This is a genomic window from Streptomyces olindensis, assembly GCF_040645895.1.
GTDB classification, from domain to species: Bacteria; Actinomycetota; Actinomycetes; order Streptomycetales; family Streptomycetaceae; genus Streptomyces; species Streptomyces olindensis.
The window spans coordinates 1-55,895 of record NZ_JBEYZD010000030.1 but is presented as its reverse complement, the minus strand read 5'-3'; the positions used below and the strand labels follow the sequence as shown (position 1 = coordinate 55,895).

The following is a 55,895-nucleotide window of genomic DNA, read 5'->3' as shown; positions in this document are numbered from 1 at the left end:
GGCCCACCCGCTCCACCGGTCCGGTGAGTTCGGTGAGGACGGCGGCGAGGCGTTCCCGGTGGCGGGGGCCGATCTGTCCCGTGTCGTCGAGGTGCACGGCGCAGGCCGTGATCGTGTCGACGAGCCGTTCGAGGAGGTCGGCGACCTCGTCCGCGCCCTCGGTGTGCCGGGCGAGGGCGGGCAGTTCGTGCGCGGCGAGGGAGATGGCCGTACGGGCCTCGGCGAGCGTGCGGTAGGCCTCGCGGCGCAGGGTCCAGCGGGTGGCGCGGTGGTCGGAGGGGGTGCCGGGGGTGCCGGGGGTGCCGGGGTTTCTCATACGTGTGGCATCGGGGGCGCCGGAGGTTCCGATGCGCGGGGTGCCGGCCTCGTCGAGGACGTGGGTGAGGTAGGCGTGCGCGGCCTCGTTCGCCGCCGCCAGCCGGGCGCGCACGCCGCCGCCCCGCTGTCCCGGCATCGGCAGGTGCCCGACGATCAGCACGATCGCGCAGGCCAGCAGCGTCTCGCCGATCCGGCCCGCGGACGCCTGCGGCTCGCCGCCGACCATGACGAGGGCGAGGACGAGGACGGTGACGACGGCGGTCTGGGCGGCGAAGTGCCGGGTGGCGACGGGGATGAGCGCACCGCTGAGCGCGACGAGCGCGATGAGTCCGTCCGGCCGGGGCAGGACGGCGGCGAACCCGGCGAAGAGGAGAGCGCCGAGTACGGTGCCGGCGGCCCGGTTGAGCACGCGGGAGGCCAGCGGACCCAGGTCGGGCTTGACGAGGAAGACGGCGGTGGCGGGCAGCCAGTACCAGTGCTCGTGCTGCCCGTACCACTGGCCTTGGTGCAGGGCCTGGGCGACCGCCGCGCTGGCCCCGAAGCAGAGCGCGACGCGCAGCCCGTACTCGCGTCCGGCGCTGCCGAGGACGGCGCGCAGCCGGTCCCGGGCGGTACGCGGACGGGTGTGCAGGTCGCCTCCCCGCCCCTGGTCGAACACCTCGGCCGCGTGCAGCAGGGCGTCGTCGAGGGCGCGCAGCGCGGGTGCCGAGCGGGAGGGCGCGGGCAGCGGCCCGGTGTGGGTGTTGCCGCGGACGGCGGCGGCGAGCCGCCGGGGCCCTTCGGAGGCCCGCTCGGAGACGGGCTCTCCGGCCCAGGCGAGGGCGGTGGCGGCCTCGGCGAGGGGCAGCGCGGCGGCGTACTGCGCGTGCAGCCGCCGCTCGGCGGACGAGGAGGCGTACCGCCGCAGCCGGGGCCCGGCGAGGGCGTCCTGCGCGTGGTCGAGGGCGGCGGTGAGCGCGGCCCGGCGGCGGATGGCCTGGGGCCCGCCGACGGCGTCGAGGAGCTCGGCGACGGCGTCGTACACGCCGGCGACGGCCTTCCGCTCCCCGTCGAACCGGAAGTCGCCGGTGAGGGAGCCGGGCGTGGGCAGCACGAGCCGCAGGACGATCAGCCAGCCGGCTCCGGCGAGGAAGGCGAGCGCACGCGCCCATCCCGGCTCCGGCAGGGGCATCCCGGCCCCGACCGCCGAGCCGACGAGCACCTGCGTCCCGACGGCGGACGCGACGGGCCCGATCGCGCTGATCCCCCCGGCGACGAGCCCGACGACCGTGAGGATCACGGTGAGCACGACCGCGCCCGTCCCCTGCCCGGCGTACGTGCCGATGACCATCCCCAGGGCACCGCCCAGCGCGGGCACCCCGATCCGCTTGACGGAGGCCCGCCGGCTCCCCGGCCGGTCGTTGATCCCGGAGAGCATGGCGGCGATGGCGGCGACGACACCGAGCGAGGTGTGCCCGGTCCGCACGGCCACGAGCAGCAACGGCCCGGCGGACAGCGCCCCCCGCGTCACCGCGCTCCAGGGCACCGGCCCCCGCTGCGAGCGCAGGGCATGCGCGAGCCAGGGCGGAAGATGCAGAGCGGCGGAGAGGCGGGACACGGGGCTCCTGTCGTCTCGTCGGAGGCAGGGGTGGGCCTTCGGGCGACGGTGGCCGGGCGGTGTTGGGGCCCACGGTAGGCGGGGTTCCTGGAGGAAAGGTTTCCGGAACGTGACGGAGGCCGTGAGAGGCGGGTTCTTTATGAACGCAACTCCGAGCTTGACCGAGTCGGCCCGCTCACGCGCCCTTCCGCCAGGACCGGGTCGGTCGGCCCTGCTCGTCCCACGTGTGCTCCTCCAAGAGCGTCATCCCGTTGTCGGCGAACACCTGCCTCGCGGCAAGCGCGCCGTTGGGATGCCATTCTCTGAATTCGCCTACGGGCATGCCTTCCCGCAGTGTTCCCTCCGAGCGGAGAGTGCCGTCCTGGTACCACTCGCGGGACGGCCCGTTCTTGTATCCGTCGACGTAGCCGTCGAGGCTGACCAGTCTCTCGCCGAGGTGTTCGGTGACCTCGCCGGTGAACGGCCCGCCGCGGTGGTACAAGCGCTCCGAGTCGTCCATGTCGACTTCGGGGTCGTCGATGTCGATGCGCTGCACGGCTGTCATCAGGGGATCCTTTCTCGCCGATCACTCGGCAACCTTTTCGGCCCCGGCGGCCACTGATGAGTCGGTAGTCGTGTTCTCCCGAACGACGTAAGGACTCGTCCGTGGCATCCCGTTCCCATCGCCGCCCGCCCCGCACGCGGCGACGCACCGCCCTCGTCTCCGCAGTCGCCGTGGCGGCTGCCACGCTCGTCGTGTCGCTGGTCGTCGCTCTCCGCCCGGACGGGGGCGCCGACGCCGGGCCGGCCACGGTCGCACCCGTCGCCGTCTCCCAGGGAAGCACCGCGTCGGCGACGCCGACGCCCAAGCCCGAACCCAAGCGGTCAACGGACTCCCCCACCCCGACCCCGACGCCCACTACGGCCACCCCGTCGGCGCGCCCGTCGCCCCCGCGCGCTCCCAAGCCCGCGCCCCGGCCCGCGTCCGACACGGCACCGCTCGCGGGCCGGATCAAGCCCGGGGTCGCCTACCAGGGCGTCGCCACGCACTACGACGCCGCGGACGGTGACGGTGCCTGCCTGTTCGGCCCGAGCCCCGATCTCATGGTCGCGGCGATGAACACCACCGACTACGAGACGTCGAAGGCGTGCGGGGCGCACGTCCTCGTCCGCGCGGCGAACGGGGCCTCCGTCACGGTCCGGATCACGAACGAGTGCCCGTTGCCCTGTGCCCCCGGGCAGCTCGACCTCAGCAAGGAGGCCTTCGCGAAGCTCGCCGGTCTGTCCGCGGGCCGGATACCGGTCACCTGGAGCCTGCTGAGCCCGAGCACGTCCGAGACGGTCTCGATCCGCTACAAGACCGGCTCCAGCCGCCACTGGTGCGCCGTCCAGGCACTCGGCCACCGCAACCCGCTGGCCCGGCTGGAAGTGCGGACGGGCAGCGGATGGCACCGTCTGACCCGCACCGAGTACAACTACTTCCTCTCCCCCGACGGCACCGGCTGCGGCGGCTCCCTCAGGCTCACCGACATCTACGGCGAGCAACTCACCGTCGAGGGCCTCGCGGTGCGCCCGGACGCCGTCCAGCCGACCCGCGTCCAGTTCGCCCGGCACTGAGAGGCTCTCAGGGCGCTCCGCCGGCTCCTGCGGCGCGGCACAGCGCCTCCGCCTCGGCGACCGCCCGGACCAGGGCGTCCGGGCGCGCCGTCAGGCTCGCGACCAGCGTGTCGACCTCGCCCAGACCGGCCCGGCCCACGAGCCCCTTCTCGTTGGTGACCCACGCGCCGCGCGCCGCCAGCACCGCGTGCGCGGTCTGGGTCGCCGCGAGGGCGATCGCGCCCGCGACCTGGGTGACCGCGCCCTTCGGGGCGTGGCCCGCCTTCGCGTACGCGAGGGTGGCCGCGGCCATGCCGCGCCAGTGGGGCGGGGCCGTCTCGCGCAACACCGGCGGGTAGGCGGTGGGGCGTCGCAGGACTCCCCGCAGCACCTTGTTGACGGCGAGTTCGGCGACGAGGAGGTACGTCGGGATGCCGGCCAGGTGGAACATCAGGGGCTCGACGCGGAAACGGCCCTCCTCGGCCTCGGCCCACTCGTGCTCCACGACGTCGAGGTCCCGGTAGTGGACGTCCACGCGCCGGCCGTCGATCGTCAGCCAGGCGCCTCCGTTGAAGACGCCGCCGCCCCACGCGCCGATCTCGGAGACCTCCCCCTCCCAGCCGACCGCCCGGAGGTCGCCCGGGTCGAAGGCGCCCCGGTAATAGACCGCCAGGTCCCAGTCGCTGTCGGGTCGTTCGGTGCCCTGGGCCCGGGAGCCGCCCAGGGTGACGGCCCGGACGGCGGGGAGGGCGACGAGGCGGTCGGCGGTGGTGTCGAGGAAGGTCTGGTCCGACGGGGTGGGCACGGCGGGCTCCTCGGCGGTCGGGGGTTCAGGGAAGGGTAGGGCGACGGCCCGGTCGGCGTGAAACGAAATACGGATGCGTTCGGGTCCGGGACTTCGCATGATCGGTGGGTTGCCCTGTCGCCGTCCCCGATCGGAGCCCCCGTGATCCAGCGCGTCACCGTGCCGAGCCTCTTCCCGCCCCCCACCTACTCCCACGCCTCCGTCGTCGAGGCGGGCACCAGGCTGGCCTTCCTCGCCGGGTCCGTGCCGCTGGACGCCGGCGGGGAACTCGTCGGCCCGGGAGATCCCGTACGGCAGGCCGAACAGGTGATCGCCAACCTGCGGGAGCAACTCGCCGCCGTCGGCAGCGACCTGGCGCACGTCGTGTCGACCGACGTGTACGTCGTGGCCGGTGAGCCGGCCGTGCTCTCCGCCGTCTGGGAGGTCGTCGAGTCGTCCGGCCTCAGCACCGGACCGCACTCCTCGACGCTGATCGGCGTGGCGTGCCTCGGGTACACGGGGCAGCTGGTGGAGATTACGGCGACAGCCGTCGTTCCCGACTAGCCGCACGGCCCGTCGTACGCGACCAGCCGCCCGGCCTGTCGTCCGCGACAGCCGCCCGGTCCGTCGTTCCCGGCCAGCCGCCCCGCCGCAGGAGTCCGCCCATGTTGATCGAGCACCGAGGGCAGCGCCCCGTCGTCCCCGAGTCCGCGTACGTCGCTCCCACGGCCGTGCTGTGCGGGGCCGTCGTCCTCGGTGAGCGCAGTCGCGTGCTGCACGGGGCGGTGCTCACCGCGGAGGACGGGGAGGTGCGGGTCGGCTCGGACGTCGTCGTCATGGAGAACGCGCTGGTGCGGGGCCGGGCCCGGCACCCGGCCGTGATCGGTGACGCCGTGCTCGTCGGGCCGCACGCCCATGTCAACGGCGCGACCCTGGAGGACGAGGTCTTCCTCGCGACCGGCGCCTGCGTCTTCCCGGGCGCCGTCGCGAGCGCCGGCTCCGAGCTGCGGATCCACAGCGTGCTGCACGTCAACTCCGTGCTGCCGCCCGGCACGGTCCTGCCCATCGGCTGGATCGCGGCGGGTGCGCCCCGGGCGCGGCTCTTCGCGCCCGGTGAGCACGACGAACTGTGGCAGATCCAGGAGGCGCTGGACTTCCCCGGGACCGTATACGGCATCCCGCGCGGCACCGCGATGGGGGAGGTCATGGCCCGCCAGGCCGCTTTCTACGGAGCCCATCGCGACGACGTCACGCTCGACGGCCCGTCATGAGCCGGTGCCGTCCGGCCGCCCCCACACCCGGCGTTTCGGCAGCGGCTCGGCATAGCTCCCCACCCGGCTGGTCGTCAGCCCCAGCGCCACCAGGGACTCCGCCAGCCTGACCGCCGCGGCGACCCCGTCGACGACCGGCAGGCCGAGCTTCTCCCCGACCACGCGCTGCAGACCGGTCATGCCGGCGCAGCCCAGCACCAGCACCTCCGCCCCGGCCGCGCACGCGCGCTCGGCGGCGGCGAGGAACGCCGTCTCGGTGCGCTCGTCGTCGCCGAGGTCGAGCACGTTCAGGCCCGTGCCGACGACCGCGGCGCAGTTCCGTGCGACGCCCGCCGTCTCCAGGCTGTCCTCGATCTGCCCCCGGGACCGCTCCAGCGTGGTGACGACGCCGTAGCGGCGGCCCAGCAGGCAGGCGAGGTGGGCCGCGGCCTCCGTGATGTCGACGACCGGGACGTCGACCAGTTCCCGTACGCCTTCGCGCCCGTGCTCCCCGAAACCGGCCATGACCACGGCGTCGTACGGCGGCCCGTCGTAGGTCCGCAGCGTGTCGAGGACGGCCGCGGCGGACAGGTAGCTGTCGAGCCAGCCCTCGGCGGACGCGGGCCCCCAGGCGGGGGTCAGTCCGGTCACGGTGGTGCCCGGGCCTGCCGCGGCCCGGGCACCTCGTACGATCTCTTCGGTCATCTCCTGCGTGGTGTTGCAGTTGGTGACGACGATTCGCACGTCTCTCAGACCTCCGCGGTGGCGCGCTCGGGGCGGCACAGCGCCGCGTACAGTCCGGCGGCCAGCGCCGTGCCGATGAACCAGGAGTACGGGGCCACGTCGCTGAAGGTCTTCACCAGCGCGAGCACCGCCGCGACACCGGCCGCCGGCAGGAACGCCCACAGCGCCTTCGGGTTGAAGCCCTTGCGGTAGTGGTAGCGGGCGCCGGGAGAGGCGTCGAACAGCTCGTCCACGTTCACGCGGCCGCGCTTGACCCAGTAGTAGTCGACCATGATCACGCCGAACAGCGGGCCGAGGAAGGCGCCGAGGCCGCCGAGGAAGTAGTTCACGACGGTCGGGTTGGAGAAGAGGTTCCAGGGGGTGACGAGCAGCGCCGCGACGGTGCTGATCATGCCGCCGACCTTGAACGTGATCTTCTGCGGCCAGACGTTGGCGAGGTCGTACGCCGGCGAGACGAAGTTGGCGACGATGTTGACGCCCATGGTGGCGATGGCGAAGGTCAGCGCGCCCAGCACGAGCACCCAGGTGTTGCCGATCTCGGCGACCAGGTAGGCGGGGTCGGTGATCTCCTTGCCGAAGACCTCGAAGGCGCCCGCGGTGACGATGACCGACACGATCACGAAGGCCGTGGAGTTGATGGGCAGGCCCCAGAAGTTGCCGCGCTTGACCGTCCGGTAGTCGGGCGAGAAGCGCGAGAAGTCGCAGAAGTTGAGCATCAGGGTGCCGTAGGTGGCGAGGACCAGGCCGATCGCGCCGAACCACTGGCGCCACTGCTCGCCGACGGAGACCGGGTGCGGGGTGGAGGTGAGCGAGATCGTCCAGTCGGCCTTGTAGAGGATCCACACGGCCAGCGCGATCATCACGAACCAGATGGCCGGGCCGCAGAAGTCCTGGAACTTGCGGACGGACTCCATGCCCCGGCTGATGATCGCCGCCTGGACCAGCCACAGCGCGATGAAGGAGATCCAGCCGAGCGCGTCCAGCCCCAGGAAGGAGTTGTGCGTCCAGGACTCCAGGCTCGGCCAGGCCGCCAGCAGCATCACGTTGACGGCGACGGAGGCGAGGTAGGTCTGGATGCCGTACCACATGATGGCGATCACGGCCCTGATCAGCGCCGGGATGTTGGCGCCCCAGATGCCGAAGGCGATCCGGCTGACCACCGGGAAGGGCACGCCGTGGCGCTGGCCGATCTTCCCCATCCAGTTCATGCCGATGTAGATGATCACGAAGCCGACGAGCAGGGACGTGAAGATCTGCCAGACGTTCATGCCCAGGAAGAGCAGACCGGCGGCGAAGGTGTAGTTGCCGAGGTTGTGGACGTCGGACATCCACATGGCGAAGAGGTCGAAGACCTTCCAGTTGCGCTTCTTCGCGGGGGCGAGGTCTTCATTGGTGAGCCGGGGATCGGGGACGAACGCTGGGGTGCCGGTGTCTGCGGCACGGTCGGCGAGGGACACGGGGGCCTCCATGAACAGGGGGACGACGGAGGACTGCTCCGCAGGGTCGTGGGGGGGCGCCCTGCGATGTGTTTGGTATACCAAACTGCGCCATGGTCTCCCCGTCAACCGTTCTGACCGATGTCGCTCTTGTTAACGCTGCGTAAAAGACACCTCGCGTCGACGAAGATGGGCTGCATGACGAAGATCGAACCCCTCGGAGCGGTGCGCGAACGCGTCACGGCCGAGCTGCGCCAGGAGATCATCGCGGGCAGCCTCCGTCCCGGCGACCGCCTGGTCGAACGCGAGCTGGCGGAACGTTTCGGTGTCTCGCGCGTGCCCGTACGGGAGGCGATCCGGGCGCTCGTGGCCGAGGGCTTCGTCCATTTCGAGACACCCCGCCGCACGGTAGTACGCCGTCTCACCCCGACCGACGTCAAGGAACTGTTCGAACTGCGAGAAGCCCTGGAGGTCTACGCCGCCGGGCTCGCCGCGTCCCGCGCGACCCCTCGGGACCTGGCCGAGGTCCAGGAACTCCTCGACCGCGCGGCGGCCGCCACCGAGGCCGGGGACGCCGAGACGATCACGGACGTCAACAGCCGCCTGCACGACCGCATCGTGGCGATGGCCGGCAACAGCCTGCTGACCGAGGCCCTGGAACCGGTCGCCGGCCGGCTGCGCTGGATGACCCGGCGCAACGAGGAGTGGCCCCAGCTCCTGGTGGAGCACCGCGAACTGTACGAGGCGATCGCCTCGGGCGACCCGGACCGGGCCCGCGCGCACGCGCTCACCCACGTGCGGACCAACTACCGCTCCACGGTGCGGCACCTATTCGGCGAGGAGGCTCCCTAGGGTGTGCCGGTGGGCAGGCCCGCCGCTCGCCCGGCCGTGCGCAGGACGTCGCGCAGCATGGCGGGGGTGAGCCGGCCGGTGAAGGTGTTGCGCTGGCTGACGTGGAAGCAGCCGAAGAGCTCCAGGTCGTCCAGGAGATAGCGGGCCCCGTGGGCGAAGGCGGGCCGGGGCCGGGGCACGGGCCAGCCCGCCTCGGCGAACGCGGGCAGCGCGGCCTGCCAGCCGAAGCCGCCGAGCACCACGACGGCGCGCAGCGTCGGGCGCAGCAGCCGCAGCTCCTGCACGAGCCAGGGACGGCAGGTGTCCCGTTCCTCCGGAGTGGGCTTGTTGGCGGGCGGGGCGCAGTGCACGGGCGAGGTGACGCGCACGCCGTACAGCTCCAGACCGTCGTGAGCGTGCACCGCGGTCGGCTGGGAGGCGAGACCGACGTCGTACAGCGCCTCATACAGCACGTCTCCCGAGCGGTCGCCGGTGAACATGCGGCCGGTGCGGTTGCCGCCGTGGGCCGCGGGCGCCAGTCCCACGATCAGCAGCCGGGCGTCCACCGGCCCGAACCCGGGCACCGGCCGGCCCCAGTACGTCCAGTCCGCGAAGGCGGCCCGCTTGGTACGGGCCACCTCCTCACGCCAGGAGACCAGTCGGGGGCAGGCCCGGCAGTCCGCGATGCGCCGGTCGAGGAGAGGGAGACCGCTGGCGTCCATCACTCCACCGTAGGCGCAGGTGCGGACGCGGTCGTCCGTTCCCCGCCACGACGGCGCCAGAGCAGGGCTCCGGCCAGCAGCCCGGCGCTCGTGAGCAGCCAGGGCAGCGGGCCCGGCCGGAGCGCCCCGACGAGCAGGCCGACGAGCGCGCCGACCAGTTGCTGGGCGAGGGACTGCACGGACAGGGCGGTGGCGCGGCCCGCGCTGGGGACGCGTCGGTGCAGCAGGTCGTTCTCGTTCGGGGACGCCGCACCGAGACCGAGGTAGACCAGGCCGAAGCCGGCGACCGCGAGGGCCGTGGTCACCGGGTGCGTGGCGGAGGCGGTGACGCCGAGCAGCAGCAGTCCGCCCGCCCCGGCCGCGACGCAGACCAGCACGGCCCGCTCGCCACCGCCCGCGACCCGGGCGGCGAAGGGCGCGAGGTGGCTGCCGACGCCGAAACAGACGAAGCCCCCGCAGGCGAGTACGGCGTAGACCATCGTCCCGGGGCCGGTCGCGCCGGTCAGCGCCACGGTACGGCCCGGTACGAGCAGTTCGATGGTGGCCAGGGCACTGCCGACGGTCCCGGCGGTGAGCAGGACCCGGCGGACCAGCGCGTCCCGGCCGCCCAGCCGCAGCCCGCCCAGGACCGTGACGGGGACGCCGCGCAGTACGGAACGCAGGGTGGCGGGCGGTCGCGGCGGCTCGCGCAGGGCGGCCAGGACGTAGCAGACGAAGACGACCCTGACCGCGGCTCCCAGCAGCATGGGGACGGACAGCGGCAGCACCGACCCGTTCGTCGCCGCGCTCAGTCTCGCGCCCAGGTCCGGGCCCAGGCCGAGCAGCCAGGGCAGGGCGCCGCCGAGCAGGAGCCCGGCCGCGAGCGCCGCGGAAGTCGCGGAGCCGCCCCGGGCCAGGCCCGTGCGCAGATCGGCGTCGGGGCCGGAACAGGACTGGACGGTGTCGACGTACCAGGCCTCGGCGGTACCGCTGGCCAGGGCACGGGCCGCGCCCATCAGCACCATGCCGGCGGCGAGCACCCAGGCGGTGGTGCCGAGCCCGACCAGGACACAGGCGACCACGTTGAGCGCACCCGACAGGGCCAGCACCGGTCGCCGCCCGAGGACGTCGGAGAGCCCGCCCGTGGGCAGTTCCAGCGCGGCCACGGTCAGGGAGTGGGCCGCGAAGAGCCCGGCGACTGCGGCCAAGGACATGCCGCGCTCGCCCAACAGCAACACCATCGAGGCCAGGCCCAGGCCCGGCGGCAGCCACAGGAGCGCGCAGACGGTGACGTAACGGCGGCGAGCGGTCCGGATTCCGGCCGGCTCGGTCACGGACTTGGTCACGGCGCCTGTCAGGGGGCCGGTCACGAGGCGGCCTCGTGGGCCGAGCCGTCCGCCGTGGCGTCGTCCTGACCGCCTTCAGGCGTCTTGTCGCTCCGCTCGCGCGGGGCGAGCGGCAGGCCGGCCGTGAGGAGCACGACCTGCGCGGCGCGCGGGTCGTCCGCGTCCCGGGCGGTCAGTTCCTCCAGCTTCCGGGCGATCGTCTCCCAGAGTTCCGTGAGCGACCCGGCCGTCAGCCGGGGCATCAGGTCGCTGATCCCGGACGGCTCCACCCACTCCTGACCGAACCGCCCGGCGGCCATGTCCGCCTCATGCCGGGCGAGAGCCGACTCCAGGTGCTCGATCTGCCGCCGCCGCGCCAGGCTGACGAAGGCCCGGCCCGCCGCCGAGGACTCCATCGTCTCGTTGCTCCAGGAGGTCACGGTGTGCAGCGCCCGCCAGCGCCGCTCCCGCCCGTCCCGGTGCTCGGCCTCCGCGATGAACGCGTACTTCGCCAGCACCCGCAGGTGATAACTGGTCGACGCCGACGACTCCCCCGTCCTGGCGGCGAGCTCACTGGCCGTGGCCGGCCCGTCCTGCCGCAGCAGGCCGAGCAGCCGGATGCGCAGGGGGTGGGTGAGGGCCTTCAGTGCGGCGGTGTCGCGCTCGGGATCCAGTACGCGCCGGTGCTCGTCGCTGTCCATGCGGGGAGAGTAAGCCGCGCGCCACATTTAGCAAAACTATTTTTGCAAAACTCGTTTGGCGGATTGTGCCGCCGTCGGAAATGCCTGCCCGTCCCGGGCACCGGGAGGACTAAGGTCGGGGACATGGCTTCTCGAGGTGCGGAGTACGACAGGACGGGCGGCACCGGCGACAAGGGCGACACTACGGCCGGTGCCCCGGCGCCCGTGGACGCGTCGCCTTCGGACGCCGTGCCGACCGAGGCCGCGAACGACGCCGGCGCCGGGACCGGTTCCGGGACTGGTGTCGGGGAGGCGAAGGCCCTGGACCCGAAGATCGCCGCCGCGATCGCGGCCGCCGAGGCCGCCGGACCGCAGCGCGGCGAGACCGTCCGCGTCGACAGCTGGATCTGGTCCGTCCGCCTCGTCAAGACCCGTTCCCTGGGCGCCACCGCCTGCCGGGGCGGGCACGTGCGCGTCAACGGCGAGCGCGTGAAGCCCGCGCACGCCGTGCGCGTCGGCGACGAGGTGCGCCTGCGGCACGAGGGCCGGGAACGGGTCGTCGTCGTCAAGCGATTGATCCGCAAGCGGGTCGGCGCTCCCGTGGCCACCCAGTGCTACATCGACAACTCCCCGCCGCCCCCGCCCCGCGAGGCCGTCGCCCCGGCCGGCATCCGCGACCGCGGCGCGGGCCGCCCGACGAAGCGGGACCGCCGCGAGCTGGAACGCCTCCGCGGTCTGGCAGGCCCCGGCGGCGGCCTGGGCAGTGGCGCCGGCCCCGGCGGCCTGGGCTCGGGCGGCCTGGGCCCCGGCGGCTACGGCAGCGGCTCGGGCAAGCCGCGCCCCTGAGCGGAGCGTCCCGGACGGGCAGGCGGGACGGCAGATCACGGCACCGCCGATGTCGCACACGGCACGGTCACGCCCCGCGCCGCAGCAACCGCAGCAACCGCAGCAGATCGGCGTTGTGCCCCCGCCGCGCCCAGGCGATGAGGGCGAGCGGCACGAGGAGGATGACCGGCGTCGCCGCGTACTGACCGTCGAAGACGGCTATCTGCACGATGAACGCGCCCACCATCAACGCGCCCAGCGCCATCGCCGCCACCGACTGCAGCACCGGGATCAACAGGGCGATCGCACCGGCCAGTTCGAGCGCTCCGATGGTGTACATCCCCACGCTGCCCCACCCCAGCTCGTCGAAGGACTCGGCGGCCGAGGCGTGCCCGATCAGCTTGGGCAGGGCACTCGCGACCGCGTAGAAGAGTGCGAGCAGGATCTGCAGACCGCGCAGCGCGATCCGGGCACGCCGCCCGCGAGCGGTCGCGGACTCGGCGATGACGACGCCGGCCGGGGCGGACGGGGCGGCGTGCCCGGAAGGGGTCGCGGCGGCGGCTGCGGCGGAAGCGGTGGTCTCGGACATGGAGGTCTCCTGGGGGAAGCGGTCCGTGCTGGTGTCGCAGAGGTGGACCGCCCCTCGCCCCGGAACTCATCGCGCCGTCCGGCGGAATCGGTCCCCGACTTTCTCGCCTCGTGGACGACTGCCGGGCCGGCGCGCCTAGGCGGCCATGCCCGTCGGCACCGCCCTCACCCACATGCGATCCTCCGTCAGATACCGGTCGACCCTCAGCCCCGCCTCCTCCAGCGCCTCCTCGAACTGTTCCTTGGTCAGCGGCCGGGCCCGGAACGTCTGCGTCCAGGCCGCGTCCGGGAACTCGTACTCCGCGCGGACCGAGTGGACACCGTCGCCGACCGGCTCCGACGAGACGATGCGGACGGTGAAACCGCTGGGGTCCACCCGCTCGCGCGGCACGTTCGAGTGGTAGTCCTCGCCCTCCCGTTGGATCAGCACGCCGCCGCCCTCGGCGACATGGCGCACGCAGGTGCGCAGCAGGCCCCGCCGCACCTCCTCGTCCCCCGCGTGCACGAGAAACGACGCGAGCAGCACCACGTCGAACGTCTCGCCCAGGTCCAGGTCCTCGATCGGGCTGCATATCGTCCGGGCGCCGCGCACGCGCGCCAGCATGTCGGCGGACTCGTCCACCGCCGTGACCGTGAAGCCGCGCTCCAGCAGTCCGTGTGTCATGCGCCCGACGCCGCTGCCCAGTTCCAGGATGCGGGCGCCCTCGGGGACCGCGGCGGCGATGATGCCTGGCTCCTCCCCGACGGGGAGCCGTGAGTAGAGCTCCACCGCGCAGCCGTCCGGGGTGATGGCCCCGGGTCCCGTCCCCTCGTACCCCTCACGCATTTTCAGCTCCATGCCCGTCCAACGGGCCGCCCCCGCACAGCCGTTCCCCTCCCTCCCACCTTCACCCGACCGAGTGAACGGACAGACGACAGGAGGGCCGAAGCCCCGGCGACTACAGGGGCACAGCCCAGCGGCTACAGCGGCAACCAGCCGCGGTGAGCGCCCGCCGCAGCGCGACCAGGTCGTTGATGTCCTCGTGCGGCACCGCGAGGTCGAGCAGGATCTCGGGCAACGTGTCGGCGTCCGGCAGCATGGGACTCCCCCTGTCGGCCTTTGGTGGACCTTCGCCGGGAAGAGTACGTTGCAAGAGGGAGTGGTGATCGGACGATGCGTACCGGCAGTGAACCGAGGACCGCGCGCAGTGCCCTGCGGGCGCGCTTCTGGCTGAGCCTGTGGGGGCTGCTCTGGGCGCTTATCGGCACGGTCGCGTTCACGCTCGCCGGACGGCCCGGCTGGGCCATCGCCTGTGGTGTGCTGCTGCTGGTCGTCACGGTCGACCTCGCCGTCGTCCTCAGGCACATCCGCCAGGGCCCGCACTACCAGCCGGGCCCCGACATCCCGCCCTACCCGCCACCGGACGACCGCCCGTGAGCGGAGCGGACCGGACTCGGGTCTCAGGGCGTAGCAGGGATCATGACTCGAAGCGCGCCGCCTTCAGGAACTGCGGGTTCGGATCCAGCGCGGCCGCCAGGCGGAAATGGCGTTTCGCCTGGTCGGGGCGGCCCTGCCGCTCATAGGTGCGGGCGAGCGCGAAGTGCGCGAACGCGTTGTCCGGCTCGCGTTCCAGGACGATGGAGAACTCCAGCTCGGCCGGCCTCAGCTGTGCCGCGGCGAAGAAGGCACGCGCGCGCAGCAGCCGCGCGGCGGTGTTCTCCGGGTGCGCGGCGATGACCGAGTCGAGCAGCTTCACCGCGCCCCGCGGGTCCCGCGCCGCGAGGAGCTGCTCGGCGGCGCGGAAGTCGATGACGTTGGTCTCCGGGGTACGTCCGGTGGAACCGCTGGTCTCGGGCACGGCAGAGTCCTTCCCTCACTGCGCAGGTTCAACGCCCCTTCGGGGGGCCGCTATTCCTGGGGAGACGGCCGGGGCGCCCGGGACCTGCGGCGCAGCTCGGCCCACACCTCCCGCACGCGGCGCTCCAGCTCCTCCAGCGGCACGTCGTTGTCGATGACGATGTCCGCGATCTCCCGGCGCTGCTCGCGTGTCGCCTGGGCGGCCATCCGCGCGCGGGCGTCCTCCTCGGTCATGCCGCGCCGCGTCAGGAGCCGGTCGAGCTGGGTCTCGGGCCTCGCGTCGACGACGATCACGAGGTCGTAGAGCGGCGCCAGGCCGTTCTCCGTGAGGAGCGGGACGTCGTGGACGACGACCGCGTCCTCGGCGGCGGCCTCCTCCAGTTCGCGGGAGCGGGCGCCCACCAGGGGGTGCACGATCGAGTTGAGGGTGGCGAGCCTGGCCGGGTCGGAGAAGACGATGGAGCCGAGTCTGGGCCGGTCCAGGCTGCCGTCGGCGGTGAGGACCTCCTCGCCGAAGGCCTCCACGACCGCGGCGAGGCCCGGGGTGCCGGGTGCGACGACCTCCCGGGCGATGCGGTCCGCGTCGATCAGCACGGCGCCGCACTCGACGAGCAGCCGTGACACCTCACTCTTGCCGGCGCCGATGCCACCGGTCAGGCCCACCTTCAGCATGTGCCGCAGCGTAGACGCTCCGCCCGGGAGGCCGTACGGCAGGTGCGGATCGGTTCCGCCGGTTCCGCCACGGAGGCCGCACAGCCCCGCCCCCCGCGCCCCCGTCCGAACGCGTCAGTTGTCGCCTTCTCTCTCCGCCAGGAACTTCTCGAACTCGCGCCCGATTTCGTCTGCGGAGGGGATGTCCACCGGCTCCGCGAGCATGTTGCCGCGGGTCTCCGCGCCGGCCACGGCGTCGTACTGGTGCTCCAGGCCCTCGACGAGTGCGGTGAGGTCCTCGTCGCCCTCGCGGATCTGCCGGTCGATCTCCGTCTGGGTGCGGTGGGCGTCCGAGCGCAGGGCGTGGGCGATGCCGGGCAGTACCAGTCCGGTCGCCGCCGTGATGGCCTCCAGGACCGTCAGGGCCGCGTCCGGGTACGGCGAGCGGGCGATGTAGTGCGGGACGTGGGCGGCGACGCCCAGCACGTCGTGCCCGGCCTGGAGCAGGCGGTACTCGATGAGCGACTCGGCGCTGCCGGGCACCTGCGCCTCGTCGAACGGGCTGCGGTGGCCCGGGACGAGGTCCGTGCGGTTGCCGTGCGGTGTGAGGCCGACCGGCCGGGTGTGCGGGACTCCCATGGGGATGCCGTGGAAGTTCACGGACAGCCGGACGCCGAGCCGCTCCACGATCTGCTTCACGGCCGCGGCGAAGCGCTCCCACTCCACGTCCGGCTCGGGGCCGGACAGCAGCAGGAACGGCGCTCCGGTGGCGTCCTGCACGAGGCGCACCTCGAGGGCGGGGTCCTCGTAGTCGGTCCAGCGGTCGCGCTTGAACGTCAGCAGCGGGCGGCGGGCCCGGTAGTCCACGAGCCTGTCGTGGTCGAAGCGGGCGACGACCTGGTGGGGCAGCGAGTCGAGCACCCGGTCGACGATCTGGTCCCCGGCCTCGCCCGCGTCGATGTATCCGTCGAAGTGGTAGAGCATGACAAGACCGGCCGACTCCTGCGCGAGCGCCATGTCGACGACGGCCAGGCCCTTCGGCTCCCATGCGTACAAACCCTGCGGATCAAGCACAGTGACCGCTCCTCCTCGTGTTCCTACGTGACAACGCCCGTGCGCGCACGGGCATTCCCGGAGGAGGAGAACTTTGATCTTGGCTGCGGCCGAGCCCGGCACGCACCGAGGGCCCGCACCTCGAAAGGTGCGAGCCCTCGGTCAGGAACAGCTACTGGTCAGTGAGCGTCAGCTCTGCCCACCGGCCAGCTTCTCGCGAAGCGCGGCGAGCGCCTCGTCCGAGGCCAGCGCGCCGGAGTTGTCCGGGCCCTCGGAGGAGTACGAACCGCCACCGGACGCGGCCGGAGCGGCGGCCTCGCCACCCTCGGCAGCGGCCTGGGCGTCCGCCTCGCGGGACTTGATGACCTGCGCCTGGTGCTGCTCGAAGCGCTGCTGCGCCTCGGCGTACTGGCGCTCCCACTCCTCGCGCTGCTTCTCGTAGCCCTCGAGCCAGTCGTTGGTCTCGGGGTCGAAGCCCTCGGGGTAGATGTAGTTGCCCTGGTCGTCGTAGGACGCGGCCATGCCGTACAGGGTCGGGTCGAACTCGACCGCCGACGGGTCGGCACCGAAGGACTCGTTGGCCTGCTTCAGCGAGAGGCTGATGCGACGGCGCTCGAGGTCGATGTCGATGACCTTGACGAAGATCTCGTCGTTGACCTGGACGACCTGCTCCGGGATCTCCACGTGGCGCTCGGCCAGCTCGGAGATGTGGACCAGACCCTCGATGCCCTCGTCCACGCGGACGAACGCACCGAACGGAACCAGCTTCGTGACCTTGCCGGGCACGACCTGGCCGATCTGGTGGGTGCGGGCGAACTGCTGCCACGGGTCTTCCTGGGTCGCCTTCAGCGACAGGGAGACGCGCTCGCGGTCCATGTCGACGTCGAGGACCTCGACCGTGACCTCCTGGCCGACCTCGACGACCTCGGAGGGGTGGTCGATGTGCTTCCAGGACAGCTCGGAGACGTGAACCAGACCGTCGACGCCACCCAGGTCCACGAAGGCACCGAAGTTGACGATCGAGGAGACGACGCCGGAACGGACCTGACCCTTCTGGAGGGTCGTGAGGAACGTCTGGCGGACCTCGGACTGGGTCTGCTCCAGCCAGGCACGGCGGGACAGGACCACGTTGTTGCGGTTCTTGTCCAGCTCGATGATCTTGGCCTCGAGCTCCTTGCCCACGTAGGGCTGGAGGTCGCGGACGCGGCGCATCTCGACCAGGGAGGCCGGGAGGAAGCCACGGAGGCCGATGTCGAGGATGAGACCACCCTTGACGACCTCGATGACGGTACCGGTGACGATCCCGTCCTCTTCCTTGATCTTCTCGATGGTGCCCCAGGCACGCTCGTACTGGGCGCGCTTCTTCGAGAGGATCAGGCGGCCTTCCTTGTCCTCCTTCTGGAGAACAAGGGCCTCGATCTCGTCACCCACGGCGACGACCTCGTTGGGGTCGACGTCGTGCTTGATCGAGAGCTCGCGGCTCGGGATCACACCTTCGGTCTTGTAACCGATGTCGAGCAGGACCTCGTCCCGGTCGACCTTCACGATGACGCCGTCGACGATGTCGCCGTCGTTGAAGTACTTGATCGTCTCGTCGATCGCGGCGAGGAAGGCTTCCTCGTTACCGATGTCGTTGACCGCTACCTGCGGGGTGGTGGCGGTGGTCTCGGTGCTGCTCGTCATGTGGGAAAGGGCTCCGGTACGGACATTGAAGTCGTAGGTACTGCTACGCCGGGAGCCCGTTTCGCTCTGCAGAAGCCGGACAGCCAAGGAAGCGCCACACAAGAACGGTGACGCCTCGACAACCGAGGGGACATACATACAGATGCGAGCGCAGCCTGCTACGTCTGAGGTGCGCAGGCCCGCAGCGCAACTTGTAGCATACGGGGGCAGCCGGGCAGGGTCAATGCGCGAAGCCGCCCACGCGGGACGGAACGCCGCATACCCGGCACAAGTCATATCGTCCGAGGCCACGCGCGGCGTACGACGCCCCCTTCGTGACACCACCGGGACCGGCTGGACGGAAGAGTACGACGAGGGAGCCGATCATCCAAGAGCCCGAAGCGTCCGAACCCGAGGCCACCCGGCGTACCGCCGGGGTCACGGAGAGCTCCCGCGCCAACCGTGGCTGGTGGGACCGCAACGCGGACGAGTACCAGATCGAGCACGGCACGTTCCTCGGCGACGACCGTTTCGTGTGGGGCCCCGAGGGGCTGGACGAGGTGGAGGCCGAGCTGCTCGGCCCGCCGGAGGAGCTGAAGGGCCGGGACGTCCTGGAGATCGGCGCCGGTGCCGCCCAGTGCTCGCGCTGGCTGGCCGCCCAGGGGGCCCGCCCGGTCGCCCTGGACATCTCGCACCGGCAGTTGCAGCACGCGCTGCGCATCGGCGGATCGTTCCCCCTGGTGTGCGCCGACGCCGGTGCGCTGCCCTTCGCCGACGGCTCCTTCGACCTGGCCTGCTCGGCGTACGGGGCGCTGCCCTTCGTCGCCGACCCGCGCCAGGTGCTGCGCGAGGTGCGCCGGGTGCTGCGCCCGGGAGGCCGCCTGGTGTTCTCGGTGACGCATCCGATCCGCTGGGCCTTCCCCGACGAGCCCGGGCCGGAGGGCCTGTCGGTGTCGGGCTCGTACTTCGACCGCACGCCCTACGTCGAGCAGGACGAGGAGGGCCGCGCGGTCTACGTGGAACACCACCGCACGCTCGGCGACCGGGTCCGGGACGTCGTGGCGTCGGGCTTCCGGCTCGTGGACCTGGTGGAGCCGGAGTGGCCGGCCTGGAACACGTCCGAGTGGGGCGGCTGGTCACCGCTGCGCGGGAACCTCATCCCGGGCACGGCGATCTTCGTGTGCGTACGAGACTGACCGCGTGATCCGTTACGACGCCCTGGACGCGCTGCCCGTCCGCAGTGCCCTGCCCGGTCTGGACGACGCCCTGGAGGGCCACGGCACCGCCGTGCTGGTCGCGCCGCCCGGCACCGGCAAGACGACGCTGGTGCCGCTCGCGCTGGCGGGCCTGCTGGGCGACCGGCCCGCGCGGCGGGTCGTCGTCGCGGAGCCGCGGCGGATCGCGGCCCGGGCCGCGGCGCGGCGGATGGCGTGGCTGCTGGGTGAGAAGCCCGGCGAGAGCGTCGGCCACACCGTGCGCGGGGAACGGGTCGTCGGGCGGCACACGCGCGTGGAGGTCGTCACGACCGGTGTGCTGCTCCAGCGGCTGCAGCGGGACCAGGAGCTGGCCGGGGTGGACGTGGTGGTGCTCGACGAGTGCCACGAGCGGCATCTGGACGCCGACACGGTGGCGGCGTTCCTGTGGGACGTCCGGGAGACGCTGCGGCCCGAGCTGCGGCTGGTGGCCGCGTCGGCGACCACGGACGCTCAGGGATGGGCCGGGCTGCTGGGCGGCGCGCCGGTGGTCGAGGCGAAGGGGACGGCTCATCCGGTCGACGTGGTGTGGGCGCCGCCGGTGCGTCCCGTCCGGCCGCCGCACGGGATGCGGGTCGACCCGGCGCTGCTGACGCACGTGGCGTCGGTGGTGCGGCGGGCACTGGCCGAGCGGGACGGGGACGTGCTGTGTTTCCTGCCGGGCGTCGGGGAGATCGCCCGGGTCGCCGGGCAGCTCGGGGGGCTCGGCGGTGTGGAGGTGCTCCAGGTGCACGGGCGGGCGCCCGCGGCCGTGCAGGACGCGGTGCTGGCGCCCGGGGAGCGGCGGCGGGTGGTGCTGGCCACGTCCGTGGCGGAGTCGTCGTTGACGGTGCCGGGCGTGCGGGTGGTCGTGGACTCGGGGCTGGCGCGGGAGCCGCGGGTGGACCACGCGCGTGGTCTGAGCGCGCTGACGACGGTACGGGCGTCGCAGGCGGCCGGGCGGCAGCGGGCGGGGCGGGCCGGGCGTGAGGCGCCGGGGGCGGTGTACCGGTGCTGGGCGGAGGCCGAGGACGCGCGGCTGCCGCGGTATCCGTCGCCGGAGATCAAGGTGGCCGATCTGACGGCGTTCGCCCTGCAGGTGGCGTGCTGGGGGGATCCGGAGGCGGCCGGGCTGGCGTTGCTCGACATGCCACCGGGCGGGGCCATGGCGGCGGCTCGGGATGTCTTGGCGGCCGTGGGGGCGGTCGACTCCGTCGGGCGGGCCACGGAGCGGGGTGTTGCTCTGGCTCGGCTGGGGCTGCATCCCCGGTTGGGGCGGGCCTTGGTGGATTCCGTTCCGGTCGTGGGGGCCGAGACGGCCGCGGAGGTCGTCGCCCTGTTGAGTGAGGAGGCGCCCCGGGAGTACGGGGATGATCTGGCGGGGGCCTTGCGGCGTGCTCGGCGTGGGGATGACGCCTACTCCTCGCGGTGGCGGAGTGAGGTTCGGCGGCTGCGGGCCGTTGTGTCGGAGATTTCCCACCCACGCACCCGTAACCGCCCGCACGATGCCGGCGTCGAAGCCTTGGCGTACTCCCCGGAAGAGCGGCAGGTCGGGTTCGTTGCCGCTCTCGCCTTTCCCGAGCGGGTCGCCAGGAGCGACGGCGGGTCGTACCTCATGGTCTCCGGGACCCGTGCCGAGGTCGGTGACGGGAGCGCGCTGCGGGGCGTTCCGTGGCTCGCCGTCGCCGTCGCCGACCGGCCCGTCGGGAAGGGGCACGCGCGCGTGCAGCTCGGGGCCGTCGTCGACGAGGACGTGGCGCGGCTCGCGGCCGGGGCGCTGCTCGCGGAGCGGGACGAGGTGCGCTGGGACGGCGGGGACGTCGTGGCGCGGCGGGTGGAGCGGCTGGGGGCCGTGGAGCTGGCCGTGCGGGCGTTGCGGGACGCCGATCCGGGGCTCGTGCGCGCGGCGCTGCTGGACGGGCTGCGGCGGGAGGGGTTCGGGCTGCTGCGGTGGTCGCCGGAGGCCGTGGGGCTGCGGGAGCGGCTGGCGTTCCTGCGGCTGCGTCTCGGGGAGCCCTGGCCCGACGTCTCCGAGGACGCGCTGCACGCGCGCGTGGAGGAGTGGCTGGAGCCGGAGCTGGGCCGGGCGCGGCGGCGGGCCGATCTGGCGCGGATCGACGCCGGTCAGGCGCTCGCGCGGCTGCTGCCCTGGGCGTCCGGGGAGGCCGGGCGGCTCGACGAGCTCGCCCCGGAGCGGATGACCGTGCCCAGCGGGTCGAGGGTCCGGATCGACTACTCGCGGCCCGAGCAGCCCGTGCTCGCGGTGAAGCTGCAGGAGATGTTCGGCCTCCAGGAGTCGCCCCGGGTCGCCGGGGTGCCGCTGCTGGTGCACCTGCTGTCCCCGGCCGGGCGGCCGGCCGCCGTCACCGCCGATCTCGCCTCCTTCTGGCGGGACGGCTACAAGGGCGTGCGGGCGGAGCTGCGCGGGCGGTACCCGAAGCATCCGTGGCCCGAGGACCCGGCCGGGGCCGAGCCGACCCGGCACACCAACGCGCGGCTCAGGCGCTGACGGGGGACGGTTCCTCGGCCGCCGTGGGGGCCGGTCCGGAGCGGCGGCCGCGGGCCTCCACGTAGAGCGCGAGGGCCAGCAGGAGGACGCCGAGGGTCAGCGAGCCCCAGGGCAGCCAGGACGTCATCAGCAGGATGAGCAGGCGCTGGGACTTCACCAGGTCGACGGTGTGCGTGATGTAGTCCTCGCGCATCTTCACATGGCCGGCGAACGCGGTGACCTTGTCGCGGTCGCCGAGGAGGGTGCCGCCGCGCAGCTCCTCCTCGTGGAGCTCCTCGCCGTAGACGGGGGCGCCGGTGAGGGGTTCGACCCAGAACTTGCGGACGGTGGTGTACCAGCGGGTCGTGCCGGTCTGCTCGACCGCCTCGGGGGTGAGTCCCTCCACGGGCAGGACCTTGGGGATCTTCACCTTGGTCCAGGGGATGGTCTGCTCGAAGTAGTAGACCTCCAGGCCGCGGAAGTCCCGGGTGCCCTTGTAGTGGATGGGGGCGGTGACGCGGGCCTGGGCGTCGAAGTACTCGTAGTCCCGCTTCTCCGTGAGGAAGGGCCACTTGAACTCGATGCCCTCGCGGCGCACCGGGTCGCCGTCGACCATCTCGCCGGTGGCGTGGACGGGTTCCTGGGTGTGGGCGTCGAAGATGTAGCGCTCGGGGATCTTGGACACCATCTTGCCGTCGGGGCCGACGACGTAGGACAGGCCGTCCCAGACGACGACGTCCCTGCCCGCCGACTCCTCGATCCGCTCGGAGGCTTCGACGTTGCCCTTGAGGGTCTGCACGATGGTGACCTCGGGGACCTTCTTCGCGCGCATGGTGCCGTAGTCGAGGAGGGTGGCGTTCTTCGCCTCCAGGACCATGTCCTGGTACTGGTGCGCCGGGACCTTGGCGAGGCGTGGGAAGGCGTACCAGCGCAGCAGTGGGGACAGTGCCGCGAAGAACACGGCGAGGGCGAGCAGGACGAGGCCGGTCTTGCGGCGCATCTCGGTCTCCCTCCCGGGCGGGCGGTCAGGGGTGTGCGGGCACCGTCGTCAGCAGCGGCTTGGGGGACGTCCCGCCCGAGGGCGAGCCGAGGGCGGTCAGCGTCAGGACCACGGCGAACGCGACGGCGAGACCGGTGGCGGCGGCGATGAGTGCGCGCATGCGGGGCCTCCACGGCAGAGCTGATACACCGTCAGGTTTCTCGGCACCGTAGCAACGGGCGGCGGAGATGAGAACACGTTGCACACACAACGACGCCCCTCTCGGAAGAGGGGCGTCGCCTGGTCCTGCTGGAGGACTACGCGCTCGGGCTCGCCGAGGGGCTCGGCGAGGACGTCTCGGCGGCCGCCACGGTCAGTTCGACGGTGAGGGTCGCGCCGCCCGCGGTGTTGACGCGGAGCAGGAACGTGCCGGTGGTGTCGTCCGCGTAGAGCTTCGGCAGCTTCAGCAGGCCGCCCGCGTCCGTCTTCAGGCCCGACAGGGTGCGGACGGCCTTGCCGTCGGCGTCCTTGAAGTAGGGGCCCTTGTCGTTCGCGGTCGGGTCGTCCGCCGACTTGATCAGCGTGGCGGTGGCCGCGACGCCGTCCGCCACGGCGCCCTTGTAGGTGGCCTTCACCTCGACCTGGCCGGCGAACTCGCCGCCCGGGGTGCAGGTCAGCGGGGCGTCGCCGGTGCGGGTGAGGGTGTCGGCGGCGCGTTCGGTGACGGTGGCCGTGTAGTCGAGACCGGGAACGGTACGGCCCACGACGGTGGCGCGGACGGTGACGCCGCCCGTCTTCTCGCCCGCGCGCAGGGCGGGGGCGACGGCCACGCCGGAGCTGTTGGTGGCGACCGTGGCCACGCTCTCGCCGCCGGTGAAGGTGGTGTCCGTGTCGCCGAGGATGGTGAAGCGGATCCGGACCTTGCCGACGGCCTTGCCGGCCTGCGTCTCGGCGCGGGTGCTGATGCGCTGGGCGAACGCGTCGCCCGCCATGGCGGTGAGCTTCGCCGTTCCGGCGTCCTCCAGGTGGTGCACCGTGTCGGTGGGGGTGGGCGTGGGGGACGTCGAGGGCGGCGCGCTCGGAGTGCCGGGCGAGGCGGGCGGCGGCTTCGGGGTGGTCGTGCCGCCACCGGGCTTCTCGGGCCGCGGGCTGGGCTTCGGCTTGGAGGCGCCGGAGGACGGCGTGCCCGGGGCGGAGGGACTCGGGCGCGCGCCGGCGCCGTCGTCGCTGCGGTTGCCGGGCAGCGTGCCCGTGCCGTCCGGGATCTCGTGCGTGCCCTTGCGGTAGTACTCCAGCCACCTCATGACGAGGTTCAGGTACTCGCGCGAGTTGTTGTAGCTGAGGATCGCGCGGTCGAGGTCGCCCTGGTCGGACAGGTCCCAGTCGTTGCGGCAGAGGTAGTGGCCGGCGGCGAGGGCGGCGTCGTAGATGTTGTTGGGGTCCTTCTTGCCGTCGGCGTTGCCGTCGCGGCCCGCCCACGCCCAGGTGGACGGGATGAACTGCATGGGGCCGACGGCCTGGTCGTACGTGCTGTTGCCGTCGTACGCGCCGTTGTCGGTGTCCTTGATGAGGGCGAAGCCGTTGCCGTCGAGCTGCGGGCCGAGGATCTTCCCGATCGTCGTGCCCTCGGCGTCGACCCGGCCGCCGCGCGCCTGGCCCGACTCCACCCGGCCGATGGCGGCGAGGAGTTGCCAGGGCAGGTTGCAGCCGGGCTTGGACTCGCGCAGCGAGGCCTCGGCCTTCTTGTAGGCGTCGAGGACGGTCGCGGGGATGCCCGCCTCGGTCTCGCCCTGGCCGCCCGGGGTCGGCCCGGTGGACGGGGAGGGGTTGGGGCTCTTGAGCGGCGGCAGGTCCGTGTAGTACGGCGAGTTGCCGGTGGCGCTGCCGTCGGAGGCGCTCGCTTCGGGTGAGGGGCCGGCGTCCGCGGCGGTCTGTCTGCCGTGGTCGTTCACGCCCGGAGCCTGGGAGGCGGACAGGGCCGCGACCGCGACCGCGGCCACGGCGGTGGTTGCCGCCCCTTTGCGCAGCCTCCTGCCGAATTGCGCCGCCATAGAGTGAACCCCTCCCGTGGACGCCCGAGCGCCCGTCTCTGTCTCTCGCGCTCCGTGTGGTGCGTTCGCGTACTGCTGTTGCGTTCGCTCTGTTGTGACGATCGACCGGCCCCAGTGGTTGCCCTCCGGCGGGCCTGTCTCCTGCCCCCGGGACGGTGACCCTGGCGACCCTACGACAACTTCCTTTGCTCGGGCACCCGTTCGTGCCCGTTTTTCACCAGTTGGTCATGCGGGGAGCGTGACGGGCGGCCCGGGAGCCGCATCCCGCATACTGAGGCCTTCCGAACTCCCTGGTAACGACCGTCGCGAGGAGCCGAGTTGCCGTTCACACTGAGCCACGCGGCGGCGGTGCTGCCCGCCGTGCGCACTGATGGGAGCGGCCGTGGCCGGCTGGTGCCCGCCGTGCTCGTGGCGGGTTCCTTCGCGCCCGACATGACCTATTACGCGGCGAGTGTGCTGTCCGGGGCGATGGAGTTCGGTGACGTCACGCACTCGTTGCCGGGCGTCTTCACGGTCGATGTCCTGGTCGCCTGGGCGCTCGTGGGGTTGTGGCTGCTGGTGCGCGAGCCGCTGGTGGCGCTGCTGCCGCGGGGCCGGCAGGGGCGGGTGGCCGCCCTGGTGCGGTGCGGGGCGCCACGCGCGCGCGTGCGGCCGTCGCTGGTGGTGTGGTGGTACGTGTCAGCGGTGCTGGGCGCGCTGACGCACGTCGTGTGGGACGCGTTCACACATCTCGACCGGTGGGGGATGCGGCTGTTCCCCGTGCTGGGCCGGGAGGTGGCGGGCTCGCCGCTGTACTGGTACCTGCAGTACGGGGGTTCGGCGGTGGCGGCGGTCGTGATCGCGGTGTTCGTGGCGCGCGCGGTGCGGCGGATGCCCGGGGGCGAGCCGGTGGGGGTCCCGGTGCTGTCGGTGCGGGACCGGTGGGGGGCCGCAGCCGTGATCGGCGGTTTCGCGTTCGTGGGGGCGGTGCAGCGGGCGTCGCGGTGGTGGGCCTACTGGGGCTCGGCCGCGAAGCCCTGGGAGATCATTCCGACGGTGTGCTTCGGCGCGGGTGCGGGGCTCGTCCCGGCGCTGCTGCTGTACGCCGTGGGGGTCAGGGTGTGGCGTCCGGTCCCGGCCCCCGGCGGTTCCGGCCGCGTCGACGAGACGGAGCCGAGCCGTCCGGCCGCTCGCTGAGCAGGTCGTCGGTCGTCGCGATGAACACGGTGATGGTGGTGTGCGCCGGGCGGGGCCGTGGAAGCAGCGCGAGGACGAGCGTCAGGTAGCCACGGGCCAGCTCGGCCCAGGAATGGGGTGACCGGCCGGGCGCGGCGGGAGCGCCGGGCCGGCCGGGCGCGCCGGGGTTGCCGGGCCGCGGGGCGGCGGGTGTGGGGCCGGTGAGGTAGGGCGCGGCGGGCACGTCGGTGACGGGGCGCGGGGTGGTGCTGCCGGTGGGTTCTGAGCCGGCGGGCCCGGCGGATCCGGCGGTGGCGGCGGGCCCGGAGCTGCCCGCGGACCCGGCGGTCCCGGAGGTGCCCGCGGACCCGGAGATGCCGAAGCTGCCCGCGGACCCGGCGGGGGCACCGGTACGGCCGACCGGTCGCCATCCGTGGACCAGGTGCTGCCGGAGGCCCGCCGTCGCCTGGCGCAGGGCCTCGGAGAGGCCGGTGGGAAAGCGGACGGTGCTTGCGGTGGCCGCGAATGCCGGAACCGACGTCATCGGCGCGGCCGGCGGGAGTCCCACGCCTGGTGCCGAGCGGCTGAGGAGCGTGCGTATGCCCATGCCCGCATCCTTGCGACCGCCGGGGAGTGCGGCGCTTTCTCGGGGGCCACGTGGGTGATGGTCCGGGTGGGTGGCCCACCCCGACCATCACCGCCGTCCCGTGCTCCGGGCCAGGCTCCCTGTTCCCCCGGGGGCAGGGAATCCCCTGCCCGGTCCGGAGCGAGCGCAGCGGGCTAGTGGGCCGCCGACTCCCAGTCGGACCCCGCGCCCACCGAGACGCCGAGGGGGACGCGGAGGTGTACGGCGTTCGCCATCTCGCGGCGGACCAGTTCCTCGGCGGTCTCCCGCTCCCCGGGGGCGATCTCCAGCACGATTTCGTCGTGGACCTGGAGGAGCATGCGGGAGGACAGGCCCGCTTCCCGCAGGGCGTCGTCCACCTTGAGCATGGCGATCTTCACGATGTCGGCCGCCGTGCCCTGGATGGGCGCGTTGAGAGCCATCCGCTCGGCCGCCTCACGGCGCTGGCGGTTGTCGCTGTTGAGGTCGGGCAGGTAGCGGCGGCGTCCGAAGAGCGTCGCCGTGTAGCCCGTCGCCCGGGCCTCGTCGACCGCCCGGCGCAGGTAGTCCCGTACGCCGCCGAACCGCTCGAAGTACGCGTCCATCAGGGCGCGGGCCTCCGCCGCCTCGATGTTCAGCTGCTGGGAGAGGCCGAAGGCGGACAGCCCGTAGGCAAGGCCGTACGACATGGCCTTGATCTTGCGGCGCATCTCGGCGTCCACCGCGGTCGGCTCCACCGCGAAGACCTGGGAGGCGGCCGTGGTGTGCAGGTCCTCGCCGGAGGTGAACGCCTCGATGAGGCCCTCGTCCTCGGAGAGGTGGGCCATCACGCGCAGCTCGATCTGGCTGTAGTCGGCCGTCATGAGGGACTCGAAGCCCTCGCCGACCACGAAGCCGCGGCGGATCGCGCGGCCCTCGTCCGTGCGGACCGGGATGTTCTGCAGGTTCGGGTCGGTGGAGGACAGGCGGCCGGTGGCGGCGACCGTCTGGTTGAACGTGGTGTGGATGCGGCCGTCCGCGGCGATCGTCTTGATCAGGCCCTCGACGGTGACGCGGAGCTTGGCCTGCTCGCGGTGGCGGAGCATGATCACCGGCAGTTCGTTGTCCGTCTGCGTGGCGAGCCAGGCCAGCGCGTCGGCGTCCGTGGTGTAGCCGGTCTTGGTGCGCTTGGTCTTGGGCAGGGCCAGCTCGCCGAAGAGGACCTCCTGGAGCTGCTTGGGCGAGCCGAGGTTGAACTCGTGCCCGGCTGCCGCGTGGGCCTCCTTCACCGCCTGCTGGACGGCGCCGGCGAACATCTGCTCCATGGCCTCCAGGTGGGGCCGGTCGGCCGCGATGCCGTGCCGTTCCATGCGGGCGAGCAGCGCGGACGTGGGCAGCTCCATGTCGCGCAGCAGGTCGGCGGCGCCGACCTCCTCCAGGCGGCTCTCGAAGGCCTCGCCCAGGTCGAGGACGGCGCGGGCCTGGATCATCAGGGCCTCGGCCTCCGCGCCGTCGTCCGCGCCGAAGGCGAGCTGGCCGTCGGCCGCGGCGGCGGGAGCCAGCTCGCGGTGCAGGTATTCGAGGGAGAGCGCGTCCAGGTCGAAGGAGCGGCGGCCCGGCTTGACCAGGTAGGCGGCGAGCGCGGTGTCCATCGCGACACCTTCGACGCTCCAGCCGTGCTCGGCGAAGACGCGCATGGCGCCCTTGGCGTTGTGGAAGACCTTGGGCCGGGCGGCGTCGGCGAGCCAGGCGGCGAACGCCGTCTCGTCGGCCTCGTCCAGCTGGGAGGGGTCGAACCAGGCGGCCGCCCCGCCGGGCGCGGCGAGGGCGACCTCGGCGACGGAGCCGGTGCCGAGCGCCCAGGTGTCGACGGTGGCGATGCCGAGGGGGCCGGTGGCGTGCTCGGTGAGCCAGGCGGTCAGCTCGCCCGTGGAGAGCACCGTGCCGTCCAGCTCCACGCCTTCGGCGCTGATGGGGGTGGTCTCGGCCTCCTCCGCGCCGGGGTCGACGGCGAAGAGCCGCTCGCGCAGGGAGGGGTTGCGGATCTCCAGGGTGTCCAGGACCATCGCGACGGCCTTGCGGTCGTACGGGGCCCGCTCCAGTTCGGTGACGCCCTTGGGGAGCTCGACGCGGCGCTCCAGCTCGGTGAGGCGGCGGTTGAGCTTGACCGCTTCCAGGTGGTCGCGGAGGTTCTGGCCCGCCTTGCCCTTGACCTCCTCCACGCGCTCGACGAGCTCGGCGAAGGAGCCGAACTGGTTGATCCACTTCGCGGCGGTCTTCTCGCCGACGCCGGGGATGCCGGGCAGGTTGTCGGAGGGGTCCCCGCGCAGGGCCGCGAAGTCGGGGTACTGCGCGGGCGTCAACCCGTACTTCTCGAATACCTTCTCCGGGGTGAAGCGGGTCAGCTCGGAGACGCCCTTGGTCGGGTACAGCACCGTGGTGTGCTCGCTGACCAGCTGGAACGAATCCCGGTCGCCGGTGACGATCAGCACCTCGAAGCCCTCGGCCTCGGCCTGGGTGGCGAGCGTGGCGATGACGTCGTCCGCCTCGAAGCCGTCCACCGCGAAGCGGGCGGCGCCCATCGCGTCGAGCAGCTCGCAGATCAGCTCGACCTGGCCCTTGAACTCGTCCGGGGTCTTGGAGCGGTTCGCCTTGTACTCCGTGAACTCCTGGGAGCGCCAGGTCTTGCGGGAGACGTCGAAGGCGACCGCGAAGTGCGTGGGCGCCTCGTCGCGCAGCGTGTTGGCCAGCATCGACGCGAAGCCGTAGATCGCGTTCGTCGGCTGGCCCGTCGCGGTGGTGAAGTTCTCCGCGGGCAGCGCGAAGAACGCGCGGTAGGCCAGCGAGTGCCCGTCCATGAGCATCAGTCGCGGACGGCTGCCGCCGGAGGTCTTGTCGGTCGTCTTCGATGCTGTCTCTGCCACGCCCCCGATCCTGCCACGCCCCACTGACACTCGGCCCCGGCCCCGTCCGCGCCGGGCCGGGACGCGGCCGGACCGAGTGCCGGCGCGGGTCGTACGGAGCGGGGCTCCGCACCGGGCGGGCGACGTGAGGGCCTTGTGGCCCCGCGGGGGCGGGCCGGGACAGGTGGCGGCGAAGGTCCGCCCCGGGCCGGGCTTCCGGCAGGGACCGGTGACAGCAAACGCCGTGCGCAGGTAAGCCATAAGCCCTCGGCCCCAGGCCCAGGCCCTTAAGCCCCGGGCCCGGGCCCCGCCTCCGGGCCCGGCGCCCCAAGCCCCAAGCCCATCCCCCGGGCCCGGCCCGCCCTCACCCGATGTCACCACCGCGTGCGAGGATCGGAGACGTACCTCACAGCGCAGGGGAAGGGGAGCGTGCGATGGCGTCGAAGCCGCCCAAGAGTGATCCGGTTCAGGACGCGCCGCAGGTCGCCGGGCCGAAGCACGCGGCAGCGGGTCTCCCCGCGATCGGGCACACGCTGCGTGTGGCCCAGCGGCAGATGGGCGTGAAGCGCACCGCGCTGACGCTGCTGAGCGTGAACCAGAAGGACGGCTTCGACTGCCCGGGCTGCGCCTGGCCGGAGCCGGAGCACCGGCACAAGGCGGAGTTCTGCGAGAACGGCGCGAAGGCCGTCGCCGAGGAGGCCACCCTGCGCCGGGTGACGCCCGAGTTCTTCGCGGCGCACCCGGTCGCCGATCTCGCCGGCCGCAGCGGCTACTGGCTGGGCCAGCAGGGCCGCCTCACCCATCCCGTGTACCTGCCGGAGGGGGGCACGCACTACGAGCCGGTCACCTGGGAGCGCGCCTTCGACATCATCGCGGAGGAGATCACCGCCCTCGGTTCCCCGGACGAGGCCGTCTTCTACACCTCGGGCCGCACCAGCAACGAGGCCGCGTTCCTCTACCAGCTCTTCGCCCGCGAGCTCGGCACGAACAACCTCCCCGACTGTTCGAACATGTGCCACGAGTCGTCCGGCTCGGCCCTGTCGGAGACGATCGGCATCGGCAAGGGCAGTGTCCTGCTGGAGGACCTGTACAAGGCGGATCTGATCATCGTCGCCGGCCAGAACCCGGGGACGAACCACCCGCGCATGCTCTCCGCCCTGGAGAAGGCCAAGGCGGGCGGGGCGCGGATCATCAGTGTCAACCCGCTGCCCGAGGCGGGCCTGGAGCGCTTCAAGAACCCGCAGACCCCGCAGGGCATGCTCAAGGGCGCGGCGCTCACGGACCTGTTCCTGCAGATCCGCATCGGCGGCGACCAGGCGCTCTTCCGCCTCCTCAACAAGCTGATCCTGGAGCGGGAGGGCGCGGTCGACGAGGCGTTCGTGCGGGAGCACACGCACGGCTTCGAGGAGTTCGCCGAGGCCGCCCGCGCCGCCGACTGGGACGAGACGCTGAAGGCGACCGGTCTGACCCAGGAGGACATCGAGAAGGCTTTGCGCATGGTGCTGGCCTCCGAGCGGACCATCGTCTGCTGGGCGATGGGCCTCACCCAGCACAAGCACTCCGTGCCCACGATCAGGGAAGTGGTCAACTTCCTCCTCCTGCGCGGCAACATCGGCCGCCCGGGCGCGGGCGTGTGCCCGGTGCGCGGGCATTCGAACGTGCAGGGCGACCGCACGATGGGCATCTTCGAGCGCCCCGCCCCGGCGTTCTTGGACGCCCTGGAGAAGGAGTTCGGCTTCGCGCCGCCCCGGGAGCACGGCTACGACGTCGTCCGGGCGATCCGCGCCCTGCGCGACGGCGAGGCGAAGGTCTTCTTCGCGATGGGCGGCAACTTCGTCTCGGCCTCCCCGGACACGGAGGTCACGGAGGCGGCGATGCGGCGGGCCCGGCTGACCGTGCACGTGTCGACGAAGCTGAACCGCTCGCACGCGGTCACCGGCGCGCGGGCCCTGATCCTGCCGACGCTCGGCCGCACCGAGCGCGATCTGCAGGGCGGCGGCGAGCAGTTCGTGACGGTCGAGGACTCGATGGGCATGGTGCACGCCTCCCGGGGCCGCCTGGAGCCCGCGAGCGCGCACCTGTTGTCGGAGCCGGCCATCGTGTGCCGCCTGGCCCGCCGCGTGCTGGGCGAGAACAGCCGTACGCCGTGGGAGGAGTTCGAGAAGGACTACGCGACGATCCGGGACCGCATCGCCCGCGTGATCCCCGGTTTCGAGGACTTCAACGCGCGCGTGGCCCGCCCCGGCGGCTTCACGCTCCCCCACGCCCCGCGTGACGAGCGCCGCTTCCCGACGGCGACCGGCAAGGCCAACTTCACCGCCGCCCCGGTGGAGTACCCGGAGCTGCCCGAGGGCCGCCTGCTGCTGCAGACGCTGCGCTCGCACGACCAGTACAACACCACGATCTACGGCCTGGACGACCGCTACCGGGGTATCCGGGGCGGCCGCCGGGTGGTGCTGGTCAACCCCGAGGACGCTAGGGCCCTGAAGCTGGCGGACGGCGCTTACGTCGACCTGATCAGCGAGTGGCAGGACGGCGTGGAGCGCAGGGCGCCCGGTTTCCGGGTCGTGCTCTACCCGACGGCCCGGGGATGTGCCGCCGCGTACTACCCGGAGACCAACGTGCTGGTGCCGCTGGATGCCACGGCGGACACCAGTAACACCCCGGCCAGCAAGTCCGTCGTGGTGCGTCTGGAACAATCGGCGACCGACTGAGCGTTTGCTCAGTCGCAAGGCGGTCGAGTGACGAGGACGAACGGAGCCGGACCCCATGGGTGAGCAGCAGCATGTGAAGTTCCCGCAAGAGGTCATCGACGAGTACGCCGCGCTCGGCGTGGACCTCCCGGCCCTGTTCTCCGCGGGCCACCTCGGGACCCGGATGGGCGTCCAGATCAGCGAGGCCTCGGCGGACCGGGTCGTCGGGACGATGCCGGTGGAGGGCAACACCCAGCCCTACGGACTGCTGCACGGCGGGGCCTCCGCGGTGCTGGCCGAGACGCTCGGCTCGATCGGGTCGATGCTGCACGGCGGCAGCTCCAAGATCGCCGTGGGGGTCGACCTGAACTGCACCCACCACCGCGGGGTGCGCTCCGGTCTGGTCACGGGCGTGGCCACACCCGTGCACCGGGGGCGCTCCACCGCCACGTACGAGATCGTCATCACGGACGAAAACGACAAAAGGGTGTGTACCGCCCGGCTGACCTGTCTGCTGCGGGACGTGAAGCCGGGCGACGAGGAGTTCATCCGCGCCGCGAGCTGACCCGACGTAGGGAAAACCCTGGAGGGGCGGGCGCGCTCTTGTCGCGGCCGCCCCCGCGCGCTTCACTGGCGCTCCACCCCCACAGGAGAAGACCCGTCCCACCCCCAGAAGGGTTTCTCTTGACCTCCGTACGTGCCCTCGCCGTCACCGCCGCGGCTGGCGCCGCCGTGCTCGCCACCGCGCTGCCGTCCTCCGCCATCAACTCCTACAACGCCACCCCCGCCCCCGAACGCACCGAGGTCGGCGCGCTCGTGGCCACCTGGGACAACGACGGCGACCCCGCGACCCCCGACCGGGTCGACTGGGTCTGCTCCGGCACCATGATCGACGCGGACACCTTCCTGACCGCCGCGCACTGCACCACCGACTGGCCCGACAACGTGCGGTTCTACGTGTCCCTGGACCAGGACGTGCAGGCCGGCCTCGACGCGGCCGCGAAGAAGTACCCCGGCGACCCGGCCGCGCAGGCCGCCGCCGTCGCCGTCCCGGGCACGGCCCACTCGCACCCGGACTACCCGGGGCCCGCCTCCGACACCCACGACATCTCGGTGGTCCAGCTGTCCGCCGCCGCGGTCAAGGCCCGCTGGAGCTTCACCCCGGCGACCCTGCCCACCGCGAACCAGCTCGGCCGACTCGGGCCGCGGGGCCTGAACTCCACCGACTGGGTCGTCGCCGGCTACGGCACCCAGGAGGCCGTCAACGGCCCCGGCGGCCAGACCCACCCCGGCGGCGGCGTCCGCATGAAGGCGCCCGTCACCTTCGACGCCCTCAACGACTCCTGGGCCCGGCTGGCCATGACCGCTCCGCAGGGCAACGGAGGCGCCTGCTACGGCGACTCGGGCGGCCCCAACTTCGCCATGATCGGCGGCAAGCGCGTCCTCGCCGCCACCACCATCACCGGCGACACCCCCTGCTACGCGACCAACGTGACGTACCGCCTGGACACCCCCGGCGCCCGCGCCTTCCTGTCGCCGTTCGTGCGTCTGCCCTAGGGGGTGTCCGCAAAGTCGCGTCGTCCGCCCGGAGGGCGGGCCCTGCGGCGTTCGGTGCGTGCTCTCGGCGTGCCGGGCGGACGCCCGCGTACTGGGTGTACTCGGGTGTTCGCCCGGTGCGGCGAGTGGGGGTACCCCCTGCTCGAAGAGCTTGGGGGAGCGTGCCGGGCGTCGCGGGGCAGGCGGGGCTTTGCGGACACCCCCTAGGGCCCGCCGGGGGAGTTCAGCCCTTGAGCGCGGCGGCGATGGCCTCGGAGAGGGAGGTCGTCGGGCGGCCGGTCAGACGGGACAGGTCTCCGGTGGAGACGACCAGCTCGCCCTTCTCGATGGAGGCGTCGACGCCCGCGAGGATCTGCGCGAACGGCTCCGGCAGGCCCGCCCCCGTCAGGATGCCGACCAGGGCCTCGGGGGAGACGGCGCTGTAGGCGATCTCCTTGCCCGTCTGCCGGCTCAGCTCGGCCGCGTACTCGGCGAAGCTCCACGGGGTGTCGCCGCCCAGCTCGTACGTCTTGTTCTCGTGTCCCTCGCCGGTGAGCACGGCGACGGCGGCGGCGGCGTAGTCGGCGCGGGAGGCGGAGGAGACCTTGCCCTCGCCGGCCGCGGCGACGACCGCGTTGTGCTCCAGCACCGGGGCGAGGTTCTCGGTGTAGTTCTCGTGGTACCAGCCGTTGCGCAGCAGCGCGTAGGGCACGCCGGAGTCCAGCAGGATCTCCTCGGTGCCGCGGTGGTCGTCGGCGAGCGCGGCGGTCAGGGTGCCCGGGGCGCTGGTGTAGGCGAGCAGGGCGACACCGGCCGCCTTGGCGGCGTCGATGACGACCTTGTGCTGCTGTACGCGGCCCTTGTCGAACTCGTTGCCGGAGACCAGGAGCACCTTGTCACCGGCGGAGAAGAGGCCGTCGAAGGAGGCGGGGGCGTTGTAGTCGGCCAGCGCGATCTTCACGCCGTGGGCCGCGAAGTCGGCGGCCTTCTCCGCGTTGCGCACGACCGCGGTGATCTGCTCGGCGGGAACCTTCTCGAGCAGCTGCTCCACGACGTGGCGGCCGAGGTTTCCGGTGGCTCCGGTGACGACGATGCTCATGGTGACGACTCTCCTGGTGGGGTGCGATGGCACTAACCATAGGAGAAGCGCTAACTCTTGGAAAGTACCCACTTTGAAGTAAGGTACTGGCATGGCAGTAAGCAGCAGTGAGGCGCTGTGCCCGCACCGGCTGGTCCTGGAGCACGTCACCAGCCGCTGGGGCGTGCTCGTCCTGATCCTGCTCCTGGACCGTCCGTACCGGTTCAGCGAGCTGCGCCGGGCGATCGGCGCGCAGGGGGGCCGGGGCGTCAGCGAGAAGATGCTCACGCAGACCCTCCAGACCCTGGAACGGGACGGCCTGGTCCACCGCGACGCCCGGCCCGTCATCCCGCCCCGCGTCGACTACTCCCTCACCGACCTGGGCCGCGAGGCCGCCGAGCAGGTCCGGGCCCTCGCGGACTGGACCGACCGGCGCATGGACGACGTGGAGAAGGCGCGCCGGGCGTACGACGAGGCCCGGGCCGCCTCGTAGCGGTCCCGGGCCCCTTTCGTCCTGCGGGAGGTCAGCCGACGACCGTCCAGGTGTCGCCGCCCGCCAGCAGCGCGCCCAGGTCGCCCTTGCCGTGCTGCTCGATGGCGGTGTCCAGCTGGTCGGCCATCTGCGTGTCGTAGACGGGCCGGTCGACGGAGCGCAGGACACCGATCGGCGTGTGGTGCAGGGTGTCGGGGTCGGCGAGGCGCGACAGCGCGAACGCCGTGGTCGGGGACGGGGAGTGCGCGTCGTGGACGAGCACCTGGTCCTCGTTCTCCGGCGTCACCGCGACCACCTTCAGGTCGCCGGTCAGCGGGTCCCGTACGACGCCCTTGGTCAGGTCGGCGCCGAAGCGGATCGGCTTGCCGTGCTCCAGCCGGATCACGGCCTCCTCGGCCTGCTGCTTGTCCTTCAGGGCGTCGAAGGCACCGTCGTTGAAGATGTTGCAGTTCTGGTAGATCTCGATCAGCGCCGTGCCCTGGTGGGCGGAGGCCTGGCGCAGCACCTCCGTCAGGTGCTTGCGGTCCGAGTCCACCGTCCGCGCCACGAAGGACGCCTCCGCGCCGATCGCCAGCGACACCGGGTTGAACGGCGCGTCCAGCGAGCCCATCGGCGTCGACTTGGTGATCTTCCCGACCTCGGAGGTCGGCGAGTACTGGCCCTTGGTCAGACCGTAGATCCGGTTGTTGAACAGCAGGATCTTGAGGTTGACGTTGCGGCGCAGCGCGTGGATCAGGTGGTTGCCGCCGATGGACAGCGCGTCGCCGTCACCCGTGACGACCCACACCGACAGGTCGCGGCGGGAGCTGGCCAGACCCGTGGCGATGGCTGGGGCGCGGCCGTGGATGGAGTGCATCCCGTACGTGTTCATGTAGTACGGGAAGCGGGACGAGCAGCCGATGCCCGAGACGAAGACGATGTTCTCCTTCGCCAGCCCCAGTTCGGGCATGAAGCCCTGCACCGCGGCGAGGATGGCGTAGTCGCCGCAGCCGGGGCACCAGCGCACTTCCTGATCGGACTTGAAGTCCTTCATCGACTGCCTGCCCTCGGCCTTGGGGACCAGGGACAGCGCTTCGACGGTGCGGGCGCCTGTCGTGGACGTCTCAGCCATCGATGGCCTCCTTCAGAGCCGCGGCGAGCTGCTCCGCCTTGAACGGCATGCCGTTGACCTGGTTGTACGAGTGGGCGTCGACCAGGTACTTCGCCCGGATGAGCGTGGCGAGCTGCCCGAGGTTCATCTCGGGGATCACCACCTTGTCGTAACGCTCCAGCACGGAACCCAGATTCCGCGGGAAGGGGTTGAGGTGGCGCAGGTGCGCCTGTGCGATGGACTCCCCGGCTCTGCGCAGCCGCCGCACCGCCGCCGTGATCGGCCCGTACGTCGAACCCCAGCCCAGCACCAGCGTCCTCGCCTCGTGCGGATCGTCCACCTCGACGTCCGGGACGTCGATGCCGTCCACCTTCGCCTGCCGGGTGCGCACCATGAAGTCGTGGTTGGCCGGGGCGTAGGAGATGTTGCCCGTGCCGTCCTCCTTCTCGATGCCGCCGATCCGGTGCTCCAGACCCGGCGTGCCCGGGATCGCCCAGGGGCGGGCCAGGGTCTGCGGGTCGCGCTTGTACGGCCAGAACACCTCGGTGCCGTCGTCGAGCGTGTGGTTCGGGCCCTGCGCGAACTGCACCCGGAGGTCCGGCAACTCCTCCAGGTCCGGGATGCGCCACGGCTCCGAGCCGTTGGCCAGGTAGCCGTCGGAGAGCAGGAACACCGGCGTCCGGTACGTCAGCGCGATCCGGGCGGCCTCCAGCGCGGCGTCGAAGCAGTCCGCCGGCGTGCGCGGCGCGACCACCGGCACCGGCGCTTCACCGTTGCGCCCGAACATCGCCTGCAACAGGTCCGCCTGCTCGGTCTTGGTGGGCAGACCCGTCGACGGGCCGCCGCGCTGGATGTCCACGATCAGCAGCGGCAGCTCCAGCGACACCGCGAGGCCGATCGTCTCCGACTTCAGCGCCACGCCCGGGCCGCTCGTCGTCGTCACGGCCAGCGAACCGCCGAACGCCGCGCCCAGCGCCGCCCCGATCCCGGCGATCTCGTCCTCGGCCTGGAAGGTCCGCACGCCGAAGTTCTTGTGCTTGCTCAGCTCGTGCAGGATGTCCGACGCCGGGGTGATCGGGTACGACCCCAGGTACAGCGGCAGATCCGCCTGCCGGCTCGCGGCCACCAGCCCGTACGACAGGGCGAGGTTGCCGGAGATGTTGCGGTAGACACCCGGCGGGAACGCCGTGGCCGCAGGGGCGACCTCGTAGGAGACCGCGAAGTCCTCCGTCGTCTCGCCGAAGTTCCAGCCGGCCCGGAACGCGGCGATGTTGGCCGCCGCGATGTCGGGCTTCTTGGCGAACTTCGACTTCAGGAACTTCTCCGTGCCCTCCGTGGGCCGGTGGTACATCCAGCTCAGCAGCCCCAGCGCGAACATGTTCTTGCTGCGCTCGGCCTCCTTGCGGGTGAGGTCGAACTCCTTCAGCGCCTCCACGGTCAGCGTGGTCAGCGGCACCGGGTGCACGTGGTAGCCGTCCAGCGACCCGTCCTCCAGCGGCGACGCCTCGTAGCCGACCTTCTGCATCGCCCGCTTGGTGAACTCGTCCGTGTTGACGATCACCTCCGCGCCGCGCGGCAGGTCCCCGATGTTCGCCTTCAGGGCGGCCGGGTTCATCGCCACCAGCACGTTCGGCGCGTCACCGGGCGTGAGGATGTCGTGGTCCGCGAAGTGCAGCTGGAAGGACGACACGCCCGGCAGGGTCCCGGCGGGGGCCCGGATCTCGGCCGGGAAGTTCGGCAGCGTCGACAGGTCGTTGCCGAACGACGCGGTCTCCGAGGTGAAGCGGTCACCGGTGAGCTGCATACCGTCACCCGAGTCCCCCGCGAACCTGATGATCACCCGGTCGAGGCGACGGACATCCTTCGCGCCCGCCGCTTTGCGCTGCTCTCCTACGACTGCTCCGTCGGCCTGCTCCGCTGGGCTACTGACCTGGCTGGTCACTGAACTGGACCTCCCTCGAGGCGGCTGTCCGGGAGAGGCCTTCCCGCAGGCCCTCCCAGGATCAACCCTACGACCGCAAGGGTCGCGTTCTTCGGGTCATTCGCATGTTGGACACGACTTTGAGACGTTCGAGCGCCCTGACTCACATGTCAGGAGTTTCACGAATTGAGGTACGTCAGCACGGCCAGGACCCGGCGGTGGTCGCCCTCGCTCGGGGACAGCCCCAGCTTGAGGAAGATGTTGCTGACGTGCTTCTCGACGGCCCCGTCGCTGACCACGAGCTGCCGGGCGATCGCCGAGTTCGTCCGCCCCTCGGCCATCAGCCCCAGCACCTCGCGCTCCCGCGGGGTGAGCCCCGCCAGCACGTCCTGCTTGCGGCTGCGGCCCAGCAGTTGCGCGACCACCTCCGGGTCCAGGGCCGTCCCGCCCCCGGCCACCCGCACCACCGCGTCCACGAACTCCCGCACCTCGGCCACCCGGTCCTTCAGCAGGTAGCCGACACCCCGGCTGGAGCCCGCGAGCAGCTCCGTGGCGTACTGCTCCTCCACGTACTGCGACAGCACCAGCACGCCGAGCCCCGGGTGCGCCTTGCGCAGCTGCACCGCCGCCCGCACGCCCTCGTCGGTGTGCGTCGGCGGCATCCGCACGTCGGCGACCACGACATCCGGCAGCTCGCCCTGCGCGTCCAGCTCCGTGATGGTCTTGATCAGTGCCTCGCCGTCACCGACCCCGGCGACGACCTCGTGCCCGCGGTCGGTCAGCAGCCGGGTCAGGCCCTCCCTGAGCAGCACTGAATCCTCGGCGATGACCACCCGCACCCTGTCCTCCACGATCTTCGGCCCCCCACAGCCCGACGTCGCCCGTCCGCGGCCCACCACGGCTCCGCGCCCACCCGTGCGACGGGTCCAGCATTTCAGCATCCGGGCGTGGATGGGGGTGGGCGACGCGAATCGGATGCGGGGGGCCGGGTTCCGGTATGCCGGGTTCCGCGGGGGCCGGGGTCCGGTGTGCCGGGTTCCGTATGCCGTTCCGCGGGCCGGGCTCCGTATGCCGTTCCGCGGGCCGGGCTCCGGTGGCTCGGGCTTCGAAGGCCGGCGGGGGAAGGGAAAAGGCCGGGCCAGGGGGTTCGCCCCTGGCCCCTTGGTCGCGGGGGCCGAGCCCCCGCCGAGGTCACCGCACGTGCTCACCGCGCCACGGCAGCTCCGCCGTCACCCGGGTCGGTCCGCCCGCCGGCGAGTCCACCACCAGGATCCCGTCCACCGCGTCGAGCCGCTCCGCGAGCCCGGCCAGCCCGGACCCCCGGGAGGTGTCGGCCCCGCCCACGCCGTTGTCCACGACCTGCAGCATCAGCCGGTTCTCCGTCCGCCACACCTCCACGCCCGCCCAGGTCGCCCGCGCGTGCTTGCTGACGTTCTGCAGCAGCTCCGAGACCGTGAAGTACGCGATGCCCTCGATCGCCGGCGCGGGCCGCTCCGCCAGATCCACCTCGACCCGCACCGGCACCGTGCACCGGGACGCCACCGCCGACAGCGCCGCGTCCAGCCCCCGGTCCGTCAGCACCGCCGGATGGATGCCCCGGGCCAGGTCCCGCAGCTCCTGCAGCGCCGTCTTCACCTCGCCGTGCGCCTCGTCCACCATCCGCTGAGCCGCCTCCGGATCCTCCTGGAGCTTCTCCTTCGCCAGCCCCAGATCCATGGCCAGCGCCACCAGCCGGGCCTGCGCGCCGTCGTGCAGATCCCGCTCGATGCGCCGCAGGTCGGCAGCGGCCGTGTCCACCACGACCCCCCGGTCCGACTCCAGCTCCACCACCCGCGAGGCCAGCCGCGACGGCCCCAGCAGCCCGTGCACCAGCAGCCGGTCCACCATCGTCAGCGCCCGCACGATCCACGGCGTGGCGATCGTGAACAGCAGACCCACCAGCGCGGTCACCGTGATCTCGAAGGGGTTGTCCAGGTAGACCCGGTGCGTCTCGTCGCCGTACAGCTGGACCCCGTCCTGACCGGCGTACATCGGGAACACCCAGAACCACAGCGGGTACGTCAGCAGCCCCCAGCCCAGCGCCCAGACGTTCACGGAGACGACGAACGAGAACACCGCCCAGGGCAGATGCACCACCGCGTACAGCAGGGCCCGCCACGACGCGCCGCTCTTCAGGACGGCACCCATCCACGCCATGACGCCCGGCCGCTTCATCCGCAGCGGCTCCGGCTCGCCCACCTCCAGGCCCAGCAGCGCCCGCGCCCGCATCCGCTCCAGCGCCCCGAAGCCACGGCACCCGGCGAGCGCCGCCGCCAGCACCGGTATGCCGAGGAACGTCACCAGCAGGCCCGCACCGAGCGACACCATCGTGACCGCGTAGGTGAACAGCAGGATGCTGATCGGCAGGCTGAGCAGCACATGGCCGAGCTCACGCCAGGTGCGTCCCTCGACGGGCGCCCGCAGTGCGGCGGGCAGCCGGCGCCGCCGTTCGGTGCTCGCGGGGAACCCGGACCCGCTGTCGAGCCCGTAACCCTGTCCGTACTCCGTGGCCATCGGCGTCGTCCTTCTCCTCGTCCTGCGGCTGTTCCCTCGTACCTCCACCCTGCTCCGCCGCAGGTCGGCGGACCATGGAGTCCGTCGGCGTCTTGGACGGGGGGTTTTCCCCACCCCCGGACTTCCGGGGTGTGCGCCAACGCCCCTAGGGGGCGTCCGTGCGGTCGCGCCACGGCAGTTCCGCCGTGACCGTCGTCGGGCCGCCCTCGGGGGACTCCAGCACGAACAGGCCGTCGACGGCGTCCAGCCGGTCGGCCAGGCCCTTCATCCCCGTACCGCGGTCGAGGCGCGCGCCGCCGCGGCCGTCGTCCTCCACCTGTATGAGCAGCCGGTCGTCCGTCCGCCACACCTCCACCGACGCCGACTTCGCCCGGCTGTGCTTGCTGACGTTCTGCAGCAGCTCCGAGACGGTGAAGTAGGCGATGCCCTCGATGGCCGCGGCGGGCCGCGCGGGCAGGTCGACCGTCACCTTCACCGGCACCGTGCAGCGCGAGGCGACCGAGGACAGCGCCGCGTCCAGGCCGCGGTCGGTCAGGACCGCCGGGTGGATGCCGCGGGCCAGGTCCCGCAGCTCCTGGAGCGCCAGCTTCACCTCGCCGTGCGCCTCCTCGACCATCGCGGCCGCCGCGTCGGGGTCCTCCAGCACCTTCTCCTTGGCCAGGCCGAGCCCCATGGCCAGCGCCACCAGCCGGGCCTGCGCCCCGTCGTGCAGATCCCGCTCGATGCGCCGCAGGTCGGCCGCCGCCGTGTCCACCACGACGCCCCGGTCCGACTCCAGCTCGGCGATGCGCCGCTCCAGCTCGTCGGAGGGCGACAGCAGCGCGCGGACCATGGCCCGGTCGGCGTTGGTCAGGCCCCGCGCGATGAACGGCAGCACCGGCCACAGCACGAACAGCGAGACCAGCGTGACGGTGAAGGTGAGGACGCCCCACGGCAGCCGGATGAACTCGTACAGCACCGTGCGCCAGCCCACCGGGTCCTTCAGCTGCATCCACAACCGCTGGAAGAAGCCGCCCCCGCCGCGCAGCCGCAGCCGGCTCGGCTCGTCCACCCGCACCCCGAGCAGCGCCCGGGCCCGCGCCCGCTCCATCCTGCCCAGCTGCCGCGCGCCCATGAGCCCGGCCGCGAGCAGCGGGAAGCCGACCACCGTGACGGTCAGCCCGAAACCGGTGAACAGCATCGTGACGACGTAGGTGAATCCGAGCAGTGCGACCGGAAGGTTGGCCAGGAGGTGCGCGATCTCCTTCCAGGTGTGCCGGTCGTAGGCGAGACGGGCCGGCGGCGGACGGTCGTCCTGCCCGGCCGCCGACGCGGCCGCTTCGGTGCCCGTGGACGGGATGCGTTCGGTCATATGCGTTAGCGTGCCCGGCGGCGGGCAGCCGCGCCATGAGGTGCGCCGCCAGGATCACCTGAGGAAAACCCCACCCCCGCATGCCGGGGCGTGACGGGCTGCTTACCCTGCCTTTATCAGGGCCTAGACTCCCGTGCGTACAGATCGTCGAACGGCGGCGTCCGGGTGAGCCGCGGGATCGGCGCAGGATCCAGGTCCGATTTTCTGAGGGAGCGAGGGACGGACGTGCCGGAACCGACCGTCGTCACCACGACCGTCGTCGCGGCGGACTACTTCCAGTCCTATTCGGTCGTCGGACTGCTCGCCGTCGTCGGCGTGCTGTTCGTCGCCGTCGCCTTCGGGGCCGGCCGCCTGCTGCGGCCCGTGGTCCCCACGCCCGAGAAGCTCCTGACCTACGAGTGCGGCGTCGACCCCGTCGGCGAGGGCTGGGCCCACACCCAGGTCCGCTACTACGTCTACGCCTTCCTCTACGTGATCTTCGCCGTCGACTCGATCTTCCTGTTCCCCTGGGCGACCGTCTTCGCCGCCCCCGGCTACGGCGCGACGACCCTGGTCGAGATGTTCATCTTCCTCGGCTTCCTGGCCGTGGGCCTGCTCTACGCATACAAGAAGGGCGTCCTGGCATGGACGTGACCCCCGAGCCCGTTCTGCTGCCCGAGCCGAAGCGGCTGGGTGCCCTCGCGCGCCTCGCGCCCGAGCCGATGAAGGTGATCCTCAACTGGGGCCGCCGCTACTCGCTCTGGGTCTTCAACTTCGGCCTCGCCTGCTGCGCCATCGAGTTCATCGCCGCGTCGATGGCCCGCCACGACTTCATCCGTCTCGGTGTCATCCCGTTCGCGCCGGGCCCCCGCCAGGCCGACCTGATGGTGGTCTCCGGCACGGTCACGGACAAGATGGCGCCGGCCGTGAAGCGCCTCTACGAGCAGATGCCGGAACCCAAGTACGTCATCTCCTTCGGCGCGTGCAGCAACTGCGGCGGCCCCTACTGGGACTCGTACTCCGTCACCAAGGGCGTCGACCAGATCATCCCCGTCGACGTCTACGTCCCCGGCTGCCCGCCCCGGCCCGAGGCGCTCCTCCAGGGCATCCTCAAGCTCCAGGAGAAGATCGCCCGCGAGTCGCTGGGGGAGCGCTACGGCACGGACCGCCCCTCGGCGGCCGCGCTGCAGAGCGGTCTGGTGCAGCCGCCGGCTCCTGCCACCGGCCCGACGTCGGGGGAGGGACGATGACCGAGGCCGGCTGGCTGCCCGCCGACGTCGCGGAACTCTTCGGCCCGGACGCCACGGCCGAGGAGTCCTACGAGGTCCTGACCGTCGACGTCCCCCCGGCGACCTGGATCTCCGCCCTGGAGACCGCACGCGACCGGCTCGGCTGCACCTACTTCGACTGGCTCAGCGCGGTCGACGAACCGGGCACGGGCTTCCGCGTCACTGCACACGTCGCCGCCCTGGCCCCGGTGCGCCGTCTCCTCCTGCGCACCACCGTCCCGCACGAGGCACCCACCCTGCCCTCGGCCGTCGACGTCTACGCGGGCGCCGCCTGGCACGAACGCGAGACCCACGAGATGTTCGGCGTCACCTTCGAGGGCCACCCGGCGCTGGACCACCTCCTCCTGCCCGAGAACTTCGAAGGCCACCCCCTGCGCAAGGACTTCGTCCTGGCCGCACGCGTCGCCAAGGCCTGGCCCGGCGCGAAGGAACCCGGCGAGTCGGAGCACGGCGGCCCCAAGCGCCGCCAGATGCTCCCGCCCGGCGTCCCCGACCCGAACGAGTGGGGCCCCCTGAAGGGCCAACTCCCCCCGGCCCCCGCCCGCCCGGCCCGCGGCGCGGCCCGCACGGCATCCGACCGCCCGCCCCGCCCAGCGGGCGAGCGCCCGCCACGACGGACCCGCACGGCATCGGAGGGCTCGGCAAGCCAGACCCCGACCGACGACACGAACACGCCGTCTCCGACCGGACCGCGTCGCGCTCGCTCGGCGTCGGACGGGTCGGCGAGCCAGGCCGCGACCGGCGACACGGGCACGCCGTCTCCGACCGTGCCGCGTCGCGCTCGTTCGGCGGCGGAGGGCTCGGCGAGCCAGGCCGCGACCGGCGACATGGGCACGCCGTCTCCGACCGTGCCGCGTCGCGCTCGCTCGGCGTCGGAGGGCTCGGTGAGCCAGGCCGCTGCCGGGACCACCGGGCCGGAGTCACCGTCGGCCGGGGACACCGGGCCCTCGGCCGCGGAGACCGGACCTTCGGCCACGGAGAACGGACCTTCGGCGGCGGAGACCGGACCTTCGACTGCTGAGGCCGGTACCTCGGCTGCCGATGCCGGGGCCTCCGCTCCGTCGGTCGGGCCGCGCCGCGCGCGGAGCGCGAGCGAAGGCTCGGCGTCGCAGCGGACCGGGTCGGACGGCCCGGCCGGCCCTCGCCGGGCGCGCAGCGCGTCGGAGGGCAGCGCGAGTCAACGCGCCGCGTCCGACCGCGGCGACAGCGACAGTGGCACCGACAGGCGGAGCGACAGCCGGTCGGGCAACGCCCCGCGCACTCCACGCAGCTCGGACGCCCCGTGGCACCACGCCCGCCCGGCCTTCGACGAACCGGAACCCGAACCGTCGCCGGAAGCCGCGCCGTTGCCGACCCCCGAGCCGTCGCCCGACCGGGAGCGGATCGAGCCTCCGAAGAGCACCGAGAAGCCTTCGAAGGACACTGCACCCTCGAAGAGCACTGAACCTTCGGCGGCCCCGGAAACCCCGGCGGCCCCGGAGACCCCGGCGGACAACCCGAAGCCCACGGACGACCCCGAACAACCCACAGGTCCCGACCACCCCACAGGTCCCGACGACCCCACAGGAGGCCCGCGGTGAACGACGTGCTCGACGTCACCCTGCGACTCCTGATCGTCTTCGTCGTCTTCCTCACCTTCCCCCTGATCATCGGCCAGACCGAACACAAGGTCATGGCCCACATGCAGGGCCGCCTCGGCCCCATGTACGCCGGCGGCTTCCACGGCTGGGCCCAGCTGATCGCCGACGGCGTGAAGTTCGCGCAGAAGGAGGACGTCGTCCCCGCGGGCGCCGACCGCCGCATCTTCCAACTGGCCCCCGCCGTCGCCCTCCTGCCCTACCTCCTCGTCCTGCTCGCCATCCCCATCGGCCCCGACGAGGGAGCCGTCGGGCAGGTCATCGACGCGGGTGTCTTCTTCGTGCTGGCCGTCATGGGCGTCGGCGTCCTCGGCTCGCTCATGGCCGGCTGGGCGTCCGCGAACAAGTTCTCCCTCCTCGGCGGCCTGCGCACCGCCGCCCAGCTCCTCGCCTACGAACTGCCGATGCTCCTCACCGCCGCCTCGGTGGCGATGGCGGCCGGCACCGTCTCGATCCCCGGCATCCTCGACGCCTTCGAGTGGTGGTGGCTGCCCTGGCAGATCGTCGGCGCGATCGTCTTCTTCGTCGCCGGCCTCGCCGAACTCCAGCGTCCTCCCTTCGACATGCCCGTCGCCGACTCGGAGATCATCTTCGGCGCGTACACCGAGTACACCGGCCTCCGCTTCGCCCTGTTCCTCCTCGCCGAGTACGCCGGCATCGTCGTCCTGTGCGGCCTGACCACCGTCCTCTTCCTGGGCGGCTGGCACGGCCCCTGGGGCGCCGACGGCCTCGGCTGGGTCTGGACCCTGCTGAAGACCGCCGTCCTCGCCTTCCTCGTGATCTGGCTGCGCGTCACCTACCCGCGGCTGCGCGAGGACCAGCTCCAGAAGCTCTCCTGGACCCTCCTCGTCCCCCTCTCCCTCGCCCAGATCGCCCTCACCGGCATCGTCAAGGTGGTGATCCAGTAACCATGGCCCCCATTCCAGGAAGCGGCCTGGCCAAGGGCCTGGCCGTCACCCTCCGCACGATGACGAAGAAGTCCGTCACCGCGCAGTACCCGGACGCCCAGCCCGACCTCCCGCCCCGCACCCGCGGCGTGATCGGCCTGTTCGAGGAGAACTGCACGGTGTGCATGCTGTGCGCCCGTGAGTGCCCGGACTGGTGCATCTACATCGACTCCCACAAGGAGACGGTGCCGCCGGCGGCACCGGGCGGCCGCGAGCGCAGCCGCAACGTCCTCGACCGCTTCGCCATCGACTTCTCCCTGTGCATGTACTGCGGTATCTGCATCGAGGTCTGTCCTTTCGACGCCCTGTTCTGGTCCCCGGAGTTCGAGTACGCCGAGACCGACATCCGCGACCTCACTCACGAGCGCGACAAGCTCCGGGAGTGGATGTGGACCGTCCCGGCGCCGCCGGCCCTCGACCCCGGCGCGGAGGAGCCGAAGGAAGTCGCCGCCGCCCGCAAGGCCGCGGAGAAGCTGGCGGCCCAGCAGACCCCGCCGCCCACCGAACCCCACGCCGACGAGCAGGCCCGAGCGGCCGAGCGCCCCACCCGCCCCCACGGCGACTCCAAGCAGCAGACCGACCAGCCGAAGCCGGACCAGCCGAAGCCGGACGGGGCGGCGCCGGACCAGCCGAAGCCGGACCGGCCGGCACCGGGGCAGGAGGGCCAGGAATGAGCCTCGCCGCAACCGCCGGCCTCCTCGCCACCGGCCCGACCACCACGGCCGCCGCCGACACCCACGGCTTCCTCTCGCCGACCGGCGTCGAGATCGCCTTCCTCCTCGTCGGCCTGGTCACCTTCGGCGCCGCGATCGTCACCGTCACCACCCGGCAGCTCGTGCACGCCGCCCTCTGGCTGGTGGTGACCCTCGGTGGCCTGGCCGTCGAGTACCTCCTGCTCACCGCCGAGTTCATCGCCTGGGTGCAGGTCCTCATCTACGTCGGTTCCGTCGTCGTCCTCCTCCTGTTCGGTCTGATGCTCACCAGAGCCCCCATCGGCCGCTCCCCGGACGCCGACTCCGGCAACCGCTGGGCCGCCCTGACCGTGGCCGTCGCCGCCGCTGCCGCCCTGGTCTGGGTCGTCGTCGACGCCTTCCGCACGACCTGGATCGACCTGGACGGCCCGGCCGCCGGCTCCACCGAGGCCACCGGCGCGAGCCTCTTCCAGAACTGGGTCCTCCCCTTCGAGGCCCTCTCCGTCCTCCTCCTCGCCGCCCTGGTCGGCGCGATCGTCCTGTCCCGCAAGGCGAAGGCGGAGCCGGGCTCTCCTCCTGTGAACGCCCGGGGTGCCACCGGGAGTTCCCAGGCGGTCACAGAGAGTTCCGACCAGGAAGGGGCCCGCTGATGCACCTCGCCTATCCCGCCGTGCTCTCCGCCCTCCTCTTCTGCACGGGCCTGTACGGCGTCCTCGCCCGCCGCAACGCCATCCTGGTCCTGATGTCGGTCGAGCTGATGCTCAACGCCGTCAACCTCAACCTGGTCGCCTTCGACGTCTGGCTCAGCAAGACCGCCGAGGAGACCCTGCACTCCGGCCAGGCCCTCACCCTGTTCACCATCGCCATCGCCGCCGCCGAGATCGGCATCGGCCTGGCGATCGTCCTCGCGGTGCACCGCAACCGCGGCACCGCGGACATCGACAAGCTCCGCGACACCTCCGAGCGGCACGACCCCGACGGCCCCGACGGCGACGCCCTCGCGGCCGAGCGGTCCGGCGAGGCCCAGAAGGCTGAGGCCACCGCGTGACCACGACCACCCTCGCCGTCCTCGTCCCCCTCCTTCCCTTCCTCGGCGCCGTCGCCGGCCTGCTCCTGGGCCGCACCGCACCGGGCTTCGTCCGCCCCCTCGCCGTCCTGCCGACGCTCACCGCGCTGGTGCTCGCCGCACTGGTCGCCGCGCGCCAGGGCGGCGACACGGCCGTCGACGCGGCCACGGAACTCACCCCCACCGGCTCCGTCCCGATCGAACTCGCCCTGCACATCGACGGCTTCGCCGCGCTCGTCGCCGTCCTGGTCGGCCTGGTCGCCTCCTGCGTGCAGATCTACTCGACGGGCTACCTGCGCGACGACCCGCGCTACCCCTCGTACGCCGCCCTCGTCTCCCTGTTCACCTCCGCGATGCTCCTGGTCGTCTACTCCGGCGACCTGATCGTGCTGCTGGTCGGCTGGGAAGTCATGGGCATCTGCTCCTACTTCCTGGTCGGCCACTACTGGGAGACCCCGGAGGCCCGCGCCGCCTCCCTCAAGGCCTTCCTGGTCACCAAGCTCGGCGACGTCCCCTTCCTGATCGGCCTGTTCGCCCTGGCCACCGACGCCGGCTCCTTCCGCATCACCCGCGTTCTCGGCGCCGTCGCGAGCGGCTCGCTCGACCATCCGACGCTGATCGCCCTGCTGCTCCTCGCGGGCGTGGCGGGCAAGTCGGCGCAGTTCCCGCTGCACACCTGGCTCCCCGACGCGATGGCGGGCCCGACCCCCGTCTCCGCGCTGATCCACGCCGCGACGATGGTCGCCGCCGGTGTCTACTTCATCGCCCGTCTCCTCCCGCTCTTCGAGGCCTCCCAGGCCGCGATGGTGGTGCTCGCCGTCATGGCCGCCGTCACCATGGCCGGCTCGGCGCTCGCCGCCCTGGCCCAGGACGACATCAAGCGCGTCCTCGCCTACTCGACGATCGGCCAGCTCGGCTACATGTCCGGCGCACTCGCCGTCGGCGACCGCGGAGCCGCCGTCTTCCACCTCCTGTCCCACGGCGCCTTCAAGGCGCTGCTGTTCCTCGCGGCCGGCGTGATCATCCACGCCGCCGGGACCAACTCCCTGGCCGCGATGTCCCGCATGCGGAACCTGCGCGACCGGATCCCTGACGCGTACTGGACGATGACCGTGGCGCTGCTGGCGCTCGCCGCGATCCCGCCGTTCAGCGGCTTCTTCTCCAAGGAAGCCGTCCTCGGCGTCGCCGAACACGTCGTCACCGGGCACACCGAGCACGCTCCCGCCGCCGCGGGCTGGATCGTCCTCGTCGCCGGCCTGCTCACGGCCGTGCTGACCGCCGCCTACGCGACGCGCCTGTGGCTGCTGGCCTTCCGGGGCCGGGGCGCCGAAGCCCCCGACCACGGCAGGCAGCCGCTGACGATGACCGTCGTGCTGTGGGTGCTGGCCGTCCCCTCCCTGGCCCTCGGCGGCTTCGCGTTCCGCCTGCTGCCCGACTGGTTCGACGGCCGTGACCTCGGCCCGACCCTGACCACCTCCGTGCTCGGCACGGGCGTGGCCCTCGTCGGCGGCATCGTCACCTACGCCGCCTGGCGGCACACCACCGCGCTCACCGCACGCGTCCCGCTGGGAGCCGTCGCGGCCCACCCCGAGGGCGACGCCGCCCAGGTCGAGGCGGAAGCCATCGCCACCCACAAGCCGGCCTACGGCGACATCGCCTACGCACCCGACCCCGCGGACCCGGGACGGCTGCTGCTCGGCCCGCTGCACCGGCACGCGGCCGCCGGCTTCCACCTGGACGCCCTGTACCGGGCCCTCTTCGTCCGCCCGGTCCAGGCCGGAGCGAGCCTGGTGCGGTTCCTCGACCGCGAGGTCGTCGAGACCTACGTACGCGGTGCGGGCGCGCTGCCCCGCTGGCTAGGCACGGCCGTACGGCGCGCCCAGACCGGCAACGTCCAGACCTATGTGAGCGCGCTGCTCGCCGGCACCGTCGTCCTCGCGGTCGCCGTCGTCCTCGTCGCCACGGGAGCGTGAGCAGGCGTGATCGATATCAACGAGTCCGTGATGCAGTTCCTTCTGGCATTCGTCGTCGTCGGCCCGCTCCTCGGGGCCGCCGCGGCCCTCCTGCCGGCCCCGCCCGAGCTGAAGGGGAAGTCGCCCGAGCAGGCCGTGCTCCGGCACGGCGTCACCGTCACCGGGGCCGTCCTCATCGCGGCGATCGTCCTCGCGCTCGGCTTCGACCACGACCAGCCGTCGAAGATGCAGGCCAGCACCGACATCAGCTGGATCCCCGCACTCGACGTGCGCATCCACCTCGGCATCGACGGCATCTCCCTCCCCCTGCTGGTCCTGACCGCGCTGCTGACCTTCCTCTGCGCGCTCTACTCGTACTTCAGGATGCCCGCGGGGCCGACCCCGAAGGCCTTCGTCGCCCTGCTGCTCGTCCTCGAGTCCGGCACGCTGGCGACCTTCGCCGTCCTCGACCTGCTGCTGTTCTTCCTCGCCTTCGAGATGGTCCTCATCCCGATGTACTTCCTCATCGCCCGCTGGGGCGGCGAGGGCCGGAGCCAGGCCGCGTGGCGGTTCATCCTCTACACGCTGCTCGGATCCGTGGTCATGCTGCTCGGCCTGCTCCTGATCGGGATCAAGGCGGGCACGTTCGACATGATGGCACTCGCCACTGACAACGGCCGGTCGCTGACCACATCGGTGCAGGTCATCGCCGTTCTGGCGATCGGGATCGGGCTCGCCGTGAAGACGCCGATGTGGCCGCTGCACAGCTGGCTGCCCGACGCCCACACCGCCGCGCCCACCGTCGGCTCGGTCCTGCTGGCCGGTGTGCTGCTGAAGATGGGTACGTACGGATTCGTCCGGATCCTGCTCCCCATCGCACCGGACGGCTTCCGCACCTTCGCGCCCTACCTCGCGGCTCTCGCCGTCGTCGGCATCATCTACGGATCCCTCGCCTGCCTGGCCCTCGCCAAGCAGGGCGCTAAGGGCGACCTGAAGCGCCTCATCGCCTACTCCTCCGTCGGCCACATGGGCTTCGTCCTGCTCGGGATCTCGACCATGACCCCGACCGGCGTGAACGGCGCCCTGTTCGCCAACATCGCCCACGGCCTCATCACCGGCCTGCTGTTCTTCCTGGTCGGCGCCCTGAAGGACCGCACGGGCACCACCGACCTCGACACCCTCGCAGAGGAGACCGGCGCCGCGCTCTACGGCAAGGCCCCCCGCCTCGGAGGCCTGCTCGCCTTCGCCGCCGTCGCCTCGCTCGGACTGCCGGGCCTGGCCGGCTTCTGGGGCGAGATGCTCGCCCTGTTCGGCGCGTTCCAGCCCGCCGAGGGCCTCAACCGCGCGGCCTTCCTCACCTTCATGGCGATCGGCGCCTTCGGCACGCTGCTGACGGCCGCGTACCTGCTGATCGTGGTCCGCCGCGTCTGCATGGGCGCCCTGCCGCAGGACGCCCCGAGGCTCACCGACGTCCGCTCGTACGAGTTCGCGGCCTGGACCCCGCTCGTCGTCCTCACCGTCGTCGCGGGCCTGTGGCCCAAGGCCCTGCTCGGCCTGAGCGACCCGGCCGTCCAGCAGCTCCTCGCAGGAGGCACCCGATGAGCTCCCCGGCCCAGCCCCTGGCCGCCTCGCTCGTCCAGTCCGTCGACTGGCTCGCGATCGCGCCGCCCACCATCACGGCGGTCGTCGCACTCGTCGTCCTGGTCGCCGACCTGTTCGTCGCCGAGCACCGCAAGGCGCTCCTCGGCTGGACGTCGGTGGCGGGCCTGGCCGCCGCCACGCTCATGCTGCTGCCCCTCCTGGACGGCGACCGCAGCACCTTCTGCCTGACCGGCGACGCGGCCGTGTGCAGCTACACGGCCGACCGCTTCACCCTGGTCATCCAGTTCCTGGTCCTCGGCGGCGCACTCCTCGCGGCCCTGCTGTCGGTCACCGCCCTGAAGGACGCCCGCAAGGCGCTCCCCGAGGGGGAGTACTGGTTCCTGCTGCTGTCCTCCGCGGCCGGCGCGGCCCTCCTGCCCGCCTCCCGCGACCTCGCGACCCTGATCGTCGCCCTGGAGGTCGCGTCCCTGCCCGCCTTCGCGCTGGTCGGCCTCAAGTACGGCGACCGGAGGTCCTCCGAGGCGGCCCTGAAGTTCTTCTTGTCCTCGGTCACCGCCACCGCGGTCAGCCTCATGGGCATCAGCTTCCTGTACGCCTCCACGGGCACCCTCTACCTGACCCGGATCGCCGACCGCATCCAGAGCGTCGACGGGCAGCTCGACACGCTCGCGCAGACCGGTGTCGTCCTCACCCTCGTCGGCTTCGCCTTCAAGACCGCCGCCGTGCCCTTCCACTTCTGGGTGCCCGACACCTACGTGGGCGCCCCCCTGCCGATCGCCGCCTACCTGTCGGTCATCGGCAAGGCCGTCGGCTTCAGCGGCCTGATCCTCGTCACGGTCGTGGCCCTGCCGTCCTACGCCGACGTCTGGGGCCCGGCCCTGGCCGCCCTGGCCGCGCTCACCATGACCGTCGGCAACGTCGGAGCCCTCCGCCAGCAGGCCACGCGCGCGTACAGCGTGGTTCGCCTGCTCGCCTGGTCCTCCGTCGGCCAGGCCGGCTACCTCCTGGTGCCGATCGCCGCCGCCGCGTACTCCGGGGACGCCGAGAAGTCCATCGGCTCCACCGTCGCCTACGCCCTGATGTACGGCGCCGTGAACCTCGGTGCCTTCGCCGTGGCCGCGCTCGTCGGCCGGACGAAGACCCTCAACCGCGTCGCCGACTACCGCGGCCTCTACGCGTCGAGCCCACTGTCCGCGCTGCTCCTGGCGTTCTTCCTGCTGTGCCTCGCCGGGCTGCCGCCGGGCATCATCGGCCTCTTCGCCAAGGTCACCGTCTTCTCGGCGGCCGTCGACGCGGGCCTCGGCTGGCTTGCCGTGATCATGGCCGTCAACGTCGTCATCGCGCTGTTCTACTACCTCCAGTGGACGGCCCAGCTGTTCCGTGCCCCCGAGGGCGAACCGGAGAAGCACCGCGTGCCTGCCCCGCTCACCGCCGCGATCGCCCTGACCGGCGTCCTCGGCATCGCTCTGTCCGGGGCACCCCAGCTGGTCCTGCGCTTCACGGACACCGGACTCTTCTGACCCCGGTACGGCCTCAGGTCCGACCTCAGTCCGACTCCAGTCCGACCCCGGCGGCCACACCGGTCGCGCTTTCACCACGCGCGTGTGGGCACTCGATCCCCCACGCGTGCGTGGCGCGTCAGCGGCCGTCACCCGTACGGTCCACGGCCGGCCCCGCAGGCACAAGGGAACTAGTGCCTCCCGCCTGGCGTTGACCAGTACGGGAGGGTCCACTGGACGTGACACCACGGCACCGGTGGCACCGCAGAGACAGCAAGGGTCCCCCTGCCGCACCACTTGGAGGGCGTACCGTGCACCGCCGGCACAACGGGCTCAGGACAGCAGTCCTCCTCGGGGGACTGTCCGCACTCATCATCGTCATCGGCAGCTTCTTCGGCCGCATGGGGCTCGTCATCGCCGTCCTGGTAGCGCTGGCCACCAACGCGTACGCGTACTGGAACAGCGACAAGCTGGCGCTCCGCGCGATGCGCGCCCGCCCGGTGAGCGAGTTCGAGGCCCCGGGGCTCTACCGCATGGTCCGCGAGCTCTCCACCCAGGCCCGCCAGCCCATGCCGCGCCTGTACATCTCCCCGACGGAGGCGCCCAACGCCTTCGCGACGGGCCGCAATCCACGCAACGCCGCCGTGTGCTGCACCGACGGCATCCTGCGTCTTCTGGACGAGCGCGAGCTGCGCGGCGTCATCGGCCACGAGCTCAGCCACGTCTACAACCGCGACATCCTCATCTCGTCGGTCGCCGGTGCCCTCGCCTCCGTGATCATGTTCCTGGTCAACTTCGCCTGGCTGATCCCGATCGGGCGCTCCGACGACGACGACGGCCCCGGCCTGCTCGGCATGCTGCTGATCATGATCCTGGGCCCGCTCGCCGCCTCGCTCATCCAACTGGCCATCAGCCGCTCCCGGGAGTACCAGGCGGACGCCTCCGGCGCCCAGCTCACGGGCGACCCGCTCGCCCTGGCCAGCGCCCTGCGCAAGCTCGAACTGGGCACGAAGCAGCTCCCGCTGCCGCCCGAGCCCCGTATCGAGACGGCCAGCCACATGATGATCGCCAACCCGTTCCGGCCCGGCCAGGGCCTCTCGAAGATGTTCTCCACACACCCGCCGATGGCGGAACGCATCGCCCGGCTCGAGAAGATGGCAGGTGGGAATCAGTGAAGACCATCCTGAACGTCATATGGCTCGTCTTCAGCGGCTTCTGGCTGTTCCTCGCCTACATGCTCGCGGGCCTGCTCCTCTGCATCACCATCATCGGCATCCCGTTCGGCATCGCGGCGTTCCGCATCGGCGTCTACGCGCTGTGGCCCTTCGGGTACACGACGGTCGAGCGCCGGGACGCGGGCGCCCCGTCCTGCGTCGGCAACGTGCTGTGGCTGGTGCTCGCGGGCTGGTGGCTGACCCTCGGCCACATCGCCACCGGCATCGCCCTGTGCGTCACGATCATCGGCATCCCGCTCGGCATCGCCAACTTCAAGCTGATCCCGGTCTCGCTGCTCCCGCTGGGCCGCGACATCGTACGGACGGACGAGCCGTTCGCGGTGCGCTGACGCGGCCCCATGGCGCCGCCGCAGCAGCGACATGGCGCTCGCCGCCGTGGCTGGCCGCCGGTCCGGTGTCCCGCATCGCAGCGCCCGGTATCCACAAGCCAGTGGTCGTCCACAGCCCCGCCCGGCTTCCGGCGCCGGCCCGCATGATGAACCCATGACCGCGACCGAGCAGTTGCCGACCCGAGTGACCGCCAGGCCCTCCGACACAGACCGACAGGGCCGGACTTCGCGAGCCGCCGTAACGCACCACACGCCGGCGCTGCGCAACCGGCACGCACCCCCGGGACGTCCTCCCCAGCAAGACGGCTGACCGCGCGCGGCAAGGACGACGCCCACGGGACGCCCGGCGTACGACGCACGAGCACGGCCTGCCGCGAGCAAGATCACAGGCCGGGACAGTGCGGGCACAGCGTGAAAGGGCAGGTTCACGGCATGACCATCATCAGCTGGATCATCCTGGGACTGTTGGCCGGAGCCATCGCGAAGTTCCTGCTGCCGGGGCGCGACCCGGGCGGCCTCATCGGCACGACCCTGATCGGCATCGCGGGCGCGTTCATCGGCGGCTGGATATCGGCCCGCTGGATGGACCACCCGATCACCAAGGACTTCTACGACGGCACCACCTGGGCCGCGGCGATCGGCGGATCGCTCGTCCTCCTGATCGCCTACCGCCTCCTGTTCGGCCACTCGCGCGATTGACCGCGCACACGGACCGCGGCCAGCAGGCGAGAAGGGTGGGCACCGGCAGGCGCCCACCCTTCCTCGTACCCGTGCAGAGCGTGAAGCCCGGCGGACCCGAGCGGGTCTACCGGTAGTTCACGAACTGCATCGCGAAGTCGAAGTCCTTGCCCTTCAGCAGGGCGATGACGGCCTGGAGGTCGTCACGGCTCTTGGAGCTGACCCGCAGCTCCTCACCCTGCACCTGCGCCTTCACGCCCTTCGGGCCCTCGTCGCGGATGGTCTTCGCCACCTTCTTCGCGTTCTCCTGGGAGATGCCCTCCTTGATGGACGCGAAGATCTTGTACTCCTTGCCGGAGAGCTGGGGCTCACCCGCGTCCAGAGCCTTCAGCGAGATGCCGCGCTTGATCAGCTTGGACTGGAAGACGTCGAGGACAGCCTTCACCCGCTCCTCGGAGTTCGCCTCCATGAGGATCTTCTCACCGGACCACGTGATCGAGGCGCCGACGCCCTTGAAGTCGTAGCGCTGCGAGATCTCCTTGGCGGCCTGGTTGAGGGCGTTGTCGACCTCCTGCCGCTCGACCTTCGAGACGATGTCGAAACTGGAGTCGGCCATGTCCTGTGGCTCCTTGTATCGGGGTGCGTGTCGTGCGTACCGGCGTACGTGGCGGCCGCCGGGCCCGTTCAGGTCCCCGGCCGCATCCGGACCAGCCTAGCCACCCCCCGCCCTCCGGGCGCCGATCAATCGGGTGGCGAAGCACCCCTGCACATCGGGTATTGTTTACGTCGTTGCCACGGAGCGCCGCCGAAAAGCGGCTCACCGGGCAGCTACCCCGGCGGTGTGCCCGAGCGGCCAAAGGGAGCAGACTGTAAATCTGCCGGCTCAGCCTTCCCAGGTTCGAATCCTGGCGCCGCCACACGGGAACGAAGGGCCGACACCCGGCGAAGCCGAAGACCGGCTCGAAGACCAGCCCTCCGATGCCGAGGGCCGCGCCCCACACCGCGACCACCGCCACCAGCAGCAGCA

General features: G+C 72.2%; 53 protein-coding genes, 1 tRNA gene and 1 pseudogene (2 of these 55 only partly in view). 28 read left to right on the top strand and 27 right to left on the bottom strand.

Going from position 1 to position 55,895, the window contains the following annotated elements; translation table 11 throughout:
- Position 1, top strand: a 1-nt sliver of a protein-coding gene (locus tag ABZ948_RS20605) for a class I SAM-dependent methyltransferase (RefSeq protein ID WP_359761506.1). The gene continues 554 nt to the left of window position 1, outside the view; just 1 of its 555 coding nucleotides falls inside the window; the start codon falls outside the window, past its left edge; the stop codon is cut by the window's left edge — 1 of its three bases falls inside, at position 1.
- Here the strand turns inward: ABZ948_RS20605 and ABZ948_RS20600 are convergent.
- Positions 1-1,915, bottom strand: the 5' portion of a protein-coding gene (locus tag ABZ948_RS20600; RefSeq protein WP_359761504.1) for an FUSC family protein. 32 nt of this gene lie to the left of the window's left edge; 1,915 of the gene's 1,947 nt are visible here — the first part of the coding sequence; its start codon is at positions 1,913-1,915; its stop codon lies beyond the left edge, outside the window. The genes ABZ948_RS20605 and ABZ948_RS20600 overlap by 33 nt on opposite strands.
- A 175-nt stretch (positions 1,916-2,090) precedes the next feature.
- Entirely contained in the window at positions 2,091-2,459 is a 369-nt protein-coding gene (locus ABZ948_RS20595; RefSeq protein ID WP_359761502.1) for a toxin-antitoxin system YwqK family antitoxin, read from the bottom strand.
- A gap of 101 nt (positions 2,460-2,560) precedes the next feature.
- On the opposite strand from ABZ948_RS20595, the gene ABZ948_RS20590 reads away from it, so the two are divergent.
- Complete coding sequence (locus ABZ948_RS20590) at positions 2,561-3,511, top strand: expansin EXLX1 family cellulose-binding protein (protein WP_359761500.1); 951 nt, start codon at positions 2,561-2,563, stop codon at positions 3,509-3,511.
- A 7-nt stretch (positions 3,512-3,518) separates the two neighbouring features.
- On the opposite strand, the gene ABZ948_RS20585 is transcribed toward ABZ948_RS20590, so the two are convergent.
- Entirely contained in the window at positions 3,519-4,295 is a 777-nt protein-coding gene (locus ABZ948_RS20585) for a nucleotidyltransferase domain-containing protein (protein WP_359761498.1), read from the bottom strand.
- 141 nt (positions 4,296-4,436) lie between these two features.
- On the opposite strand from ABZ948_RS20585, the gene ABZ948_RS20580 reads away from it, so the two are divergent.
- Both ABZ948_RS20580 and ABZ948_RS20575 read left to right on the top strand, forming a co-directional pair.
- Complete coding sequence (locus tag ABZ948_RS20580; protein WP_359761496.1) at positions 4,437-4,838, top strand: RidA family protein; 402 nt, start codon at positions 4,437-4,439, stop codon at positions 4,836-4,838.
- A gap of 101 nt (positions 4,839-4,939) precedes the next feature.
- Positions 4,940-5,545, top strand: coding sequence for a gamma carbonic anhydrase family protein (locus tag ABZ948_RS20575; protein WP_359761494.1), 606 nt, complete (start codon positions 4,940-4,942; stop codon positions 5,543-5,545).
- On the opposite strand, the gene ABZ948_RS20570 is transcribed toward ABZ948_RS20575, so the two are convergent.
- The gene (locus ABZ948_RS20570; protein ID WP_359761492.1) at positions 5,540-6,268 is read right to left on the bottom strand and encodes an aspartate/glutamate racemase family protein; all 729 of its coding nucleotides are present in this window, start codon (positions 6,266-6,268) and stop codon (positions 5,540-5,542) included. The two genes, ABZ948_RS20575 and ABZ948_RS20570, sit on opposite strands and share 6 nt — an antisense overlap.
- Positions 6,269-6,273: 5 nt before the next feature.
- On the bottom strand, positions 6,274-7,725 hold the full coding sequence (locus ABZ948_RS20565) for an NCS1 family nucleobase:cation symporter-1 (RefSeq protein WP_359761490.1): 1,452 nt from the start codon (positions 7,723-7,725) through the stop codon (positions 6,274-6,276).
- A gap of 177 nt (positions 7,726-7,902) precedes the next feature.
- Here ABZ948_RS20565 and ABZ948_RS20560 point away from each other — a divergent pair, with 177 nt between their 5' ends.
- The gene (locus ABZ948_RS20560; RefSeq protein ID WP_359761488.1) at positions 7,903-8,556 is read left to right on the top strand and encodes a GntR family transcriptional regulator; all 654 of its coding nucleotides are present in this window, start codon (positions 7,903-7,905) and stop codon (positions 8,554-8,556) included.
- On the opposite strand, the gene ABZ948_RS20555 is transcribed toward ABZ948_RS20560, so the two are convergent.
- The 3 genes from ABZ948_RS20555 to ABZ948_RS20545 are packed head-to-tail and all read right to left on the bottom strand — an operon-like array spanning position 8,553 to position 11,262.
- Positions 8,553-9,257, bottom strand: coding sequence for a uracil-DNA glycosylase (locus ABZ948_RS20555; RefSeq protein WP_359761486.1), 705 nt, complete (start codon positions 9,255-9,257; stop codon positions 8,553-8,555). The two genes, ABZ948_RS20560 and ABZ948_RS20555, sit on opposite strands and share 4 nt — an antisense overlap.
- Positions 9,257-10,594 (bottom strand): MFS transporter, encoded by a 1,338-nt coding sequence (locus ABZ948_RS20550; protein WP_435857545.1) that lies wholly within the window; start codon positions 10,592-10,594, stop codon positions 9,257-9,259. The genes ABZ948_RS20555 and ABZ948_RS20550 overlap by 1 nt, the downstream gene beginning before the upstream one ends.
- 8 nt (positions 10,595-10,602) lie before the next feature.
- Positions 10,603-11,262 (bottom strand): ArsR/SmtB family transcription factor, encoded by a 660-nt coding sequence (locus ABZ948_RS20545; protein ID WP_359761482.1) that lies wholly within the window; start codon positions 11,260-11,262, stop codon positions 10,603-10,605.
- 123 nt (positions 11,263-11,385) lie between these two features.
- On the opposite strand from ABZ948_RS20545, the gene ABZ948_RS20540 reads away from it, so the two are divergent.
- Positions 11,386-12,087 carry an RNA-binding S4 domain-containing protein gene (locus ABZ948_RS20540; protein ID WP_359761480.1) on the top strand — a complete coding sequence of 234 codons (702 nt, stop codon included), beginning with the start codon at positions 11,386-11,388 and terminating at the stop codon, positions 12,085-12,087.
- A gap of 67 nt (positions 12,088-12,154) precedes the next feature.
- On the opposite strand, the gene ABZ948_RS20535 is transcribed toward ABZ948_RS20540, so the two are convergent.
- The 3 genes and pseudogenes from ABZ948_RS20535 to ABZ948_RS20525 form a co-directional block, all read right to left on the bottom strand.
- The gene (locus ABZ948_RS20535) at positions 12,155-12,655 is read right to left on the bottom strand and encodes a DoxX family protein (RefSeq protein WP_359761478.1); all 501 of its coding nucleotides are present in this window, start codon (positions 12,653-12,655) and stop codon (positions 12,155-12,157) included.
- Between the two features lie 135 nt (positions 12,656-12,790).
- The gene (locus tag ABZ948_RS20530) at positions 12,791-13,480 is read right to left on the bottom strand and encodes a class I SAM-dependent methyltransferase (protein WP_359761476.1); all 690 of its coding nucleotides are present in this window, start codon (positions 13,478-13,480) and stop codon (positions 12,791-12,793) included.
- Positions 13,481-13,634: 154 nt separating this feature from the next.
- Positions 13,635-13,733: pseudogene (locus ABZ948_RS20525) on the bottom strand (acyltransferase domain-containing protein); the annotation flags it as partial.
- Positions 13,734-13,807: 74 nt separating this feature from the next.
- Here ABZ948_RS20525 and ABZ948_RS20520 point away from each other — a divergent pair.
- Entirely contained in the window at positions 13,808-14,071 is a 264-nt protein-coding gene (locus tag ABZ948_RS20520) for a DUF6343 family protein (RefSeq protein ID WP_359761474.1), read from the top strand.
- Between the two features lie 40 nt (positions 14,072-14,111).
- Here the strand turns inward: ABZ948_RS20520 and ABZ948_RS20515 are convergent, their stop codons facing one another.
- From ABZ948_RS20515 to rpsA, 4 genes are all read right to left on the bottom strand, one after another.
- The gene (locus ABZ948_RS20515; protein ID WP_114251450.1) at positions 14,112-14,492 is read right to left on the bottom strand and encodes a tetratricopeptide repeat protein; all 381 of its coding nucleotides are present in this window, start codon (positions 14,490-14,492) and stop codon (positions 14,112-14,114) included.
- Positions 14,493-14,542: 50 nt separating this feature from the next.
- Positions 14,543-15,163, bottom strand: a complete 621-nt coding sequence (coaE, locus tag ABZ948_RS20510; protein WP_359761472.1) for a dephospho-CoA kinase — start codon at positions 15,161-15,163, stop codon at positions 14,543-14,545.
- 114 nt (positions 15,164-15,277) lie between these two features.
- Positions 15,278-16,216, bottom strand: coding sequence for a PAC2 family protein (locus ABZ948_RS20505; protein WP_359761470.1), 939 nt, complete (start codon positions 16,214-16,216; stop codon positions 15,278-15,280).
- Between the two features lie 168 nt (positions 16,217-16,384).
- On the bottom strand, positions 16,385-17,878 hold the full coding sequence (gene rpsA / locus ABZ948_RS20500; RefSeq protein WP_094052601.1) for a 30S ribosomal protein S1: 1,494 nt from the start codon (positions 17,876-17,878) through the stop codon (positions 16,385-16,387).
- A gap of 314 nt (positions 17,879-18,192) precedes the next feature.
- Between rpsA and ABZ948_RS20495 the strand changes: the two genes are divergently transcribed.
- Positions 18,193-19,053, top strand: coding sequence for a class I SAM-dependent methyltransferase (locus ABZ948_RS20495; RefSeq protein ID WP_359761468.1), 861 nt, complete (start codon positions 18,193-18,195; stop codon positions 19,051-19,053).
- A gap of 4 nt (positions 19,054-19,057) precedes the next feature.
- Positions 19,058-21,598: an ATP-dependent helicase HrpB gene (gene hrpB, locus ABZ948_RS20490; RefSeq protein WP_359761466.1), complete on the top strand. Its 2,541-nt coding sequence runs from the start codon at positions 19,058-19,060 to the stop codon at positions 21,596-21,598.
- On the opposite strand, the gene pgfA is transcribed toward hrpB, so the two are convergent.
- The 3 genes from pgfA to ABZ948_RS20475 form a co-directional block, all read right to left on the bottom strand.
- The gene (gene pgfA / locus ABZ948_RS20485; RefSeq protein WP_359761464.1) at positions 21,588-22,577 is read right to left on the bottom strand and encodes a cell envelope lipid trafficking protein PgfA; all 990 of its coding nucleotides are present in this window, start codon (positions 22,575-22,577) and stop codon (positions 21,588-21,590) included. The genes hrpB and pgfA overlap by 11 nt on opposite strands.
- Before the next feature lie 25 nt (positions 22,578-22,602).
- Entirely contained in the window at positions 22,603-22,737 is a 135-nt protein-coding gene (locus ABZ948_RS20480; RefSeq protein ID WP_114251457.1) for an SPW_0924 family protein, read from the bottom strand.
- Positions 22,738-22,873: 136 nt separating this feature from the next.
- On the bottom strand, positions 22,874-24,607 hold the full coding sequence (locus ABZ948_RS20475; protein WP_359761462.1) for a lytic transglycosylase domain-containing protein: 1,734 nt from the start codon (positions 24,605-24,607) through the stop codon (positions 22,874-22,876).
- A 318-nt stretch (positions 24,608-24,925) separates the two neighbouring features.
- Between ABZ948_RS20475 and ABZ948_RS20470 the strand changes: the two genes are divergently transcribed.
- Positions 24,926-25,783 (top strand): DUF4184 family protein, encoded by an 858-nt coding sequence (locus ABZ948_RS20470; protein WP_359761460.1) that lies wholly within the window; start codon positions 24,926-24,928, stop codon positions 25,781-25,783.
- On the opposite strand, the gene ABZ948_RS20465 is transcribed toward ABZ948_RS20470, so the two are convergent.
- Both ABZ948_RS20465 and polA read right to left on the bottom strand, forming a co-directional pair.
- A complete protein-coding gene (locus ABZ948_RS20465) occupies positions 25,701-26,369 on the bottom strand; it encodes a hypothetical protein (RefSeq protein ID WP_359761459.1) in 669 nt (222 codons plus the stop codon). The two genes, ABZ948_RS20470 and ABZ948_RS20465, sit on opposite strands and share 83 nt — an antisense overlap.
- 173 nt (positions 26,370-26,542) lie before the next feature.
- A complete protein-coding gene (polA, locus tag ABZ948_RS20460) occupies positions 26,543-29,269 on the bottom strand; it encodes a DNA polymerase I (protein WP_359761457.1) in 2,727 nt (908 codons plus the stop codon).
- 413 nt (positions 29,270-29,682) lie between these two features.
- Here polA and ABZ948_RS20455 point away from each other — a divergent pair, with 413 nt between their 5' ends.
- The 3 genes from ABZ948_RS20455 (at position 29,683) to ABZ948_RS20445 (ending at position 33,498) form a co-directional block, all read left to right on the top strand.
- Entirely contained in the window at positions 29,683-31,962 is a 2,280-nt protein-coding gene (locus ABZ948_RS20455; RefSeq protein WP_359761455.1) for an FdhF/YdeP family oxidoreductase, read from the top strand.
- 55 nt (positions 31,963-32,017) lie between these two features.
- Complete coding sequence (locus ABZ948_RS20450) at positions 32,018-32,506, top strand: PaaI family thioesterase (protein ID WP_359761453.1); 489 nt, start codon at positions 32,018-32,020, stop codon at positions 32,504-32,506.
- 119 nt (positions 32,507-32,625) lie between these two features.
- The gene (locus tag ABZ948_RS20445) at positions 32,626-33,498 is read left to right on the top strand and encodes a trypsin-like serine protease (protein WP_359761452.1); all 873 of its coding nucleotides are present in this window, start codon (positions 32,626-32,628) and stop codon (positions 33,496-33,498) included.
- A gap of 223 nt (positions 33,499-33,721) precedes the next feature.
- On the opposite strand, the gene ABZ948_RS20440 is transcribed toward ABZ948_RS20445, so the two are convergent.
- Positions 33,722-34,576 carry an SDR family oxidoreductase gene (locus ABZ948_RS20440; RefSeq protein WP_359761450.1) on the bottom strand — a complete coding sequence of 285 codons (855 nt, stop codon included), beginning with the start codon at positions 34,574-34,576 and terminating at the stop codon, positions 33,722-33,724.
- Positions 34,577-34,667: 91 nt separating this feature from the next.
- Between ABZ948_RS20440 and ABZ948_RS20435 the strand changes: the two genes are divergently transcribed.
- The gene (locus ABZ948_RS20435; protein ID WP_359761449.1) at positions 34,668-35,048 is read left to right on the top strand and encodes a winged helix-turn-helix transcriptional regulator; all 381 of its coding nucleotides are present in this window, start codon (positions 34,668-34,670) and stop codon (positions 35,046-35,048) included.
- 31 nt (positions 35,049-35,079) lie between these two features.
- Here the strand turns inward: ABZ948_RS20435 and ABZ948_RS20430 are convergent, their stop codons facing one another.
- From ABZ948_RS20430 to ABZ948_RS20410, 5 genes are all read right to left on the bottom strand, one after another.
- A complete protein-coding gene (locus tag ABZ948_RS20430; RefSeq protein WP_359761447.1) occupies positions 35,080-36,159 on the bottom strand; it encodes a 2-oxoacid:ferredoxin oxidoreductase subunit beta in 1,080 nt (359 codons plus the stop codon).
- A complete protein-coding gene (locus ABZ948_RS20425) occupies positions 36,152-38,080 on the bottom strand; it encodes a 2-oxoacid:acceptor oxidoreductase subunit alpha (RefSeq protein ID WP_359761445.1) in 1,929 nt (642 codons plus the stop codon). Before ABZ948_RS20425 ends, ABZ948_RS20430 begins: the two co-directional genes overlap by 8 nt.
- 158 nt (positions 38,081-38,238) lie before the next feature.
- Entirely contained in the window at positions 38,239-38,910 is a 672-nt protein-coding gene (locus ABZ948_RS20420) for a LuxR C-terminal-related transcriptional regulator (RefSeq protein WP_359761443.1), read from the bottom strand.
- 340 nt (positions 38,911-39,250) lie between these two features.
- A complete protein-coding gene (locus tag ABZ948_RS20415; RefSeq protein WP_359761441.1) occupies positions 39,251-40,612 on the bottom strand; it encodes a sensor histidine kinase in 1,362 nt (453 codons plus the stop codon).
- A 145-nt stretch (positions 40,613-40,757) separates the two neighbouring features.
- On the bottom strand, positions 40,758-41,963 hold the full coding sequence (locus tag ABZ948_RS20410) for a sensor histidine kinase (RefSeq protein WP_359761439.1): 1,206 nt from the start codon (positions 41,961-41,963) through the stop codon (positions 40,758-40,760).
- Positions 41,964-42,188: 225 nt separating this feature from the next.
- Between ABZ948_RS20410 and ABZ948_RS20405 the strand changes: the two genes are divergently transcribed.
- The 13 genes from ABZ948_RS20405 to ABZ948_RS20345 all read left to right on the top strand — a co-directional run bounded on the left by ABZ948_RS20405 (position 42,189) and on the right by ABZ948_RS20345 (position 54,889).
- On the top strand, positions 42,189-42,596 hold the full coding sequence (locus ABZ948_RS20405; RefSeq protein ID WP_010041427.1) for an NADH-quinone oxidoreductase subunit A: 408 nt from the start codon (positions 42,189-42,191) through the stop codon (positions 42,594-42,596).
- Positions 42,587-43,192 (top strand): NADH-quinone oxidoreductase subunit B, encoded by a 606-nt coding sequence (locus ABZ948_RS20400; protein WP_359761436.1) that lies wholly within the window; start codon positions 42,587-42,589, stop codon positions 43,190-43,192. The genes ABZ948_RS20405 and ABZ948_RS20400 overlap by 10 nt, the downstream gene beginning before the upstream one ends.
- Positions 43,189-44,811, top strand: coding sequence for an NADH-quinone oxidoreductase subunit C (locus tag ABZ948_RS20395; protein WP_359761434.1), 1,623 nt, complete (start codon positions 43,189-43,191; stop codon positions 44,809-44,811). Before ABZ948_RS20400 ends, ABZ948_RS20395 begins: the two co-directional genes overlap by 4 nt.
- Positions 44,808-45,776, top strand: coding sequence for a complex I subunit 1/NuoH family protein (locus ABZ948_RS20390; RefSeq protein WP_010049241.1), 969 nt, complete (start codon positions 44,808-44,810; stop codon positions 45,774-45,776). Before ABZ948_RS20395 ends, ABZ948_RS20390 begins: the two co-directional genes overlap by 4 nt.
- 2 nt (positions 45,777-45,778) lie before the next feature.
- Entirely contained in the window at positions 45,779-46,489 is a 711-nt protein-coding gene (locus ABZ948_RS20385) for a NuoI/complex I 23 kDa subunit family protein (protein WP_359761432.1), read from the top strand.
- Positions 46,486-47,157, top strand: a complete 672-nt coding sequence (locus ABZ948_RS20380; RefSeq protein WP_359761430.1) for an NADH-quinone oxidoreductase subunit J family protein — start codon at positions 46,486-46,488, stop codon at positions 47,155-47,157. The genes ABZ948_RS20385 and ABZ948_RS20380 overlap by 4 nt, the downstream gene beginning before the upstream one ends.
- Positions 47,157-47,555, top strand: coding sequence for an NADH-quinone oxidoreductase subunit NuoK (nuoK, locus tag ABZ948_RS20375; protein ID WP_359761428.1), 399 nt, complete (start codon positions 47,157-47,159; stop codon positions 47,553-47,555). Before ABZ948_RS20380 ends, nuoK begins: the two co-directional genes overlap by 1 nt.
- On the top strand, positions 47,552-49,546 hold the full coding sequence (locus ABZ948_RS20370; RefSeq protein WP_359761426.1) for an NADH-quinone oxidoreductase subunit 5 family protein: 1,995 nt from the start codon (positions 47,552-47,554) through the stop codon (positions 49,544-49,546). Before nuoK ends, ABZ948_RS20370 begins: the two co-directional genes overlap by 4 nt.
- A 6-nt stretch (positions 49,547-49,552) precedes the next feature.
- Positions 49,553-51,127 (top strand): complex I subunit 4 family protein, encoded by a 1,575-nt coding sequence (locus ABZ948_RS20365; RefSeq protein WP_359761424.1) that lies wholly within the window; start codon positions 49,553-49,555, stop codon positions 51,125-51,127.
- Positions 51,124-52,647 carry an NADH-quinone oxidoreductase subunit N gene (locus ABZ948_RS20360; protein WP_359761422.1) on the top strand — a complete coding sequence of 508 codons (1,524 nt, stop codon included), beginning with the start codon at positions 51,124-51,126 and terminating at the stop codon, positions 52,645-52,647. Before ABZ948_RS20365 ends, ABZ948_RS20360 begins: the two co-directional genes overlap by 4 nt.
- A gap of 290 nt (positions 52,648-52,937) precedes the next feature.
- Positions 52,938-53,801, top strand: a complete 864-nt coding sequence (gene htpX / locus ABZ948_RS20355) for a zinc metalloprotease HtpX (RefSeq protein ID WP_020275035.1) — start codon at positions 52,938-52,940, stop codon at positions 53,799-53,801.
- Positions 53,798-54,190, top strand: a complete 393-nt coding sequence (locus ABZ948_RS20350) for a YccF domain-containing protein (protein ID WP_114254750.1) — start codon at positions 53,798-53,800, stop codon at positions 54,188-54,190. The genes htpX and ABZ948_RS20350 overlap by 4 nt, the downstream gene beginning before the upstream one ends.
- A 432-nt stretch (positions 54,191-54,622) precedes the next feature.
- The gene (locus ABZ948_RS20345) at positions 54,623-54,889 is read left to right on the top strand and encodes a GlsB/YeaQ/YmgE family stress response membrane protein (protein WP_030234067.1); all 267 of its coding nucleotides are present in this window, start codon (positions 54,623-54,625) and stop codon (positions 54,887-54,889) included.
- Positions 54,890-54,995: 106 nt separating this feature from the next.
- Here ABZ948_RS20345 and ABZ948_RS20340 read toward each other — a convergent pair whose 3' ends face one another.
- Positions 54,996-55,484, bottom strand: coding sequence for a YajQ family cyclic di-GMP-binding protein (locus ABZ948_RS20340; protein WP_359761419.1), 489 nt, complete (start codon positions 55,482-55,484; stop codon positions 54,996-54,998).
- 219 nt (positions 55,485-55,703) lie between these two features.
- Between ABZ948_RS20340 and ABZ948_RS20335 the strand changes: the two genes are divergently transcribed.
- Positions 55,704-55,785 (top strand) — tRNA-Tyr (locus ABZ948_RS20335).
- Positions 55,786-55,895 lie beyond the last annotated feature (110 nt).

Excerpts from the sequence above, each read along its gene's own strand:
- ABZ948_RS20595 (WP_359761502.1), bottom strand. The coding sequence starts at position 2,459 with ATGACAGCCGTGCAGCGCATCGACATCGACGACCCCGAAGTCGACATG.
- ABZ948_RS20575 (WP_359761494.1), top strand. The coding sequence starts at position 4,940 with ATGTTGATCGAGCACCGAGGGCAGCGCCCCGTCGTCCCCGAGTCCGCG.
- ABZ948_RS20560 (WP_359761488.1), top strand. The coding sequence starts at position 7,903 with ATGACGAAGATCGAACCCCTCGGAGCGGTGCGCGAACGCGTCACGGCC.
- ABZ948_RS20555 (WP_359761486.1), bottom strand. The coding sequence starts at position 9,257 with ATGGACGCCAGCGGTCTCCCTCTCCTCGACCGGCGCATCGCGGACTGC.
- ABZ948_RS20545 (WP_359761482.1), bottom strand. The coding sequence starts at position 11,262 with ATGGACAGCGACGAGCACCGGCGCGTACTGGATCCCGAGCGCGACACC.
- ABZ948_RS20540 (WP_359761480.1), top strand. The coding sequence starts at position 11,386 with ATGGCTTCTCGAGGTGCGGAGTACGACAGGACGGGCGGCACCGGCGAC.
- ABZ948_RS20535 (WP_359761478.1), bottom strand. The coding sequence starts at position 12,655 with ATGTCCGAGACCACCGCTTCCGCCGCAGCCGCCGCCGCGACCCCTTCC.
- ABZ948_RS20530 (WP_359761476.1), bottom strand. The coding sequence starts at position 13,480 with ATGCGTGAGGGGTACGAGGGGACGGGACCCGGGGCCATCACCCCGGAC.
- ABZ948_RS20520 (WP_359761474.1), top strand. The coding sequence starts at position 13,808 with ATGCGTACCGGCAGTGAACCGAGGACCGCGCGCAGTGCCCTGCGGGCG.
- coaE (WP_359761472.1), bottom strand. The coding sequence starts at position 15,163 with ATGCTGAAGGTGGGCCTGACCGGTGGCATCGGCGCCGGCAAGAGTGAG.
- rpsA (WP_094052601.1), bottom strand. The coding sequence starts at position 17,878 with ATGACGAGCAGCACCGAGACCACCGCCACCACCCCGCAGGTAGCGGTC.
- pgfA (WP_359761464.1), bottom strand. The coding sequence starts at position 22,577 with ATGCGCCGCAAGACCGGCCTCGTCCTGCTCGCCCTCGCCGTGTTCTTC.
- ABZ948_RS20480 (WP_114251457.1), bottom strand. The coding sequence starts at position 22,737 with ATGCGCGCACTCATCGCCGCCGCCACCGGTCTCGCCGTCGCGTTCGCC.
- ABZ948_RS20475 (WP_359761462.1), bottom strand. The coding sequence starts at position 24,607 with ATGGCGGCGCAATTCGGCAGGAGGCTGCGCAAAGGGGCGGCAACCACC.
- ABZ948_RS20465 (WP_359761459.1), bottom strand. The coding sequence starts at position 26,369 with ATGGGCATACGCACGCTCCTCAGCCGCTCGGCACCAGGCGTGGGACTC.
- ABZ948_RS20455 (WP_359761455.1), top strand. The coding sequence starts at position 29,683 with ATGGCGTCGAAGCCGCCCAAGAGTGATCCGGTTCAGGACGCGCCGCAG.
- ABZ948_RS20450 (WP_359761453.1), top strand. The coding sequence starts at position 32,018 with ATGGGTGAGCAGCAGCATGTGAAGTTCCCGCAAGAGGTCATCGACGAG.
- ABZ948_RS20440 (WP_359761450.1), bottom strand. The coding sequence starts at position 34,576 with ATGAGCATCGTCGTCACCGGAGCCACCGGAAACCTCGGCCGCCACGTC.
- ABZ948_RS20435 (WP_359761449.1), top strand. The coding sequence starts at position 34,668 with ATGGCAGTAAGCAGCAGTGAGGCGCTGTGCCCGCACCGGCTGGTCCTG.
- ABZ948_RS20430 (WP_359761447.1), bottom strand. The coding sequence starts at position 36,159 with ATGGCTGAGACGTCCACGACAGGCGCCCGCACCGTCGAAGCGCTGTCC.
- ABZ948_RS20415 (WP_359761441.1), bottom strand. The coding sequence starts at position 40,612 with ATGGCCACGGAGTACGGACAGGGTTACGGGCTCGACAGCGGGTCCGGG.
- ABZ948_RS20410 (WP_359761439.1), bottom strand. The coding sequence starts at position 41,963 with ATGACCGAACGCATCCCGTCCACGGGCACCGAAGCGGCCGCGTCGGCG.
- ABZ948_RS20400 (WP_359761436.1), top strand. The coding sequence starts at position 42,587 with ATGGACGTGACCCCCGAGCCCGTTCTGCTGCCCGAGCCGAAGCGGCTG.
- ABZ948_RS20395 (WP_359761434.1), top strand. The coding sequence starts at position 43,189 with ATGACCGAGGCCGGCTGGCTGCCCGCCGACGTCGCGGAACTCTTCGGC.
- ABZ948_RS20385 (WP_359761432.1), top strand. The coding sequence starts at position 45,779 with ATGGCCCCCATTCCAGGAAGCGGCCTGGCCAAGGGCCTGGCCGTCACC.
- ABZ948_RS20380 (WP_359761430.1), top strand. The coding sequence starts at position 46,486 with ATGAGCCTCGCCGCAACCGCCGGCCTCCTCGCCACCGGCCCGACCACC.
- nuoK (WP_359761428.1), top strand. The coding sequence starts at position 47,157 with ATGCACCTCGCCTATCCCGCCGTGCTCTCCGCCCTCCTCTTCTGCACG.
- ABZ948_RS20360 (WP_359761422.1), top strand. The coding sequence starts at position 51,124 with ATGAGCTCCCCGGCCCAGCCCCTGGCCGCCTCGCTCGTCCAGTCCGTC.
- ABZ948_RS20345 (WP_030234067.1), top strand. The coding sequence starts at position 54,623 with ATGACCATCATCAGCTGGATCATCCTGGGACTGTTGGCCGGAGCCATC.
- ABZ948_RS20340 (WP_359761419.1), bottom strand. The coding sequence starts at position 55,484 with ATGGCCGACTCCAGTTTCGACATCGTCTCGAAGGTCGAGCGGCAGGAG.